The sequence below is a fragment of the Vibrio sp. genome (assembly GCF_047973365.1).
In the GTDB taxonomy this organism is placed as follows: Bacteria; Pseudomonadota; Gammaproteobacteria; order Enterobacterales; family Vibrionaceae; genus Vibrio.
Window position 1 is genome coordinate 1 of sequence record NZ_JBKEBW010000054.1, and the last position, 55,692, is coordinate 55,692.

The 55,692-nt window shown below is 43.5% G+C and carries 51 protein-coding genes, 4 tRNA genes and 1 pseudogene; 19 read left to right on the plus strand and 37 right to left on the minus strand.

What is annotated here, in order from left to right; all coding sequences use genetic code 11:
• A pseudogene (locus ACK5MF_RS07510) lies at positions 1-205 on the plus strand (hypothetical protein); the annotation flags it as partial.
• A 170-nt stretch (positions 206-375) separates the two neighbouring features.
• Here ACK5MF_RS07510 and ACK5MF_RS07515 read toward each other — a convergent pair.
• The 11 genes from ACK5MF_RS07515 to ACK5MF_RS07565 all read right to left on the minus strand — a co-directional run bounded on the left by ACK5MF_RS07515 (position 376) and on the right by ACK5MF_RS07565 (position 10,820).
• Entirely contained in the window at positions 376-771 is a 396-nt protein-coding gene (locus ACK5MF_RS07515) for a GspS/AspS pilotin family protein (RefSeq protein WP_416920868.1), read from the minus strand.
• Position 772: 1 nt separating this feature from the next.
• Positions 773-1,069: a YciI family protein gene (locus ACK5MF_RS07520; protein WP_416920870.1), complete on the minus strand. Its 297-nt coding sequence runs from the start codon at positions 1,067-1,069 to the stop codon at positions 773-775.
• 128 nt (positions 1,070-1,197) lie between these two features.
• Positions 1,198-1,599 carry an acyl-CoA thioester hydrolase YciA gene (gene yciA, locus ACK5MF_RS07525; protein WP_416920872.1) on the minus strand — a complete coding sequence of 134 codons (402 nt, stop codon included), beginning with the start codon at positions 1,597-1,599 and terminating at the stop codon, positions 1,198-1,200.
• A 115-nt stretch (positions 1,600-1,714) separates the two neighbouring features.
• On the minus strand, positions 1,715-2,260 hold the full coding sequence (locus ACK5MF_RS07530; RefSeq protein ID WP_416920874.1) for a septation protein A: 546 nt from the start codon (positions 2,258-2,260) through the stop codon (positions 1,715-1,717).
• Between the two features lie 153 nt (positions 2,261-2,413).
• Entirely contained in the window at positions 2,414-3,709 is a 1,296-nt protein-coding gene (locus tag ACK5MF_RS07535) for a dicarboxylate/amino acid:cation symporter (protein WP_416920876.1), read from the minus strand.
• Positions 3,710-4,075: 366 nt separating this feature from the next.
• Complete coding sequence (gene trpA, locus ACK5MF_RS07540; RefSeq protein ID WP_416920878.1) at positions 4,076-4,882, minus strand: tryptophan synthase subunit alpha; 807 nt, start codon at positions 4,880-4,882, stop codon at positions 4,076-4,078.
• Complete coding sequence (gene trpB, locus ACK5MF_RS07545; RefSeq protein ID WP_416920880.1) at positions 4,882-6,072, minus strand: tryptophan synthase subunit beta; 1,191 nt, start codon at positions 6,070-6,072, stop codon at positions 4,882-4,884. Before trpB ends, trpA begins: the two co-directional genes overlap by 1 nt.
• 13 nt (positions 6,073-6,085) lie before the next feature.
• A complete protein-coding gene (gene trpCF, locus ACK5MF_RS07550) occupies positions 6,086-7,456 on the minus strand; it encodes a bifunctional indole-3-glycerol-phosphate synthase TrpC/phosphoribosylanthranilate isomerase TrpF (protein ID WP_416920958.1) in 1,371 nt (456 codons plus the stop codon).
• 112 nt (positions 7,457-7,568) lie between these two features.
• Entirely contained in the window at positions 7,569-8,567 is a 999-nt protein-coding gene (gene trpD, locus ACK5MF_RS07555) for an anthranilate phosphoribosyltransferase (RefSeq protein WP_416920882.1), read from the minus strand.
• Between the two features lie 71 nt (positions 8,568-8,638).
• Positions 8,639-9,217, minus strand: a complete 579-nt coding sequence (locus ACK5MF_RS07560; RefSeq protein WP_416920884.1) for an aminodeoxychorismate/anthranilate synthase component II — start codon at positions 9,215-9,217, stop codon at positions 8,639-8,641.
• Positions 9,218-9,233: 16 nt separating this feature from the next.
• On the minus strand, positions 9,234-10,820 hold the full coding sequence (locus ACK5MF_RS07565; protein WP_416920886.1) for an anthranilate synthase component 1: 1,587 nt from the start codon (positions 10,818-10,820) through the stop codon (positions 9,234-9,236).
• 331 nt (positions 10,821-11,151) lie between these two features.
• Here ACK5MF_RS07565 and rnm point away from each other — a divergent pair, with 331 nt between their 5' ends.
• From rnm to ACK5MF_RS07585, 4 genes are all read left to right on the plus strand, one after another.
• On the plus strand, positions 11,152-12,027 hold the full coding sequence (gene rnm, locus ACK5MF_RS07570) for an RNase RNM (RefSeq protein ID WP_416920889.1): 876 nt from the start codon (positions 11,152-11,154) through the stop codon (positions 12,025-12,027).
• Positions 12,027-12,647 (plus strand): L-threonylcarbamoyladenylate synthase, encoded by a 621-nt coding sequence (locus ACK5MF_RS07575; RefSeq protein ID WP_416920891.1) that lies wholly within the window; start codon positions 12,027-12,029, stop codon positions 12,645-12,647. Before rnm ends, ACK5MF_RS07575 begins: the two co-directional genes overlap by 1 nt.
• Positions 12,648-12,757: 110 nt before the next feature.
• Complete coding sequence (rluB, locus tag ACK5MF_RS07580; protein WP_416920893.1) at positions 12,758-13,810, plus strand: 23S rRNA pseudouridine(2605) synthase RluB; 1,053 nt, start codon at positions 12,758-12,760, stop codon at positions 13,808-13,810.
• 116 nt (positions 13,811-13,926) lie between these two features.
• Positions 13,927-14,703 (plus strand): heparin lyase I family protein, encoded by a 777-nt coding sequence (locus ACK5MF_RS07585; RefSeq protein WP_416920895.1) that lies wholly within the window; start codon positions 13,927-13,929, stop codon positions 14,701-14,703.
• A 90-nt stretch (positions 14,704-14,793) separates the two neighbouring features.
• On the opposite strand, the gene cydC is transcribed toward ACK5MF_RS07585, so the two are convergent.
• From cydC to trxB, 3 genes are all read right to left on the minus strand, one after another.
• Positions 14,794-16,515, minus strand: a complete 1,722-nt coding sequence (gene cydC, locus ACK5MF_RS07590) for a heme ABC transporter ATP-binding protein/permease CydC (RefSeq protein ID WP_416920897.1) — start codon at positions 16,513-16,515, stop codon at positions 14,794-14,796.
• Positions 16,508-18,310, minus strand: a complete 1,803-nt coding sequence (gene cydD / locus ACK5MF_RS07595) for a heme ABC transporter permease/ATP-binding protein CydD (RefSeq protein WP_416920899.1) — start codon at positions 18,308-18,310, stop codon at positions 16,508-16,510. The genes cydC and cydD overlap by 8 nt, the downstream gene beginning before the upstream one ends.
• A 123-nt stretch (positions 18,311-18,433) precedes the next feature.
• On the minus strand, positions 18,434-19,390 hold the full coding sequence (trxB, locus tag ACK5MF_RS07600; protein ID WP_416920901.1) for a thioredoxin-disulfide reductase: 957 nt from the start codon (positions 19,388-19,390) through the stop codon (positions 18,434-18,436).
• A 268-nt stretch (positions 19,391-19,658) separates the two neighbouring features.
• Here trxB and ACK5MF_RS07605 point away from each other — a divergent pair, with 268 nt between their 5' ends.
• A complete protein-coding gene (locus ACK5MF_RS07605) occupies positions 19,659-19,976 on the plus strand; it encodes a DUF4144 family protein (protein WP_416920960.1) in 318 nt (105 codons plus the stop codon).
• A 52-nt stretch (positions 19,977-20,028) separates the two neighbouring features.
• On the opposite strand, the gene ACK5MF_RS07610 is transcribed toward ACK5MF_RS07605, so the two are convergent.
• The 12 genes from ACK5MF_RS07610 to ACK5MF_RS07665 form a co-directional block, all read right to left on the minus strand.
• On the minus strand, positions 20,029-21,405 hold the full coding sequence (locus tag ACK5MF_RS07610; protein WP_416920903.1) for a short-chain fatty acid transporter: 1,377 nt from the start codon (positions 21,403-21,405) through the stop codon (positions 20,029-20,031).
• A gap of 23 nt (positions 21,406-21,428) precedes the next feature.
• Positions 21,429-22,370, minus strand: coding sequence for a 3-hydroxyacyl-CoA dehydrogenase family protein (locus ACK5MF_RS07615; protein ID WP_416920905.1), 942 nt, complete (start codon positions 22,368-22,370; stop codon positions 21,429-21,431).
• 197 nt (positions 22,371-22,567) lie between these two features.
• Positions 22,568-23,542: a LysR family transcriptional regulator gene (locus tag ACK5MF_RS07620; protein ID WP_416920907.1), complete on the minus strand. Its 975-nt coding sequence runs from the start codon at positions 23,540-23,542 to the stop codon at positions 22,568-22,570.
• A gap of 232 nt (positions 23,543-23,774) precedes the next feature.
• Complete coding sequence (locus ACK5MF_RS07625) at positions 23,775-24,698, minus strand: 3-keto-5-aminohexanoate cleavage protein (protein WP_416920909.1); 924 nt, start codon at positions 24,696-24,698, stop codon at positions 23,775-23,777.
• Positions 24,699-24,800: 102 nt separating this feature from the next.
• Positions 24,801-25,985 (minus strand): acetyl-CoA C-acetyltransferase, encoded by a 1,185-nt coding sequence (locus tag ACK5MF_RS07630; RefSeq protein WP_416920911.1) that lies wholly within the window; start codon positions 25,983-25,985, stop codon positions 24,801-24,803.
• Positions 25,982-26,641, minus strand: a complete 660-nt coding sequence (locus ACK5MF_RS07635) for a 3-oxoacid CoA-transferase subunit B (protein WP_416920913.1) — start codon at positions 26,639-26,641, stop codon at positions 25,982-25,984. Before ACK5MF_RS07635 ends, ACK5MF_RS07630 begins: the two co-directional genes overlap by 4 nt.
• A gap of 5 nt (positions 26,642-26,646) precedes the next feature.
• A complete protein-coding gene (locus ACK5MF_RS07640; protein WP_416920915.1) occupies positions 26,647-27,297 on the minus strand; it encodes a CoA transferase subunit A in 651 nt (216 codons plus the stop codon).
• A 548-nt stretch (positions 27,298-27,845) separates the two neighbouring features.
• Entirely contained in the window at positions 27,846-28,016 is a 171-nt protein-coding gene (locus tag ACK5MF_RS07645; protein ID WP_416920916.1) for a DUF2797 domain-containing protein, read from the minus strand.
• A gap of 150 nt (positions 28,017-28,166) precedes the next feature.
• Positions 28,167-28,439 (minus strand): DUF2797 domain-containing protein, encoded by a 273-nt coding sequence (locus ACK5MF_RS07650; protein WP_416920918.1) that lies wholly within the window; start codon positions 28,437-28,439, stop codon positions 28,167-28,169.
• A gap of 80 nt (positions 28,440-28,519) precedes the next feature.
• Positions 28,520-29,323, minus strand: a complete 804-nt coding sequence (locus tag ACK5MF_RS07655; RefSeq protein WP_416920920.1) for a SanA/YdcF family protein — start codon at positions 29,321-29,323, stop codon at positions 28,520-28,522.
• Positions 29,296-29,619, minus strand: a complete 324-nt coding sequence (locus ACK5MF_RS07660) for a DUF3392 domain-containing protein (protein ID WP_416920922.1) — start codon at positions 29,617-29,619, stop codon at positions 29,296-29,298. Before ACK5MF_RS07660 ends, ACK5MF_RS07655 begins: the two co-directional genes overlap by 28 nt.
• A 131-nt stretch (positions 29,620-29,750) precedes the next feature.
• Positions 29,751-31,439, minus strand: a complete 1,689-nt coding sequence (locus tag ACK5MF_RS07665) for an NAD-dependent malic enzyme (protein ID WP_416920923.1) — start codon at positions 31,437-31,439, stop codon at positions 29,751-29,753.
• 420 nt (positions 31,440-31,859) lie between these two features.
• Between ACK5MF_RS07665 and ACK5MF_RS07670 the strand changes: the two genes are divergently transcribed.
• Positions 31,860-32,234, plus strand: coding sequence for a transporter (locus ACK5MF_RS07670; RefSeq protein ID WP_416920925.1), 375 nt, complete (start codon positions 31,860-31,862; stop codon positions 32,232-32,234).
• 107 nt (positions 32,235-32,341) lie between these two features.
• Here the strand turns inward: ACK5MF_RS07670 and ACK5MF_RS07675 are convergent, their stop codons facing one another.
• The 7 genes from ACK5MF_RS07675 to ACK5MF_RS07705 form a co-directional block, all read right to left on the minus strand.
• A complete protein-coding gene (locus ACK5MF_RS07675) occupies positions 32,342-33,445 on the minus strand; it encodes a phosphoribosylaminoimidazolesuccinocarboxamide synthase (protein ID WP_416920926.1) in 1,104 nt (367 codons plus the stop codon).
• A gap of 337 nt (positions 33,446-33,782) precedes the next feature.
• Positions 33,783-34,217, minus strand: coding sequence for a hypothetical protein (locus ACK5MF_RS07680; RefSeq protein WP_416920928.1), 435 nt, complete (start codon positions 34,215-34,217; stop codon positions 33,783-33,785).
• Between the two features lie 216 nt (positions 34,218-34,433).
• Positions 34,434-34,622, minus strand: a complete 189-nt coding sequence (locus ACK5MF_RS07685) for a hypothetical protein (RefSeq protein ID WP_416920929.1) — start codon at positions 34,620-34,622, stop codon at positions 34,434-34,436.
• A 160-nt stretch (positions 34,623-34,782) separates the two neighbouring features.
• Positions 34,783-35,799, minus strand: a complete 1,017-nt coding sequence (locus tag ACK5MF_RS07690; RefSeq protein ID WP_416920931.1) for a hypothetical protein — start codon at positions 35,797-35,799, stop codon at positions 34,783-34,785.
• 158 nt (positions 35,800-35,957) lie between these two features.
• Positions 35,958-36,626 (minus strand): OmpA family protein, encoded by a 669-nt coding sequence (locus tag ACK5MF_RS07695; RefSeq protein ID WP_416920933.1) that lies wholly within the window; start codon positions 36,624-36,626, stop codon positions 35,958-35,960.
• A 121-nt stretch (positions 36,627-36,747) separates the two neighbouring features.
• Positions 36,748-37,431 carry a DUF2786 domain-containing protein gene (locus ACK5MF_RS07700; protein WP_416920962.1) on the minus strand — a complete coding sequence of 228 codons (684 nt, stop codon included), beginning with the start codon at positions 37,429-37,431 and terminating at the stop codon, positions 36,748-36,750.
• A gap of 141 nt (positions 37,432-37,572) precedes the next feature.
• Positions 37,573-38,250, minus strand: coding sequence for a DUF3334 family protein (locus tag ACK5MF_RS07705; RefSeq protein ID WP_416920935.1), 678 nt, complete (start codon positions 38,248-38,250; stop codon positions 37,573-37,575).
• A gap of 289 nt (positions 38,251-38,539) precedes the next feature.
• Between ACK5MF_RS07705 and ACK5MF_RS07710 the strand changes: the two genes are divergently transcribed.
• Both ACK5MF_RS07710 and ACK5MF_RS07715 read left to right on the plus strand, forming a co-directional pair.
• On the plus strand, positions 38,540-41,578 hold the full coding sequence (locus tag ACK5MF_RS07710) for an FAD-binding and (Fe-S)-binding domain-containing protein (RefSeq protein WP_416920937.1): 3,039 nt from the start codon (positions 38,540-38,542) through the stop codon (positions 41,576-41,578).
• Between the two features lie 100 nt (positions 41,579-41,678).
• Complete coding sequence (locus ACK5MF_RS07715) at positions 41,679-42,140, plus strand: methyltransferase family protein (RefSeq protein WP_416920939.1); 462 nt, start codon at positions 41,679-41,681, stop codon at positions 42,138-42,140.
• A 71-nt stretch (positions 42,141-42,211) separates the two neighbouring features.
• Here the strand turns inward: ACK5MF_RS07715 and ACK5MF_RS07720 are convergent, their stop codons facing one another.
• From ACK5MF_RS07720 to yeiP, 3 genes are all read right to left on the minus strand, one after another.
• A complete protein-coding gene (locus ACK5MF_RS07720; RefSeq protein WP_416920941.1) occupies positions 42,212-42,931 on the minus strand; it encodes a DUF3581 domain-containing protein in 720 nt (239 codons plus the stop codon).
• A gap of 128 nt (positions 42,932-43,059) precedes the next feature.
• Positions 43,060-43,380, minus strand: coding sequence for an HI1450 family dsDNA-mimic protein (locus tag ACK5MF_RS07725; RefSeq protein ID WP_416920943.1), 321 nt, complete (start codon positions 43,378-43,380; stop codon positions 43,060-43,062).
• 1 nt (position 43,381) lies between these two features.
• Complete coding sequence (yeiP, locus tag ACK5MF_RS07730) at positions 43,382-43,948, minus strand: elongation factor P-like protein YeiP (RefSeq protein WP_042488415.1); 567 nt, start codon at positions 43,946-43,948, stop codon at positions 43,382-43,384.
• A 200-nt stretch (positions 43,949-44,148) separates the two neighbouring features.
• Between yeiP and ACK5MF_RS07735 the strand changes: the two genes are divergently transcribed.
• Positions 44,149-44,916, plus strand: coding sequence for a nucleotidyltransferase domain-containing protein (locus ACK5MF_RS07735; RefSeq protein WP_416920946.1), 768 nt, complete (start codon positions 44,149-44,151; stop codon positions 44,914-44,916).
• Positions 44,917-44,919: 3 nt separating this feature from the next.
• Here the strand turns inward: ACK5MF_RS07735 and ACK5MF_RS07740 are convergent, their stop codons facing one another.
• The gene (locus tag ACK5MF_RS07740) at positions 44,920-47,283 is read right to left on the minus strand and encodes a DNA polymerase II (RefSeq protein ID WP_416920947.1); all 2,364 of its coding nucleotides are present in this window, start codon (positions 47,281-47,283) and stop codon (positions 44,920-44,922) included.
• A 396-nt stretch (positions 47,284-47,679) separates the two neighbouring features.
• Between ACK5MF_RS07740 and uvrY the strand changes: the two genes are divergently transcribed.
• The 9 genes from uvrY to pheT all read left to right on the plus strand — a co-directional run bounded on the left by uvrY (position 47,680) and on the right by pheT (position 55,390).
• On the plus strand, positions 47,680-48,324 hold the full coding sequence (uvrY, locus tag ACK5MF_RS07745; RefSeq protein WP_416920948.1) for a UvrY/SirA/GacA family response regulator transcription factor: 645 nt from the start codon (positions 47,680-47,682) through the stop codon (positions 48,322-48,324).
• Positions 48,324-50,156, plus strand: coding sequence for an excinuclease ABC subunit UvrC (gene uvrC / locus ACK5MF_RS07750; RefSeq protein WP_416920950.1), 1,833 nt, complete (start codon positions 48,324-48,326; stop codon positions 50,154-50,156). The genes uvrY and uvrC overlap by 1 nt, the downstream gene beginning before the upstream one ends.
• Positions 50,157-50,202: 46 nt before the next feature.
• On the plus strand, positions 50,203-50,760 hold the full coding sequence (gene pgsA / locus ACK5MF_RS07755; protein WP_416920952.1) for a CDP-diacylglycerol--glycerol-3-phosphate 3-phosphatidyltransferase: 558 nt from the start codon (positions 50,203-50,205) through the stop codon (positions 50,758-50,760).
• Positions 50,761-51,040: 280 nt separating this feature from the next.
• A tRNA-Cys gene (locus ACK5MF_RS07760) sits at positions 51,041-51,114 on the plus strand.
• 2 nt (positions 51,115-51,116) lie between these two features.
• Positions 51,117-51,192, plus strand: a tRNA-Gly gene (locus tag ACK5MF_RS07765).
• 155 nt (positions 51,193-51,347) lie between these two features.
• Positions 51,348-51,434: transfer RNA gene (locus ACK5MF_RS07770), tRNA-Leu, on the plus strand.
• Positions 51,435-51,442: 8 nt separating this feature from the next.
• Positions 51,443-51,518, plus strand: a tRNA-Gly gene (locus tag ACK5MF_RS07775).
• Positions 51,519-52,000: 482 nt separating this feature from the next.
• On the plus strand, positions 52,001-52,984 hold the full coding sequence (gene pheS / locus ACK5MF_RS07780) for a phenylalanine--tRNA ligase subunit alpha (protein ID WP_416920954.1): 984 nt from the start codon (positions 52,001-52,003) through the stop codon (positions 52,982-52,984).
• Positions 52,985-53,002: 18 nt separating this feature from the next.
• Positions 53,003-55,390, plus strand: a complete 2,388-nt coding sequence (gene pheT / locus ACK5MF_RS07785; RefSeq protein ID WP_416920956.1) for a phenylalanine--tRNA ligase subunit beta — start codon at positions 53,003-53,005, stop codon at positions 55,388-55,390.
• Positions 55,391-55,692 lie beyond the last annotated feature (302 nt).

Here is a 55,692-nt window from a genome sequence, read left to right on the forward strand (position 1 = left end):
AGTTGGTTTTGAAGCAGAAAGACAGAATCAGCACTATAGATATCAGGCTAACTCACTAAAAACAAAGAGGGTTTTATCATTCCTTAGCTTGGCGAAGAATATTTTAAAAGACACGCCTTTGAGGCGTGTACTTCAATGGTTTCGAAATGGAGTGGCCGCTTTATCGATAGGTTACCCTTCAATAATAAGTCGACCACTCCAATAAATGGGGATCCCTCAGTGCGAAGGCAGGAATCTAGTTCTAGCGTGCGTTGAGACTAGATTCCAGATATTTCGTTCCGAAATTCTGGAATGACGATATTGGGTTTGTCATCAGTCTGAAGGGGCTCATATGAGCTCCTTGTTTGTAGAACAAAGTATTTATAGAGAACAACACTATTGTGAAGCGCAAGTCTGTTGCGTGATAAGTTCATCCACCATCAGTTGTCCGCGAGTGTTACGCATTTTAATGCGATAGCTTAAACCCACTTCCAAATTGGCTTTGATGTTTTTATCTGAACAAAAGGCTTTGATGCTAGTTTGCAAAATCTGAGTAACGGGTTTGGCATTTTTGTCATCAGCGTTATACACCATCATCATTTCAATGGTGCTACCTTTGGCGTTTGCACGCATGATGTTGAGTGGACCATATTCCAAAGGCAACTCAGCACTAAGCAGGCTAGCTCTATTATCTGCAAGCAGCTCAAGGTTTCTTTGGTTGTCAGAATTAGCACTACAACCAGATAGCAGAACTAAGCCGAAAGCAATAAAACCAGCAATACTTTTCTTCATATTAAAATACTTTCTTGAACGGTTTAATGATGACATTAGCATAAACGCCTGCCGCAACGTAAGGGTCAGCGTCTGCCCAAGCTTTTGCTTCTTCTAGCGAATTAAAATCGGCAATAACCGTTGAGCCAGTGAAACCCGCTTCACCCGGGTTTTCTGAATCAATGGCAGGCATTGGTCCCGCCGTCAGTAAACGACCTTCATCTTGCAGTGCTTGTAAGCGTTGCAAATGCGCGGCACGAACGCCCATACGTTTTTCTAATGAGTTTTCAACGTCTTGCGAAAAAATGACATACCACATAATCCATATCCTTATTGATGACTGAAAAGCCAGTTAGCCGTTGCTTAAATTCACCTTGGTGAATGTTAACAGAAGTTAATGTACTGAAACTTGGCGACGATTAAACCTTGGGGTTGATATTTCTGTGATCAGTTCCCTGCGTTAATCGGGCGAGGGCGGCCATCGGAATCAACCGCAACGTAGTTAAAGGTCGCTTCACAAACTTGGAACCGGTCGCCGATACCGTCGACTCTGATTGGCTTTACCCATACTTCCAAATTGATCGACATAGACGTACGACCAATTTTTGTGCATTCACCGTAACAGCAAACAACATCACCGACTTTTACTGGTTTTTTAAACGCGATACTCGAAACCGATACGGTCACAATACGACCAGAAGAAATCTCTTTCGCTAAAATGCCACCAGCTAAATCAAGTTGCGACATAATCCAGCCACCGAAAATATCACCATTTGCATTGGTGTCGGCTGGCATAGCGAGGGTTCTAAGTAATAGTTGACCTTTAGGGGAACTGACTTCCTGACTCATTTCAATTTCCGTAGTAAACAAAACAGCGACTTGATCATCACAGTCGCTGTTAAAAGATAGCCATTATAGCAGTAAATACTGATCTGATTTAACCCTAAATGGGGTAGAGGATTGCCTACTGGTTAGAATTTTTCTGCTCTTTAGGTAGATGTTTGTAGATATAGATACCTGTCAACAGGGTATAGACAAAGGTCGCGACAAGAAGGCCGAACACTTTGAAATTAACCCATACATCTAATGGTAGTTGGTATGCGATATAGATATTGACGACAGCACACACTGAAAAGAACGTAACCCATGCCCAGTTCACTTTCGACCATACACTATCTGGTAGGGTAATTTCTTTGCCTAGCATGCCTTTGATGGCTGACTTACCAAGTAAATGGCTGATGGTTAGACCCAAAGCGAACACGGTGTAAACAATGGTCACTTTCCATTTAATGAAATTGTCATCGTGTAAGAAGATGGTCATGCCACCAAACACAGCAACGACCACGAAGGTGATCAACTGCATTTTTTCGACTTTCTTATAAACAAAGTAGGAGATAGCGACTTGAATCGCGGTCGCTGCAATCAAAGCCGCAGTAGCAACATAGATGTCGTAAAGCTTAAAAAGAGCAAAGAAGATAATTAGAGGAATAAACTCAATCAGTTGTTTCATTATATAGGTACGTCCAAACTTTTTGTTGCCGACAGTCTACTCAATTTGTACCGTCATCTGAATAGCTATTAGCAATTTAGTTACAAATTGGCGATTTTGTTATAGAAAGCAAAAAGCCGCCCATGGGGACGGCTTTACGTTCAAAATCAGCAATTAAGCTTGTTGATCTTGATAAACTTTTTCTTCCTCAGGCTCTTCAATCAAAGAGTCAACAATTACAGCACACGCAGCATCGCCCGTGATGTTCAGTGCAGTACGGATCATATCGAAGATACGGTCTAGAGCGAACAATAGTGGTAGGCCTTCAATTGGAATCCCCGCCGCTAGAAGAACCGCTACAACTAGGAATGAAGGGCCAGGAACACCTGCTTGACCAACAGCACCCAGAGTTGCAGTTACGATGATTGCAATATAAGCACCGATAGACAGATCAATGTGGAACAATTGAGCAAAGAAAACAGCGACTAAAGCGTAGTAAATCGCGTTACCAGACATGTTGATCGTTGCACCCAGAGGTAGAACGAATGAGGCTGTCGAGTTACGAACACCAAGTTCTTTCTCTACGGTATCCATAGTTACTGGCAGTGTTGCCATTGATGAAGCTGTTGAAAGAGCAACCGCTTGTGGTTTCTTCATTGCGCTGATGAATTTCTTCGCTGAAGTTTTGCTGAAGAAATGAATCATCACCGGATAAACAATGAAGCCGAAAATCAGGATAGCGGCGGTGTAAACAACAAACAGTTTGAATACCACCATTAGAGCGCCAAAACCGAATGTACCAACGGCTTCTGCCATCAGGCCGAATACGCCGATTGGAGCGATAATCATAACTTTGTTGATCATCCACACCATTGAATCAACGATAGTGTTTACACCATTGATAACTGGATTGCGTTTCTCTGGGCTCTGTTTAGAGATAGCAATACCTAGGAACAAGCAGAAAACAAGGATTTGTAAAATATTTGCTTCGTTCAAAGATTGGAACACGTTAGTCGGGATCATACCGATAACTGTTGCCCAGAACGTAGGTAGTTCGCCTTTTGATGCGTATTCTGCTGAGAACATGCCTTCAACACCAGAGACATCAATACCCATACCCGGTTGGAATACTTCACCCATGACGAGTGCAAGAACAACTGCTAGTGCAGAAGTCACTGCGAAGTAACCTAAAGTAACAAAACCAACTTTACCTGCAGAATGACTATTACCCAGACCCGCTGCACCTGAAATTAGAGCAACGGCAACTAGAGGAATAACTAACATCTTAATTAAGTTAATAAAGATGGCACCCAATGGAGAGAACACTGTAGCATCGTGGCCCATGACAGCACCGATAAGGGTACCGAGTATCATGGCGATCACAACTTGTACACCAATGTTCTGTAGTAAATTCTTTTGTTTTAACACTTCCTTAACCCCTGTGCTAATAATGTGTAAATATTCAGACATAACCACTAACCAGTCCTCGATTAGTGGGAAATTATGTTGCCGGAGTTTTTACACTTATATTTCACAATTGGCAATATGCATTTAAGTCGGATTTGACGTATAAGCTCATTTTTGTTGATGAAATGGTGATTTTGAGATGTTGGAAAACGTTTGCTAAAGGTTTTGATGGCGAGAAAAATGATTTCTTAAGCTAGGGGATTTATGATGATGGCAAAATGGAATGTAATAACAATCAGTGAGCGCTTTTCTGGTTGTTGGTGATTTAATTTAACAAAATGAACTAAAAATTGGTCACTTGAAATGAATTTTAGGGTCAAAAGACCCTAAAATATTGTGATTGGATGTTTGGTAGCTTAATCGTTAAAGCTACTTAATCGTGGCTTGTTTCATCGGCGTAATGAAATCTGCCAGTGCTTTCAATAATGCTTGTGGATTGTCTCGATGGGTTTCGATGATTTTCACCACTGCTGAACCAGAAATCGCACCTGCCGCGCCTGCTGAGATTGCCTGTTTTACTTGTTCAGGTTGCGAAATACCAAAGCCGAGCAGTGCTGGTGGTGCATCAAATCTATTCAAACGTTCTAACAGTTCATGAACTGGCATATTAGCCTTAGTTTCAGCACCTGTAACCCCTGCTCGCGAAAGTAGGTAAGTATAACCTTGGCTCAATGACGCTACGGATTTCAACGTTTCGTCACTCGCCGTTGGTGGTGCGATAAAGATAGGTTTGATGGCAAATTTTTCCGCCGCCGCAACGAAATCCGCGCTTTCAGTGGTTGGTACATCCGCTACAAGCACAGAATCAATACCTGCTTGCTGACAACGTTGATAGAAGTTTTCAATGCCGCGAGCGAAGACTAGGTTTGCATACATCAACAAACCAATTGGAATGTCCGGGTTCTTTGCCCGAATCTGTTTGATAAGGTCAAAACAGATATCAGGCGTTGTACCTGCGATCAGCGCTCGGTTGTTAGCACCCTGAATCGTTGGTCCATCGGCCAATGGGTCGGAAAATGGGAATCCAAGCTCAAGGGCGTCAGCACCCGCGTCAATCAACGTCTGCATAATTTGTAGAGAAAGCTCTGAAGAAGGATCGCCAATCGTCACAAACGGAACAAACGCACCTTGGTTTTTATCAGCTAAGCGCTGAAAAAGAGATTGATAACGATCCATTACAGCACTCCTTTCTCTTGTAAGATTTTATCAACAGTGAAGATATCTTTATCTCCACGACCAGACAGGTTAACTATCAGTAATTGTTCTTTATCTGGCTCAGCAAACGCCATTTTCACTGCATGTGCTAGAGCGTGCGAAGATTCAAGAGCCGGAATGATGCCTTCTTTACGAGCGAGCAACTGGAATGCATCCAGTGCTTCGTCATCGGTAATGCTGTCGTATTCCGCGCGACCAATCGAGTTCAGGTAAGCGTGTTGTGGACCCACTGATGGGAAATCCAAACCTGCTGATACAGAATAAGACTCTTCCACTTGTCCATACTCGTCTTGCATCAATGGCGCTTTCATACCTAAGTAGATACCTGTTTTGCCATGTTTCAGTGGTGCGCCGTGCTGATCGGTATCGATACCTTTGCCTGCTGGCTCAACACCAATCAGACGTACCGATTCTTCTGCGATAAAGTCAGCAAACATACCAATGGCGTTAGAACCACCACCTACACACGCAATTACCGCGTCAGGTAGGCGACCTTCGCGCGCTAGGATCTGATTCTTGGTTTCTTCACCAATGATGTGCTGGAATTCACGTACTATGGTTGGGAATGGATGAGGGCCTGCCGCAGTGCCTAGCAAGTAGTGGGTGGTTTCATAGCTTGCAGACCAGTCACGCATCGCTTCATTGCAAGCATCTTTTAATGTAGATGAACCTGAGTGGACAGGAATCACTTCAGCGCCCATTAATCGCATGCGAAATACGTTCGGGCTTTGACGTTCTACATCTTTTGCGCCCATATACACACGACATTTTAAACCTAACAACGCACAAGCCAGAGCTGTAGCCACACCATGTTGGCCTGCGCCCGTTTCAGCGATGATTTCAGTTTTACCCATGCGTTTGGCTAAAAGCGCCTGACCTAGAACCTGGTTGGTTTTATGTGCACCACCGTGCAGCAGGTCTTCACGCTTAAGGTACAACTTGGTTTTTGTCCCTTTGGTGATGTTGCGAGTTAGTGTCAGTGCTGTCGGGCGTCCAGCGTATTCCTGAAGCAGAGTCATAAATTCCGAGCGGAAGCTTGGATCTTCTTGAGCATCAATAAAAGCTTGTTCAAGTTGGTCGAGAGCTGGTACCAGAATCTGTGGTACGAATTGACCACCGTACTCTCCAAAATAGGCGTTAAGTTTTGCCATGTTATTATTCCTTTTAGTAATCTCTGATAGCGCTGAACGCTTGTTGTAATTTGGCTGCGTCTTTTTTACCGGGTTCATTTTCAACACCAGAGTTGAGGTCTAATCCCATACATCCCAGTGTTGCTGCATGTTGTGCATTCTCTGGAGAAAGTCCGCCTGCCAACATGACATTGAAAACCGATGCTTTTGCCAATAATGACCAATCAAAGGAAGTTCCGGTGCCACCGCTTTGTGTGCCAACTTTGGCATCCAGTAAATGGCGGTCTACATGGTTTTCAATAAATGCAGGCAATTTGTTGGTAACCCCGTAGGCTTTCCAGATTTCTACCTGTTCGGGCAGAGCACTTTTCAACTCATCAATAAATGCTTGCGATTCATCACCGTGCAATTGTACTGCGAACAACCCGAGCTGAGCGGCGGTGTCTGCCACTTCTTTCACGGAGTGATTCTGAAATACCCCCACATAATGCAAAGGTGCCCCAGTCATGGTTATACGTGCTGCTTCGATATCAACATAACGTATTGATTTAGAGATAAAAATCAGACCGCCGAAAGCCGCCCCTGCTTGGTATGCTTTGACGGCATCATCAGGATGAGTTAATCCACACACTTTGTTTTCGCCCAGAACCACTTTACGTACCGCCAGCTCAAGGTTTTCCTGTGCCATTAGCGCGCTGCCGATGAGAAAACCATTGGCGTAGGGTGTTAAGTCGCGAACTTGCTGATGGGTATAAATACCTGATTCAGAAATCACGATCGTACCTTTCGGTAGCAGCGGTGCGAGTTCTTTAGTACGGTTTAAATCAGTGGATAGGTCGCGTAAGTTTCGGTTGTTGATGCCGATTACTTTTGCTTCTAGCGCAACAGCTCTGTGAATTTCTTCTTCGTTGCTGGTCTCAGTCAGAATGCCCATACCGAGTTCATGAGCCACAGCAGCCAGTTCTTTATATTGCTCATCATTGAGAACAGATAGCATCAGCAGAATTGCGTCTGCCCCGTAATGGCGAGCCAAATAGACCTGATAGGTGCTGATCATAAAATCTTTGCACAATACAGGTTGTGTTACCTGGGTACGAATGCGTGGCAGAAACTCAAAGTTACCCTGAAAGTACTTTTCGTCAGTCAGAACAGAAATTGCGTTCGCGTATTGGTTGTATACCGATGCGATGTAGTCCAAATCAAAATGCTGACGAATCAAACCTTTTGAAGGAGATGCCTTTTTGCATTCGAGAATGAACGCTGTTTTGCCATTATCCAGAGCACTGTAGAAATCTCGGTCTGAAGCGGTCAATAAGTGTTTAAAGCTTTCAATAGGTTGCTCTTTCTGGCGCTCTTCAACCCATACCGCTTTGTCTTTGACTATCTTGGCTAACACTTGCGCCATTTTCGTATTTTCAACGGAAATATGCTCAGAGAGTTGTTGTGGTTGTCTGCTCTGCGCTTTCTTGTTAGCAAGAAGTTCGTTATTGACGTTGGTTTTGTTAGACATGTCGACGTTAACCTCGATTCGCTAATTGTTGAACTAATTCGTAAGCTTTACCTGAGTTCATAACGTCAATGGCTTGCGCCGCGTTCGCTTTGAGGTCTTCTTTTCCAAATAGTCGTAAAAGAAGAGCAACGTTGACAGCAACAGCAGCGAGCTGTGCAGGCGTTCCTTTGCCATTGAGGATATTAGTGATGATAGCGCGGTTCTCTTCAGGCTCACCGCCTCTGATCGCATCAAGTGGGTAAGTTTCTAAGCCGAAGTCTTGCGGCGTGAGCGTGTATTCCACGATTTTGCCTTCTTTGATTTCTGCTACGTGAGTTTCACCATGTACTGCCACTTCATCTAATCCTGAGCCATGAACTACAGCGGCTCTTTTGAGACCCATTTGTAACATGGTTTCAGCAATAGGACGAACCAAATCTAAGCTATATACGCCCATTAATTCGATGTTAGGTCGAGCCGGGTTAATAAGAGGACCTAAAATGTTGAAAATTGTGCGAGTTTTCATGGTTTGGCGGACTGGCATAGCGTGTCGAACACCTCCGTGATATTGAGGTGCAAACAGGAAGGCTACGCCTAAATCATCCAGTGCTTGAAGAGTATCATCAGCACTCATTGCCAGATCGATACCGAAAGAATCTAAAAGGTCTGAAGAGCCTGATTTACTTGAGACACCACGGTTACCGTGTTTGGCCACTTTTACTCCACAAGCCGCAGCAACAAATGCTGACGTGGTGGAAATGTTAATTGTGTTTGAACCATCACCTCCAGTACCAACAATGTCTGCGAAATCATAATCTGGGCGAGGGAAAGGATTGGCGTTTGCCAGTAAAGCTTTCGCAGCGCCTGCAATTTCATCGGGTGTTTCGCCTTTAATTTTCAAAGCTGTCAGTACAGCAGACATCAGAATAGGGTCCATTTCACCACGAATGATATGGTCGAATAGCTCTTGGCTTTCGCTTTGGGTTAATGACTGCTGTTCGTAAAGTTTGTTGATGATGTTTTGCATGATTCTGTTCCTTTCCTTTATCGCCACTCTCTTTGAGGCTCTAGTTATTTCGTTGAATGTGCTTGAGATGATTAACTAAGAGCCCAATCAATAGCGTTTTCTAACAATGTTGCTCCTTGCGTGGTCATGATGGATTCAGGATGAAACTGGAATCCACACACCTTGTCTTGTTCATGTACAACCGACATGACTAATCCATCAACTTCAGCGGTTACAGTTAACTCTTCGCTCACATGCGTCGCGACCAGTGAGTGATAACGAGCAATTGCCAGTGGCGACGGTAGTCCTTGATAAAGCGCGTGGTTTTGATGTTCCATCATGGATACTTTGCCGTGAACGATTTCACCAGCGCCAGCAACCGTACCGCCATAAGCTTCAACAATCGCCTGATGACCAAGGCAGATACCAATCATTGGCACTTTACCTTTCATGCGCTTTAGTATTTCTGGCATGACACCCGCTGCAGAGGGTGTGCCCGGCCCCGGAGACAGAACAATCACTGGCTGCTCTAGAGCTTCCACTGCGTTTTGGATAGTGTCTGCTGCAATATGGTTGCGATAGATAGTGACCTTGTGACCGAGTGAACGGAACTGATCAACCAGGTTGTAGGTGAATGAATCAAAGTTGTCGATGAATACGATATTCGCCATGAGTTATTCCTCCTACTTACGCTTTATTTAAAGAAGCTTGCGCTTGGTGAGCGTGTTGAATGGCTGAAATAACGGCTTGAGCTTTACCGCGAGTTTCATCTGCTTCTGCTTGTGGATCAGAATCGAAAACAACACCCGCACCTGCCTGCACCTGAGCAATACCATTCTCAACATAAGCAGAGCGAATCACGATACAAGTATCCAAATCGCCTTCACCTGTCAGGTAACCCACTGCGCCACCGTAGCTGCCACGACGCTCTTTCTCCACCGTACGAATCAACTGCATCGCGCGGATTTTTGGTGCGCCAGTCAGCGTGCCCATGTTCATACATGCTTGGTAAGCGTGCAGAGCATCTAAGTCTTGACGAAGCTGTCCAACAACGCGCGAAACCAAATGCATGACATGGCTATAACGGTCTACTTTAAGTAGGTCTGCGACATGGCGAGTACCCGCCTGAGCAATACGAGCAACGTCGTTACGCGCTAAATCCACCAACATCATGTGTTCCGCGTTTTCTTTTTTATCCAGACGCAGTTCAAGTTCGATACGGCTGTCTAGGTCAAAATCGATGCTGCCATTTGCTCGTTTTCCACGGCGACGAGTTCCAGCAATCGGGTAAATTTCAATTTGGTTGGTTTCTTTTTCGTACTTCAGTGCACTTTCCGGAGACGCGCCAAACAGCGTGAATCGTTCATCCTGCATGTAGAACATGTATGGACTAGGGTTGCTCTTCTTAAGTTGCTCATAAGCCGCAAGCGGTGAAGGGCAAGGCAGAGTAAAACGACGTGACGGTACAACCTGGAAAATGTCGCCTTTAACTACGTAGTCTTTTAAGTCTCTAACGATATCGCAGAAATCTTCATCACTGATGTTCGTGTTCACAGCTACGTTGGCAATTTTGGTTGCTTCTGGCTGTAACTGAGGAATAGCTGCTTGTTCAGTGATCACAGCAAGGCGATTGATTAGGGCTGTGTGAGTTTGCGTAGTACGAGAAAATGCCGTGGCTTGAAGTTGGCAAGTCTCAGTCTGGTGGTCGACAACCATTAATGTCTCGGCCACATAAAAAACGTAATCAGGGCATTGGTTACTTTGAATCGCATCACCGAGCGGTTCAAAGTTGGCAACTAGGTCGTAAGCAAACAAACCACCAATGAAAATGGCGTGTTTGTCTTGTTTGCTGAGATCAAAACTGTGCTGAACAAGGCGTAATGCATCAAATGAAGACGCTTCTTTTAAACGCGAATCTTCATCTAGCGTATCGCACGGTGCTTCAAAGTTTAGAGTGAGGAGCGAGCCTTCCAGTGTTGATGGAATGGCATCAACAACATTCTGCTTCAAAATTTTAATCAGTTGCATGCCGTTATCAGTTAAAGCTTGGAAAGTCACTTTATGACCTAAACAAGTGATTCGCACGGCAGCGTCAATCAGCAGCAAGCTTTTGAGATTCTGCTTTGAATCAATTTCAGCAGACTCAAGCAATAAACAGTCGGTTTTGCCTTCGCACAGTGCGTGAAATAGTGCTGTAGGATCTTGCGTATAAGGGATAGAGGTCTTGATGACTTCTAACTGTGCAAGGTTTTTAATTTCAATGGCCTTGTTCACAAGACCTCCTTATTAAATCGTCTGAATTTGTTCTCTAACCAGTTGAAAGTGAGGATGCGATATGTCAACTGATAAAATAAAAGCCCGCTAATTGCGGGCTTTATGAATGCGTTTCTCTGAATTAGAAGTGCACGTTTGCCCGCCATGAATCTGACCACATACGCCACCAATTAATATTAAGCTCAGCAGAAGCTGTGCTTAAATTAGAATATGGGTTTGTGTTGATTTCTTGTAACATAGCAAGCCTTAATTTGTGCTCTCGTATTTGTGTACTAGTAAACTAGTGCGAGGGGTGAAAGTCAAGCCTTAAAAACAGGCAAAATTAAAAAATATGAAAATAGACTTACATAGTCACACGACAGCGTCTGATGGACGTATGTCTCACCAAGAGCTTATTGAACGTGCTATCGGCTTTAATCTGGATGTTTTGGCGATCACTGACCATGACACGATTGAAGCCCTTGCACCTGCGCGAGCTTATATAGAAGAGAAGCAGCATCCTATCACGCTTATCAATGGCATCGAAATTTCGACAGTTTGGCAAAATAAAGACATCCACATAGTCGGTTTGAACATTGATCCTGTGAACCCACAGCTTCAAGCACTCATTGAACAACAGAAGCAGTACCGTGTTGAGCGAGCGGAGTTGATTGCGCATCGTTTGCAAAAGTCGACCCGGGAAGGAGTTTTGGAAGAAGTGAAAGCCATCGCTGGTGATGCACCAATCACTCGTGCGCATTTTGCAAAATGGCTTGTGGACGCGGGTTACGCGAAAAATCTTCAGCAGGTCTTTAAGAAATTTTTAACGCGCGACAACCCGGGGTATGTGCCACCTAACTGGTGTTCAATGGCGGATGCGATTAGTGCGATTCATGCTGCAGGAGGGCAGGCGGTGCTTGCGCATCCGGCACGATATGACTTGACGGCAAAGTGGCTTAAGCGCTTAATGACAGCGTTTGTCGAAGCTGGTGGTGATGCAATGGAAGTTGCTCAACCACAACAAGCGCCACAAGAAAGGCGCACTTTGGCTGATTATGCTATACAATACAATCTATTAGCTTCTCAAGGCAGTGATTTTCATTACCCGTCTCCGTGGATGGAGTTAGGTCGTAATTTGTGGCTGCCTTCTGGCGTGGAACCAGTCTGGAAAGACTGGGGAATCTCTTCCCAAGATAGAGTCGAGAGACTCAATAACGAGGACCTATAATGAGCCAGTTTTTTTATGTTCATCCAGAAAACCCGCAAACGCGCTTAATCAATCAAGCAGTGGCAATTATTCGCAACGGTGGCGTAGTGGTTTATCCAACCGATTCCGGTTATGCGTTAGGCTGCCAGTTAGAAAACAAACAGGCGCTAGAGCGTATTTGTCAGATCCGTCGCTTAGATGATAAGCACAATTTCACACTGTTGTGTCGCGATCTGTCTGAAATTTCTCTTTATGCTCGTGTTGATAATACGGCATTTCGTTTGTTGAAAAATAACACTCCCGGACCATACACTTTTATTTTCAAAGGAACGAAAGAAGTACCTCGACGCCTAATGAATCCTAAGCGTAAAACCATAGGTATTCGTGTGCCGAACAATAAAATTGCATTGGATCTTCTAGAAGCTCTGGGCGAACCTTTGATGTCAACATCGCTTATTCTTCCGGGTAAAGAAACGACAGAATCAGACCCAGATGAAATTCGTGACTGTCTAGAACACGCTGTGGATGTGATCCTAAATGGTGGATATTTAGGTGAACAGCCGACCACTGTGATTGATTTTAGTGAAGACGAACCGCAAGTCGTTCGTGTTGGTGCAGGGGATCCTGTACCGTTTGAATAGCAGATAAATTGGATGATTTTGCCAGCGTAATCTGCGATACTACTCGACCGCGATTTTTAGGTCGCATATTTATATTTCGACGTCTGAGAAGACGACACAAAGGTAGATAAATGAGCGAAAAGTTACAAAAGGTTTTAGCACGCGCCGGTCATGGTTCTCGTCGTGAGTTAGAAGCTCTGATCAGAGCTGGACGTGTTAGTGTTAATGGCAAGGTAGCTGCGTTGGGTGAGCGCTTAGAAGATGAAAGCGCAGTTGTACGTATTGACGGGCATACCGTATCTGCAAAAGCACAAGAAGAAGTTGTGTGTCGCGTACTAGCGTATTACAAACCAGAAGGTGAGTTATGTACTCGCCATGACCCTGATGGTCGCCGTACGGTTTTTGACCGTTTACCGAAAATTCGTGGTTCACGCTGGATTTCAGTCGGTCGTTTGGATGCAAACACCTCTGGTCTGCTTTTGTTTACCACTGATGGTGAACTGGCGAACCGCTTGATGCACCCAAGCCGTCAAGTTGAGCGTGAATATTTGGTGCGTGTTTTCGGTGAAGTAACTGAAGATAAAGTTCGCAACCTTGTCCGCGGTGTACAGTTGGATGATGGTTTAGCACGTTTTGAAGACGTGGTTTACGCAGGTGGTGAAGGTATTAATCATACTTTTTATGTGGTGATTAACGAAGGTCGTAACCGCGAAGTTCGTCGTCTGTGGGAATCTCAAGATACCACAGTAAGCCGTCTTAAACGTGTACGTTATGGTGATATCTTCCTTGATAAAAAATTGCCTCGTGGCGGTTGGATGGAGCTCGATCTTAAGCAAGTAAACTACTTGCGTGAATTGGTTGAACTACGGCCTGAAGATGAAACTCTGCTTGACGAATCGAAAGATAATACTTCGCGCAAACGTGAGCGTTCTCGTAGCCAGAAAATCCGTCGTGCAGTACGCCGCCATGAAGAGCGCGTAACAGCACCGGCACCGAAAGGCCGTCGTAAGCCAACCGCGGCTACGAATAAACCTTCTTCTGGCGAGCATGGCTCTCGAGCAAAAGCAGGCACTGCTGGTAAAGGGCAAGCAACTGGCAAAGGTCAAACAACTGGTAAAGCGGGCGGTAAAGGTAGAACGGGTGGAAAGCCAGCAGCAAAGGGTACACCTCGCACCCGCATATAGTTCTTATCTCTTTATGAGATAGCCCTATTCTCAAATTTAAAAAATCCCGAGCTTAGCTTGGGATTTTTCGATTCTAATGTGCGTAAAATTCTTTATCTCATTTTTAGGGTATCTCTATGAAACTTAAGCTGGTAGGGGTGTGGTTAGCTTGTGCTCTTTGGGCAAATTCTTTGGCAGCGTCAGATAACTTTGGAGTATTTAAACGTTCGCTTAACGATAAGCAATATGGCTATCAGAAAGTCAGTGATCCTATTGATACCAACAATTTAAAGTGGGTGGAGCGCTTTGAAATTCGCAACGGTGATTGCGGTTTCCAGACGGGATGGAATGATTGTGAAACAGACAGAGAGCGAAGCGAGCTTTCACAGCAAACCAATCGTCAGAAGGTTGGTGAAACATATTGGTATGCATGGGAAATCTATTTTCCAATCGATTATCCCAGTGTCTATCCGGCAAAAACGGCGTTGGGGCAGTTTCATCAAGCGAATGGGAAGCCGATGTTTATGTTTCAAAACCAGACTCACAGCGTTAAAGGAAACAAAGATGTCTATTCAGGCGGCTATCATTTAGATTGGCATTCAAATCAAAAGAGTAAAGGCTTTTGGCAATTGATTAGTGAAGAGGAACTTCGAGGTAAATGGCATCGTATTGAAGTGCATGCAAAGTGGTCAAAACAAAGCGATGGCTTTTTTGATGTTTGGATAGATGGCGTGCAGAAAGCTGCATTTAATGGTCAAACGATAGAAAAAGATCAGGTGTATTTTAAGTACGGTGTTTATCGCTCATACATATCGAGATACAAGCAGGCGCATAACACTGAAGTTATGCCAACTCAGGTCGTTTATTATCGTAACGTTGTTCGTGGCGAAAGTCGAGAAGACATACAACCTTGATTTATTGGTAGGTATTGCCATTCATCTGTTGGCTGAAATGGCAGGGAGAAAGCAGATAATAAAAAGCCCTTAGAGAAAGGGCTTTGAACTTTATAGCGTCTGATTGAGTTGATAATAACGCCCTTGTTTCGCGATGAGTTCTTCATGGCTGCCATGTTCGACCACTTTACCTTGTTCAAGCAAGCAAATACCATCCATCTCGTCCAAATTGATAAGACGGTGAGTAATAAACAGTACTGTTTTGCCAGAGAAGTGAGATTTAAATAGAGTCATAATTTGCTGCTCAGTTTGTTTATCCAAACCTTCTGTAGGTTCATCCAACAGCAAAATAGGTGCGTTATGCAAAATAGCACGAGAAATGCCGATACGGCGCTTTTCTCCACCGGACAACTGGCGCCCGCCGTCACCCAGCCAAGCATCTAACCCCGGAGCTTCAAGTAGTTTTCCTAAGCCCACGCGTTCGAGTATTTCGCAAAGCTCTTCGTCACTGGCATCTGGTTTTGCCATCAATAAGTTATCGCGCAAACTGCCATTTAGAATATCAACCCGTTGGCTCACCACGCTGATGGAAGAGCGTAAGTCGTTTTCGCTCCAATTTTTTAACGGTGTACCAGCGATTCGAATCTCACCTAGGTTTGTATCCCAGTAGCGGCATAACAGTTGAATCAGTGTTGATTTGCCTGACCCAGTTTGACCAACAATCGCCAGCTTATGTCCTGCTGGAATTGAAACACTCACGTTGTCTAGAACTTGCTGATCACTATCTGGATATTGGAAAGCAACGTTATCAAATTCAACAGAAAACTCACCTGAATGTGGTGCGTTTTGTTTAGGGAATACAACATCTGGCTCGCTTAGAATGACTTCATTTAAGCGGCGTGCGGAGGTCAGTGTTTGCCCCAAATGCTGGAAAGCACCGGCTATTGGCATCAATAATTCAAAACTCGCCATGGTTGCAAAGATCATCAGGGCAATCATCGGATCTGGCGCTTGGCCATTCACACCATCAGCAGCTAGCCAAAGCATCAATACCAGTGTCCAACCGTTTGCTAATAGCAGCAAAGCCTGAGCAAGGCCAGTAAAACTTGCATTGACCTTTTGATTGGTAAGCAGTTTTTCTTGAGCGGTATAAATAGCCTCACGATAGCGTGACTCAGCACCAAAAATGGTGAGTTCACTATAGCCTTGTAGCCAATCCATGGTGGCAATACGCATGTCTGCTTTGTTTTGGGTAAGTTCTGCACCGTTACGTTTGCCTAACTTATAGAACAAAACAGGCCACAGTAGCAGGAGTACAAAGAGTACCGATCCCAATACTAAACCAAGACTTGAATCGAACCAGCAAAGTAGGGCGGTAATGGCGGCAATGCCTAAAACGCCAACGGTTACCGGACTGACAAGACGTAAGTAAACATGGTCCATCGCGTCAATGTCAGCCACAAGACGATTCAGAAGATCGGCATCGCGAAGATTTGAAATGCGACCTGGGATCATAGGTGCGAGCTTTTCAAAGAAGAAAATACGCAAGTCAGTGAGCAGCTTAAATGTTGCATTGTGACTGACGACACGTTCACCCCAACGACCAGCGGTACGGCCCATAGCAAAGCCGCGAACAAACGCCCCCGGTAACATGTAGTTGAATGTTTCGCGAGCAACTGTTAAGCCAGCGACCGCTGCAGCCGATAAGAACCAACCTGAAAGCGTCAGCAGACCTATTGATGCTAATAAGGTTAGAAATGCTAGTAGCATGCCCAACGATAGACCAAACCAATGTTTCTTATACAGTTTTAGATATGGCACTAAATCACGCATCTAAATTCCCCTTATCAGTTGCTTCTACGGCTTGATTAGACGCTAACATTGAGGCAAACAGACCTTCTTGTTGGCTTAGGCTGTTGAAGTCTCCGGATTGTTCAAGCTTACCATCGCGCATGACGAGAATTTGATGTACCGATTTTAACGGTAGCAATTGGTGCGTAACCAGCAGTGCGGTTTTATCTGCGATTTGCGTCGTTAGACCTTGCATGACTAGCTGTTCGCTGCGAGCATCCAGACTCGCGGTGGGTTCATCGAGCAACCAGAACCGGCCTTTCTGCAGCATAGCGCGAGCCAATGCTAAACGCTGCGCCTGACCGACAGATAAACCGCCGGAACGGTCACTGATCATGTAATCCAAGCCATGTTTGTTCACAAACTCAGCGGCATAGGCATTATCCAATACTTCTTGAACTGTGCTATCGGCAATATTATTCTTACCTAAGGTTACATTGTCACGAATAGTGCCGTGTACGAGTAAAGGGTTTTGTCCGACCCAACTGATCGCTTTACGCCAGCTTGCATGATCCAGTTGGCTAAGTTCTACGCCGTTAATGGTCAAGCTGCCTTGGTATGGCATAAATCCTAGAATGGCGTTAATTAGGCTTGTTTTACCTGCGCCACTTGGGCCAACAAGAGCCGTCGTCTCACGGTTATTTAATGTGAAAGAGATGGGCCCAACTAAGCGCTTACCTTCAGGGCTAAGCACTTCCAAATGACGAGCAACAATTTCAATTGAATTGTGATTCGAATCTTCATCAACAGCAAGCGCAGTAGTACCTGAGGCTACTTTGCTAACGTCGGTCTGGAGAAATTCTACAATGCTTTCAGCGGCACCAACGGCTTGTTGTTTTGCATGGTAATAGGTACCAAGCTCACGCAAAGGTTGGTAGAACTCTGGCGCCAGAATAAGAATGAATAGACCGGAAAAGAGAGTTACCTCTGTACCATAGTAGCCAAACTCTAATTCACCAATAAAGCTGAAGCCAAAGTAAACTGCGGTGATCGCAATCGAAATAGAGGTGAAAAACTCAAGCACAGCAGAAGATAAGAATGCGATACGTAAAACATCCATGGTGCGCTTGCGGAACACCTCAGACGCTCCGCGCATATGCTCCGTTTCTGCCGCAGTGCGGTCAAACAGACGAATCGTGGTCATAGACTGAAGGCGGTCGTAAAAGTGACCAGAGAGACGTTGCAGTGCTTTGAAGTTCTTTCTACCTGCGTCTGCTGCTTTGATGCCAACAAGTGCCATAAACAGCGGTACAAGAGGGGCGGTAATAAGAAAAATTAGGCCTGCAGCCCAGTTTACAGGGAAAACAACAATCAGAATGACAAACGGGATTAATACAGAAAGCGACATTTGCGGCAGATAACGGGCAAAGAAGTCGTGCATGTTTTCAACCTGTTCCAAAGTCAGGGTGGCCCATGCCCCCGCAGGTTTACCTTTGATATAAGCAGGACCTAATTCACGCAGTTTGTCGAAGATTAACTGGCGGATATAAATACGGATCTCTTTACCGGCTTTAAAGCCAGCAATCTCTCGTCCCCAAGTACAGGCAGCGCGAGCGGCTACCGTTGCGATTAACCCCAAGAAGCAGGGGATTAGAGAGTACTTATCTGCATGTTCAATAATTAACTGATGTAGAATGGTGGCGAGAAGCGCCGCTTGACCAAGCAGAAATACACTTGACAGTACTCCAAGTCCAACAGCAATCATAAGCCAACGCTTGGCTAATTTACTTTGCTGCTTGAGCCATACATTCAAGCTACGTTGTTTTTTCTTATCCATTATTAAAGGCTTAATGATATTTCTTTTTATATGTTGAGGTCAGGTAGTATACAAAAGAAAACCCAGCGGATATACCGCTGGGTTTTATGTGTGGGATATTAATATTGCAAATTCGTATACTTATCAGTCATTCAGACTGTCTAGATAGCGTTCTGCATCTAATGCAGCCATGCAACCTGTACCCGCAGAGGTAATTGCTTGACGATAGTTATGGTCCATTACGTCTCCCGCAGCGAAGATACCTTCAATACTGGTTTGAGTGGCATTTCCTTCAAGTCCTGATTTAACGACAATGTAGCCGTTTTTCATTTCAAGCTTGTCCTGGAAGATCGCGGTATTGGGTTGGTGACCAATCGCAATGAATGTGCCCATCACTTGTAAATCTTCAGTTTTGTCTGAATGAGTCTCTTTAAGACGAACACCTGTTACGCCCATATCATCACCGAGAACTTCATCCAGAATGCGGTCGATGTGCAACACGATATTTCCGTTTTCAACTTTGTCCATCAGGCGGTTGATAAGGATTTTCTCGGCACGGAAGCTATCGCGACGATGAATTAGATGCACTTCAGATGCGATGTTCGAAAGATACAACGCTTCTTCAACGGCAGTATTGCCACCACCGACAACGGCAACTTTTTGGTTGCGGTAGAAAAACCCGTCACATGTCGCGCAGGCAGATACGCCACGACCTTTGAACGCTTCTTCAGAGTCCAAGCCCAGATATTTTGCCGACGCACCTGTTGAAATGATCAACGCATCACAAGTGTATTCGCTTGAATCACCTTTTAAACGGAATGGACGTTGGTTGAAATCTACTTCGTTGATGTGATCAAATACGATCTCTGTTTCAAATCGCTCTGCGTGCTCTTTCATGCGCTCCATCAGCGCTGGGCCGGTAAGACCTTCTGCGTCACCTGGCCAGTTTTCTACTTCCGTTGTAGTTGTTAACTGACCGCCTTGTTGCATGCCAGTCACTAATACCGGGTTCAAATTTGCGCGTGCTGCGTATACCGCTGCGGTATAACCAGCCGGCCCCGAACCTAAAATAAGAAGTTTGCAATGTTTAACGTCGCTCATTATTGCTCCAATCTGTCAGTGATCGAAAAGTTAACTTGATTGTAGGGAATAGTGGTGATGAATTAAAGGTAAAACAAGGGGAATCAGTGTAATAAATAGTTATAGAATAGAATTATGTCGTGCTTTGAATTCCTTGTTTTTAAAAGGGATTTGCAGTTTGCTGTTTTTTTATCCTGCTGATTTCGATTTCACCATGCAGGATCTTAATCATGCTTGTAAACCCATCGCATGTTATGTGTTTGAAGTATAAAGAAATGGAGTGTTTAACATGGTTGAATGGCCTGCTTTATTGAAATTGGAAGGCGATGATGAATTGTTTTATTTCGGTTCAGAACAAGAGTGTGTGCACGAAGTAAAAGAGTTCATATTAAGCAATGGCGACCATCTCATCGATAGTCAGGGTCATGCGTTTGTTATTGAGGAAGATGAACAAAACCGGATTCGATTTGTAGCAAGCAGGAAAATTTACACTCTTGATGAAATCACTCAACTGATTCAAAAACATGAATTTAACGCTGCTCAAGTTTGTATTACTAAAATTGTATTTCTAAGTATTGAAGACGCGGTTTGGGCTATGAAAGCTTAACCCCTATAAACCATATACGGTTTATAGGGGTGCAGTACATAGAGCGATTAATTTAAATTATCTGAGGTAACACCAGTAATCCGATCGATGTGATCACTGTCCAGATAAACCAGATAAATGCCATGAAACCCCAAACATCTTTCAATTTCATGCCAATTAGCGCGAGGGCTGGGATCACATACAGTGGCTGAATTAAGTTAGTTGCTTCATCACCGAAGATGAAAGCATTTACCACTGTTGGAACATGAGCGCCAACGCTTTGCGCAGCTTCTATTAGGATTGGTCCCTGAATAATCCACTGTCCACCTTGAGAAGGAATAAATAAGTTTACAATGGATGCTGACAGATAAGAGAACAATGGCATTGTTGCAGGGGTAGCTGACTGGATAAGGTAGTTTGCCATATCAGTTGCCAAGCCAGAAGCCATCATTAGTCCCATAATTCCACTGTAGAAAGGGAATTGAAGCATTACTGGTGCTGCAGATTTTATTGAGTCGCCAAATGCTTTCGTGAATTTAACCGGAGTGCTATATAAAAACACGTTTAAGATTAAAAACATGAAAATAACGAAGTTGAAATTCAACGAGTTTAAGAAACCTTTAGTAAAGATAGACTGACCAACAACAAACAGACCAATAGCACCAAGAAAGTACATAATGAAACGGTTATTATTCATCTTATCCGCTGGTGTTTCATCTGGTTCTGCTTCTTCTTTGCCTACTTTTATATCTCCGTTATAGCTAATAATTTCTGAGTCAGGCGCTCGGGTCATCAGAGTAATGGCGATAGTTACTGCCGCGAGAATGAAAAATAGTATGGTATTTACGGGATTATAAGTCGTTTCACTTTGAGGTATAACACCTACCTTATCGACCAAGAAATGGTCTGAACCCGCAAGCAGTGCATAAGCAGAAGCACTAGGACACCATGATTGACCTAGTAGCATGGTTGAGTAACCCGCAGCGATAAGTAAAGGGAAATGCAGTCCTTTTACGCTTCTGGATAGATACATAGCCAAGATAGGAGTTAAAATAAGAGAAAATGACCAGTTAATTACACTTGAAGCCAGACCAAAGACCAGCAGAACAACGATAGCTGCCGTCCTGCTTTTGATCTTGAGGGCAACTTTTTCCAGCGCTGAAGATATTAGTGGAGATTTTGCTGCCGCACCGCATACCATGACCATCAATGACATTTGGAAAGCAAAGCCATTCATGGCCCAGACTTGGCTATACCAACCGTCAATGAGTTCGACAGGTGTACTACCGGACAACATGCCAAAGCCAAATATTACGATACTAAGGATAAGACAGAACACAAATGAATCCGGGATGTATCTATCAGCGGCAAACTGGAACTTTTTAGAAAAATTCCACAGGAAGCTACCTTTAGACTCTTTTGTTTCTTTTGTTATTGTTTCTTGGTACATAGGGTTTCCTCCATCAGATTATTTTAAATATAGTTTTCTGATGTTTTTAATTGAATGATTAGTTTTTTCATGTACTGAGTTTTAACTTCATCAATAGTTTCAGCGTTATATTTGTAAAATCCTTCTAGGCTTTTAACTCCGAGTTTTCCATCATTTACTTTTTCTGTAAGTAATGGATTTGCAGCAGTGCTGTTATCCATTTCTGGTAATAAGTTGTCGCCAACAATTTTCCAGATATCTATCCCTCCGAAATCTGCTATTTCAAGTTGACCGGTGCTGCAATATCTAAAAGCAGGACCAAACTTAAGTGCATTATCAATGTCTTTAGGAGTACCGACACCAAGCTCTATTAGTGAGAATACTTCACGAGCAACAGCTTGTTGGATTCGGTTTGCAATTAATCCAGGTACTTCTTTAAGTACTTTTACAACTTGTTTTTTTATACTCTTATACATTGCTTCCACAGCAAGATACGTGTCCTCTGAAGTATCGCCAAAATAAGTTACCTCAACAATTGGCATTATATTGGATGGGTTGTAGAAATGAGTGATAATACAATTTTTCTTTCTGGATTCATTTACGCCTTCTATCATGTCTGATAGGCATAAACTTGATGTGTTACTGGAAAGAATAGCGTCGGGTTTACAAAATTTATCTAGATCAAAAAATAGTTTTTGTTTTATTTTTAAATTTTCAACAATTGATTCAATTACATAATCTGCATCTTTTACTGCGAGTTCCAGATCATCAAATGTCGTTATTCTTGATTCAATCAGTTTAATATATTTTTTTTCGATAACACCTTCATTAGCTAGAAATTGTAGTTCTTTATTTATTGAAAGTATTGCACTTTTTAACATGTCTGATGATATGTCAAACAGTTTCACCTGGTATCCGTGAATAGCAAAGGCTTCTGCTATTCCGTGTCCCATAGTGCCAGCACCAATGACAGATATATTTTTCATATAAAACCTCTGCGTATAAATTTACGTCGTTGAGGTCTTAATATTATATTTTGAATGAAATGAAAAATTGGATACTCTTCAACATTGATGAAGAAATAAATTTCATTTATAGGAACCCGATTTTCATCAGTGAAACGCTAATGAGTTTTTGTGAAAAATAAGACAAAAAAGGTTCGGGCACTCTATTTAAGATCTTGTTATTTAATCTGGTTTACTTTTATTTGATGATTCAATAAGAAAAAATCTTTAAATGAACGAATACAATGTGTCATAAACTTTTGTGGTAGGTAATATATATTTAAATGCCAGTCATCAGTTTCATATTCATCTAGCAAGGTTATTAGTGTGCCATCTTGAATATAGCTCTTTACAAAAAATTCTGGTAAATAAGTAATGCCAATTGAATCCAACGCACCTTTAAGCATCATTTTAGCATCGGAGACTTCTATGGTTTTTGAAATTCTAATTGGAATGCTTTCACCATCTTTTTTATAAACCCATTGATTTTGAGTTTGTAGTGCTTTGGAATATAAGCATCGGTGGTGGCTTAGGTCCTGGGGAACCAAAGGTTCTCCATTTTTATTTATATATTTAGGGCATGCAACAGTAACAAATTTTTGAGTCAGTAGGTTTCGACGTACGAGAAGCAACTCTGAATCTTTATTAGCTGCGTAACCAGCAACTGCGGAAATAACAAAATCGTGATCTTTATAATGTTCTAACCCTGTAGGGCTTAACATTAATTGAATATTAACCATTGGATTGGCTTCCAGAAACTCCCCAATAATAGGAAGCATCACATCTTCTGCATACATTGGTGTGCAACAGATCTTAATATTGCCACGAGTTTCAGTTGAAAAGCCGGTAAGTTCATTGATCATCAGGTGAATATCGCCTGCAATTTCTGAAAATTTACTGTATAGAAATGCCCCTGCTTCTGTGAGACGTTCATTTGGGTTGTTTCTCTGATAGAGAGCGATACCTAAATCTTCTTCAAGATCACTTAGCCATCTCGAGCCAGTGCTGGTCGAAATGCCCATAGACTCAGACGCTTTGGTTATTGAACCTGAAGTGATCAGTTCTATAAAAAACAACATTCTGACCAACTGATGTGGGTCAATTCCGTTTGCACCGTTAGCTTTGATTGTGTTTCTGATTTCCAAGTTAGTCATCAACTTATCCCGAGATATTTAATTTGTATTCAGTTTTGAAAGAGTAGTGTAACTGTTCTGGGTTTTTCAGTATGAGATGTTGATTGTAGGAATTTGCATAAAAATCAAAACTGCTATTTATAGAGTGCCTTACGTACAAATTTATTTAAGTTTATCCAATAACTATCGAAAAAAAGCCAGTAGCGTGTGGCTACTGGCTTTGGCAAGGATGGGACTAACGAGTTCAGCTCATTTAATCGTAAGTTTTCCAGCTAGGAAAGTTTGCTTTATTTAAGCTTAGTATTTGTCTTGCTTCGTCAGGGGTAGCGATTTCTAGATCGTTACATTCCAGCATGCGTTTAGTTCTTTCCACAAACTCAACGTTGCTCGTTGCAATCTGTCCACGACGGTAATATACATTGTCTTCCATACCAACTCGTATATGGCCACCAAGTGCAATACAGGCGTTAATGATGGGTAGGTGACCACGGCCAATACCGAGACCACCCCATGTAAAGTTATTTCCCCAGTAACGACGCACTTCATCTAGCATTTGCATTAGAATATGTACTTCAGCAGGAGAGCCTCCTGGTGCACCTAGTACAAACTGGAAGTGGGGACGTGTGAACGGGTTATGAACTTCAGGTTCCCCAGCTTCACGTGCTTTGGCATTCGTCTTTTCAATTGAGTTGCGGTAGAAAAGAACGTTGTGAATCATACCAATATCGAATATTTCGATTTCAGGTGTCACATTTACTAAGGGCATTTCTTTTGCCAGTTTACCAAGGAAAACTGGTGTATTTTCGAATACAGTTGAATGGGCCCAGTTCATGGTGCCAGCATCAAATGTTGCGATTTCTGGGCGTAATTCCTGAAAAGGAAGCATGCGAACTTCATCGGCTAAACCTAAACCGCCGGATGTTGTCAGGTTAATAACAATGTCGCATTCAGCTTCACGGATGTAGTTTACCGTTTCACGGAATTTGTGGATGTCCATTGTCGCGTTTTGTTCATCATCACGAACATGAATGTGGGCAATGGATGCACCAGCTGCATGACATGCAATGATTTCGTCTGCTTGTTCGCGTGGTGTCACCGGAACATCTGGAAACATTTCTTTCTTCGGCCAAGCACCAGTACATGCAACAGTTAGAATTCGTTTATTTGCTAGAGACATGATAAGTCACCTCTTGTGTATATTTCTCTTTAGGTTATTCACCTTGATCTGCCATATCTCTCTATCGTATGAGATTGACTTAAATGTTGATGGTTCTTGTATTTAGTTGCGCTGAATGACAACAGCGACACCTTGGCCACCACCAATGCACAGTGTTGCCAGGCCGTACCGACCTTCACGTTTTGTTAACTCGTGCACCAGAGTTACCAGAATTCGGGCACCAGATGCACCTATCGGATGGCCCAGTGCAATGGCCCCACCATTGACATTGGTGATTGCTGGATCGAGATCAAGTCCACTACAAACTGCGAGTGCTTGAGAAGCAAATGCTTCATTCGCCTCAATTAAATCGATATCCGAAATAGTCAGGTCAGCGCGTGCCAGTGCTTGTATTGAAGCTGGGACCGGAGCGTATCCCATGATTTCAGGATCAACACCAGCAGCACCCTGGGAAAGGATGGTGGCCATCGGGTTTAAACCAAGCTCTTTGGCTTTTTCTTCACTCATAAGTACTAATGCAGCGGCACCATCGTTGAGTCCGGAAGCATTTGCTGCTGTTACGGTTCCGCTACCATCTTGAATAAATGCTGGTTTTGGTTTTGATACGCTTTCCATTGTAGCGCCAAATTTGGGGAACTCATCGGTGTCCACAACAACATCGCCGCGTCGACTTGAAATCGTGTGTGGTGCTATTTCTGCGATAAAGCGGCCGCCTTCAATGGCTGCTTGTGCACGGTTCTGTGATTGAACCGCAAATAGATCTTGTGCTTCACGGGTTAATGCGTATTGCTTCGCTAGGTTTTCGGCAGTAATCCCCATATGGAAACCACCAAATGCATCGGTTAATCCATCATTTAGCATGGTGTCAGTCAGTTGTGAGTGACCCATTTTTACGCCAGTACGATGTGATTGAAGAACGTAAGCTGCGTTAGACATCGATTCCATTCCTCCCGCTACCACGATTTCTGCTTCACCCAGACGGATTTGGTTAGCTGCATCCATTACAGCTTTTAGCCCTGACCCACAAACCATAGAGACAACATTTGCTGTTTTCTCATCTGGAATCCCTGCAAATTTTGCAACCTGACGTGCTGGATTTTGCCCTAAACCACCAGATAACACGTTGCCCAGGATGACATTGTCTACTTGCTCTGGTTGAATTCCCGCTTCTTTAATTGCAGCTTTAACCGCTGTTACACCTAAATCGATTGCTGATACATTTGCAAACGAACCGAGAAAAGTACCTATTGCTGTTCTTTTGGCACTAACAATAACAACATTTTTCATTTTTCTTCTCCAAATACTTTTAATGAGTCGGATACAATTAACTCAGTGCCTGTTTTTTCAAGAACATCTTCAACAGTTGTGTTGTAAGCAATTTCTTTAAGTAACAAACCACTTTCGGTTGGTTGGATAACGGCTAGTTCAGTAACAATCAGGTCAACACATTGAGTTGCTGTCAGGGGTAGAGTACATTCGTCCAAAATCTTGGGAGCACCGTTTTTGTTGCAATGACTCATCATGATGATGACTTTTTTAGCTCCGTTTACGAGATCCATCGCGCCACCCATACCGGCGACCATTTTTTCAGGAATCATGTAGTTTGCTAAGTTACCTAGTCGGTCTACTTCCATTGCGCCCAGAACCGTTGCGTCAACGTGACCACCACGAATCAAAGAGAAAGAAAGTGTAGAGTCGAAGTATGCTGCCCCTTCTACAGCCGTGACAGGTGTACCTCCGGCGTTGGTGAGATCCCAGTCTTCTTCCCCTTGCTTTGGAGTTGAATCCAGGCCTACCATTCCGTTTTCAGACTGGAAAACGATGTGTTTTTCGATGGGAACATAATCAGCAACAGAAGTTGGCATCCCTATTCCTAGGTTCACTAGATCTCCGGTATTAAGTTCTTCTGCGACACGTTTAGCGATAAGATCTTTCATCGACATTTTTCTTACCTCACTATGTAGTCAATAAGAACAGAAGGGAGCGTAAATATCTGAGGGTCAACCTCATTTGCTTCAACTAAAACATCAGGTTCCACAAAGACTAACTCGCTTGCTGTGGCCATTACGGGGTTAAAATTGGCAGTGGTTTTTTTGAATGCGGTGTTACCAAAGACATCTGTGATTGATGATTTAAGCAATGAAATATCAGCCTTTAGTGGCTCTTCTAAAAGATAATCTTCACCATTTACTGAGACTTTCTGCTTACCTTGTTCCACCAGGGTATTTAGGCCCGTTTTGGTTAGAATGCCTCCGAGCCCAGCACCTGCAGCGCGAATTCTTTCGGCTAAAGTGCCTTGTGGTATAAGATCTACCACCATTTCACCCGTGTTCATTTTCTCGCCAGCAACGCGGTTAAGGCCGATATGTGAAGCGATCAGTTTTGAAACCTGGCCGTTTTCGATCAGTTTTCCAACGCCTTTTCCCGGTAATCCAGCGTCGTTGCAAATGATGGTTAAGTTTTTTACTCCAGTCTTTGCAACAGCATTAACTAAACTTTCCGGAGTACCGACAGTCATAAATCCTCCGACCATAACGGTCATCCCATCTTTTAGATGAGATACCGCCTGGTCCGGCGATAAAATCTCTTTTTTAAGCATTGTTTAACGCCTCTTTATTTCTTAGTTCTGCTCAACTTTACTCCTCTCTTAATTTTCCAGAACAGCATCAGTGAAAGGGCGTATTTCATGAGTGAAAATGATAGCTAGAGATTGCTCACAGATTTCTACTATTCATGTCTGGCTTCACAAAACTCATTTGTTTTTTCCTATAAAGGGAAGGGAACGTTCTATCAGTGGGAAATTTGGTGAGAAATTTTACGAAAATACAATATCATTCATTGACCAACGATAACCTAGAAAAAAGTGAAATATGTGTTATCAGAGCAAGTGAATACTCTTGAATTATCCATATTAATGGCAACCAGTTCTGTCTTGTTGTTTGCTTTCAATTTATTTGTTGTAAATGTTTGGAATTGGAAAATTAGTACGCATTATTAAATGTAAGATAATTATTAAATAACAATAAAACAGCGTATTAATAAAAAATCTATGACGTTGTACTCACATTTAAATGAACTGAATTTCAACAAGTAAACATTAATTATTGATGACAGTTCATTATTACGATTCTTTCTATTTTTTTGAGTCTATTCAGCACTCACTTCAACTTCATAAGAGGTGAATTTACGAATGTTAATAACACCAGCTTCGAGGATAAGGTATTGGCCTGTAATACGTTGCAAGATACCGCTAACCACTGATTCTTTATCTAAATTATGTGAAGTGATTTTGCTTGGAACTTGGAAATTGTACGACAAGGCGATTGAATCGCCGTAATTTTTTCGCTTACTTCTTCAATCGCATCATAACCAAACCATTGCTTTATCTCTGCGATTTCTACTCCAATCAGACCAGTAACATAGCGAGTTTCTACCTTGTAGATAGGTAATCCTTGGGTTGACCCCTAGTCAAACCAGCAAGTAGGTTTCTGGTTTCATGATGCACATGTCACAGCTCGCTAACTTTGTCATGCAAACGAAGCAGTGCCCCTGAAAGTAACTTTTCTCAGTCTTTTGACCGTATGAACAGCAGAAAATATTACCTGTATGTTTAAGCGTGAGTGATTTATTGATAAAAGGATTCAGGTCGATAAAACCTTCTCCGACAGGCAGTTGATAGTGGACAGTTTCGCCCAGTTTGGCGCGCATTTTGTTTAATACGCCAGATGCGATGACAGACATGACATTACTCATTTTCTATTAGTTTATGTCAACTTTAACAAAAATATTGGCGATAAAAAGGAATAATTGAAAGGAAAAACCTATTTAGAGTCGTTGTTATCTGACGGCTCAGTTTGTTCTTCCACTATTTCGCCAATAGGTGTCGGATCGGTTGGTTTGATGACAATCGGCTCTTTCGGACCTAAGAATTTCGGTTGAGTGTTAAAAACATACAGATCGAAAAACGCCTTTGTGCGCGCGAACACTTCACGAGTACGAGTCTTGATACCGGAATGATTAATAGGATCTGAAACGGCTAAGCATGTGGCATTGATATCATGATATTGAGCGATAAACAGTGCTCGCTCACAGTGAAAACGTTGTGTGATGATCAAGAAGTTATCGGTATCAAAAATTCTTTTGGCACGAACAATCGAATCTAAAGTTCGAAACCCTGCGTAATCAAGAAAAATACTGTCATCGGGAATGCCTGCTTTTAGCAAGTCACGTTTCATTGTCCAGGGTTCGTTGTATGAGCGGTGGGCGTTGTCACCACTTAACAAAAATCGACTCACTTTACCCATGTTGTACAGTGAAATAGCAGCATTGATGCGATAAGAGTAATACTCGTTGAGCGTCTTTCCTAAATACTTACTGGTGCCCAAAACTACAGCTACCTGAAACTCAGGGACCTGTGTGATATCGCTGATGATGTGATCTTCGCTTTTCAAGCTTACCCAGCGATCAATACCATAAATAGACAACGCACAGAGAATTGTCAAAATAGGAATAAGTCGAAGCCCACGCTTAAGCCAAGACCTGTTTTTAGGTCTACAGTTCATCAACTTACGCATGCTCATAGTTAAGGTATTCAATTTTAGATATGACGATGTTTTTGAGCCCATAATCCAATTACAACGAAGCTTCCTGTGACTAAGCAAAACATCATGCCCTGTTCTAAGTTAGCGAGTGTCCGAGCTAAGTAAGGGCTAGCTTTGATGATGATTAATCCGTAACCAAACGCATTGACTAAGATAAAGGCGATGGTTCTAAAAATAAAGTGCTGATTGCCCATAATACGGCGCAATAAAGCATTAATTTCACCGCCAAGCATTACCAGTAGACAGGCGATTAACGCAACTGAAATGTCACTAAGATACGGTGCAATGTAATGCCCTGCGGGAGCAAAAAAACTCAACATATTGATTTACCAAGCAGAAAGTTATTAACTAAATAAAAAGTTATTTATTGGACAAAAGTTATTTATTGGGTAAATAGTTTTATGGTACAAAAAGCCCCCGTATATCGTTATGGGGGCTTAAGCTTATCTCATTAGAACGCTGTGCGTTTGTATCGGCGATAGGTTGGTTGCCAAAAGTGGTTTTCGATCGCCAGTTCTAATGCTTCATCGGTAATTTCTAGCGCTACACCTTGTTCAATCGCTTTTTTCGCCACAGCAAAAGCAATTTTCTTGGAAACTGAATGAATCGCTTCTAATGGTGGTAGCAATGGACCGTGACCATTAATGGCTAATGGTGAACAAGTGGCTAGTGCACGGCTTGATTCCATCAACATTGCATCAGTAACCCGTTTTGCACCTACCGCCAGAACACCTAAACCAATACCAGGGAAGATATAGCTGTTGTTGCATTGTACGATTGGGTAAGTTTTACCTTCATGTACCACGGGTTCAAATGGGCTACCCGTAGCAACTAATGCTTCCCCATTTGTCCATCGGATAATATCACTTGGTGTTGCTTCTACGCGGCTAGTTGGGTTCGATAGTGGGAACACAATCGGGCGAGGGCAGTGTAGGTGCATCTCTTTGATCACTTCTTCACTGAATAAGCCTGGAGCACCAGAAACACCGACAAGCACCGTTGGTTTTGCATTACGAACAACTTCCAACAATGAATAACCATTATTTTCAGAAATCCAGTCTTTGGTGTTGGACTTTTTCTGCACAAGTTTTTGTTGGAAATCAAGCAGGTTAGGCATGCCTTCTTCCAATAAGCCCCAACGGTCAACCATGTAAACTTGCGAACGGGCTTGTTGATCAGAGATACCCTCCGACACCATTTGAGCAATGATCGCTTCGGCAATACCACAACCTGCAGAACCTGCACCGAGGAAGGTTATTCGTTGTTCACACAACTGCGTGCCTGCGGCTTTACATGCTGCCAATAGTGAGCCGACAGTAATCGCGGCAGTACCTTGAATATCATCATTGAAGCAGCAAATACGGTTTTTGTAACGCTCGAGTAATGGCATCGCATTTTTCTGGGCGAAATCTTCAAACTGGATAAGCGCGTCTGGCCAGCGGTGTTGAACGGCTTGGATGAACTCATCGACGAAATTATCGTAATCAGGTCCGGTAATTCGTGGATGGCGCCAGCCCATATACATTGGGTCTGCCAGGCGTTGTGGGTTGTTTGTACCCACATCAAGCACGATTGGCAAAGTATAAGCAGGGCTGATACCACCACATGCGGTATACAGAGAAAGCTTGCCGATTGGAATGCCCATCCCCCCGATACCTTGGTCGCCCAAACCTAGGATTCGTTCGCCATCGGTAACAACAATAACTTTAACGTTGTGGTTTGCGGCGTTGTTTAGTAGGTCGTCAATACGGTCTCGGTTAGAGTAGGAGATAAAAAGGCCACGACCACGACGATAGATATTTGAAAAGTTTTCACATGCAGCGCCAACGGTCGGCGTATAGATGATTGGCATCATCTCAGAAATGTGGTTTTGCACTAATCGGTAAAATAAGGTTTCGTTTGTGTCCTGGATATTACGCAGGTAGATGTGCTTATCCATATCGTTGACGAAGCTACAATATTGTTGGTAGGCGCGAACCACTTGTTCTTGTATGGTTTCGGTTGTTTCAGGCAACAGTCCTTCCAAATTGAATTGTGCGCGTTCTTCCGCTGAGAAACCGCTACCTTTATTCAGCAGAGGTGTGCTCAATAGAGCTGGCCCAGCATAGGAAATATACAGAGGGCGTTTGTCGTTATTCATTGTTAGCCTATGGATTTTATGTGAGAAGATTGACATAAAAATGATAACGGCTTGGTGACTGTCTTGTAAATAGACAACCCGTTGAGTTCAGAACATTATGCTACATTATTGTGGATTGTTTGACGTGAATTACCTGAGGTGATTTGTCTGAAGCGAATGACCTGAAGTCGATCGCAGGCTACCGTCGCAAAGCGAGCAAAGGTGTTGATTCCTTATAAATATGTTTGAATCGTAAAATATTAATCATTAAGACGCGGGTTGTTGCTCATTATCACTACTTTTTGTTATTGGTTTGGTTTTTATATATCAGTGCAACTCAAAATAAGAGTATAAAAGAACGTTTTTTTATATCGTATTGCTATAAAGTTAGCTATGTCTAATATTATCTATACTGTATTACCAATTATGTCGGGGAACAGAATGGATAAACAGCGAATTTGCGCAGTGTTTGATTATACCTCTTTTTTAGGGACCTCAAGTTCCAAGAAATGGAGTTTCTCTGAAGCGTTTAAATCGTTTGCTCCGGTTTTTGGTATTGTTTGGAACGAATCTGTAAAAGAGAGCAGAAGTCCTGAAGAGAGACTTTGGGAAACGGCTCTCAAGCGTTTATCAAGTAATCACAGTGATGAATCAAATCTGATCGAGCTGGTGAAACTGGCTAAACATGAAGGTATCGAAGAAATTAAACTTGTTATGCCTTATGCGTTAGATCAACAACAGATTGAGTCTATTCAATCTCACTGTGAAGCTCATATTAAAGAGGGTAAGCAAGACGAGTTTATTATCACTCTGTGATGATTTATTCAGAAATGAAAAGGGCGCTTAACTAATAAGTTTCTTTTGGAAACCATCTTCTTAGAAACAAAACAAATAGTTAAGCGCCCTTTTGGCTGATCAGATGATTAATCAATCAAACCATATTGCTCGTCAAGGATCTTGATGATCTCTTGCTTAGGGTTGTCACTCAGTTCGATTTTGTGGCCAACAATCTTTTCTGCGATACCTAAGTAAGTGCGAGAAATATCCATCAGTGCTTCTAGTGGCAGAGCGTTGTCACGGGCGAGCGCTTCGCGCTCAGGCATGCGATCTTTGTTCAATAAGATATCTGGATCAGGGAAGTAGTTTAATAGGAACTGACGGAAACCTTCTTTCGAGTTTTCTACGATGTTACCTTGTAAGTATTCAGTTTCATCCCAGATACGAGACGAATCTGGCGTGCCTACTTCATCCATGTAAATCAGCTTTTCTGTACCATTAGCATCAGTCACATAACCAAATTCAAATTTAGTATCGACAAAAATCTGACCAATTTCTTTTAGAGCTTGGCTGATAACACCAAAGCCGTCTTTCAGCAGTTTTTCGTATAGAGCAATGTCTTCTACCTTGCTGAAGTTGAATGCCGCAAAGCTATCTTCGATATTTTTACGAGTAATGTTTACATCGTCGGCTTCCGGAACTCCTGGGATGCCTTGCAAAATACCTTTGGTTGAAGGAGTCATCAGCAATTCAGGTAGCGCTTTGTCTTTTTTTAGACCTTCTGGAAGCTTGATACCGCAGAACTCACGCTCTCCTTTTGCGTATGCACGCCACATTGAACCTGTGATGTACTGACGACAGATGGCTTCAATCTTAATGGGTTTCGCTTTTTGTACAATCCAAACAAATGGATGAGGAATATCCAGAATGTGGCTATCAGCAAGACCGCTGTCTTTAAATAGTTTGAACCAATGGTTAGAGATAGCATTAAGAGCCGCACCTTTGCCCGGAACACCTGCAATACCGCCTTCCGCGTGCCAAATACAATCGAATGCAGATATGCGATCACTGATTACCATGATGGCAAGTGGGGCATCTTGAGCAACGTCATAGCCTTTTTGTTGAATAAGGCGACGGCTGTCTTCTTCAGTCAGCCAGTATACAGAGCGAACTTTTCCGCTATGAACAGGCTGGTGGGTACGAATTGGGAGATCGTCATTGACGGCAAGAACTTGGTCAGCAAGGCTCATGAAGGCATTCCTATCTTATTTCAAACGTCATATACCCTTGTTACTTAAACACAGTTGTGCAAATTGTTTGGGTATAGAAAGAAGATATCTAAGCACGGTGAGATATCAATTACTGCGCGCATCATACCAGAACTATTTTATGTCGCCAGATAAAAAGCAAACGTTTGCCTAATTATCTTTTTATGGGTTGAGATGGCGCAATAAACCGAGTGCTGGAAACATCAACAAAACAAAAATCACCAAAACAAAAGTTGGATAGGGAATAAGCGAACAAGATGTGGCGGTAACGACAATAACGAAGCCCTCTAAGGCAGAGGGCAAAAGACAGTGATAGCGATTAGTGAAATTGTGGCGCTGTTGGTTCTAAGAAAAACACTTCGCAGTTATGTTCAGAAGCCATTTGTGTTAATAATTTTTGGCTAACAATGTCGATATTACCTGAAGCGACGATGGCGCTCGCGTTACCCGACTGAATGGCTTTCATCACGATAGTGATTTCCGACTGTGACTGAGATGGTTTCATATGAATGATTCTATTGCAATGTATTTGATGGACTGCCAATTCATTACACTGAGGACGAGGGCATTCGCCAGTAAACAGTATCCATTGTTTATACTGAGAAAGACTTGAAAGGCGGGTTAACATATCTTTACCTTTCACTTCTGTACCTTTCACTGCGGAATGTAAATGATTAAATACTGGTTTTCCAAAACGGGTTGCGTTGGTTTCCACAGCGAATGATTTGTTCACTAGCAATTCATTATTTAGCATAACACTGTCCTTTTATACATGCTGTATGCGCATACAGTAGTGTCAAACTAAATACTGATCAAGAAATAATTTAAAATTTTGTGGGTAATTTTTCAAAATGGTAGTAAACCAATGCACAACCAAGGCGCGACTGAAGCACCTTGGTTTATATAAAGAATGGTTTATATAAAGAATGGTTTATATAAGAAATGGAATTTATTCGGTTTAGCAGAACGACTATAGCGAGTGAGGCTGTTGTCGTTCTCGCATTGCTTGTTCAGCAATATTGAATTGTCGTACATCCATGCGAGCAAAGGCATTACAGTGCTCACATGAACGATGTGTCTTGCCGTCTATGTATTCGTGTTTTGTCAGTAGTAAACTGGGTCTTTTGCACCAGTCACACACGCCTTCAATAGTAAACATATCTTCTCCTTACTGCTGTATCGGTTAGGCGCTAATTTCGCGCGGATTATGCCACACAAAAACAAAGAAAGTTAATGAAATGTTGTAATATCGGTGAGGGTGTAGATAACGTGGTCTAACTGTTTAAAAGGATTAGATTTATCTGCATGACTGAGTGTAACTAATTGTTAACGACATCTAAGATAGTTTTGAGAGCGCCATTGAGCCGTTTCATTTCCTCATCGTTGCCTTTCATATCGGGATGATAAATTTTGGACAACTGCTTATAACGAATCTTTATTGTTTTCTCATCAGGCAGTTGGCTCGGATGATAGCCGAATATCGCGCAGGCGAGTTGAAACTTCTGCTCTTGGTTTGAATTCGCCTGGTTTTTTTGTGACCGTTTTAACTCCTGATAAAGAACTTCAAGTTGTCTTTTTTGTTTCTTAATAACAACGATATTGTCAGCTAGCTTTTGCTCTAGCTGTTGTTGCTCTGTTAACTGATCTAACGCATTTGTCTCTTTCTTATGTCTTTTTTGGCGCTGATAGAGTGAAGCAACAAGCATGAGCAGAGCAATCGATGCCAGTATCACGACATAGACCCAATTCAGCTTGTTTAAGTCTAAACTGGAAGATGCAGGACTTGTCTCTTGCTGAACGGTGGCTTCGTTGTCGAGCTGATCGATCGCCGATACCTGCTTTGCTCTCTGCCGGTTGAACTTATCTTCCAGGATTTGACTGTATGCTTGTTCGGCTTCAGGAAGTGATTGGGCAACTGTACGGAACCAAATTTCTGCCATCTGTTGCGAAGTCGGGGAGTTTTTCAATGTCTGATACTGCTTGCCTAGCTCAAACTGCGCCTCAGGGTTCCCTTGTGTAGCCAGTTTGGTTAGCCAGTAAATGCCTTCAGCAGTATTTATTTCGATGCCTTGGCCCTGTAAATACATCTTTGCCAGTTGATGCATTGCCTGAGGTTGATTTCTTTCAGAGGATTGTTTAAACCAGTAGAAAGCTTCGCTTAGATCTTGAGGAATGCCATTGCCAGATTGGTAGCGAAGGGCTAATTGATACTGTGCCTCAGCATCGTTGTTATTGGCTTTACGCAGTAATTCAGCTATTTGAGGATCTGCGGCTGTATCTGCGTATAAAAAGAAAGCCCAGCAGAGAGAAATAAGCCCAATTAGCAGTCGAATCAAGGTGACCTTCCATATTCTACTTCGGAGAATATTCCCAGCCTTAGGGCTGGGAATTCAAGTCAGTCTATCTTAACGCTCACTTGTTGCGAAATAAACGGAGTTATCTTTTGAAGTTAATCAAACTCCGCTTATGTTGATAAGCAATGAGCTGCTTAAGATTATTTTAGCGGTAGGATCTGGATTTCTACACGTCGGTTGCACGAGCGACCTTGCGTCGTGTCGTTTGAGCAAAGTGGGTAACGTTCTCCGTTACCACGAGCGATTGCGCGACCCGTTGCAACACCCTGAGAGATTAAGAATGAGCGAACAGATTCAGCACGACGCTCTGATAGGATTTGGTTGGTGTTGTCGCTGCCCGTGCTGTCAGTGTGACCATCTATTACCAGGCTTGTATCTGGATATTCAACAAGAATACGTGCTACACCACGTAGTGTGTTGTGAATACTTGAATCAAGTTGATATGAGCTACTTGAGAAACCGATACCGTTTTCTAGACGAAGAAGGAGTTGGTTTTCACCCACACGTTCTACCTGAACACCTGAGTTTAAAAGTTCTTGGCGCAGAGCTGCTTCTTGTTGGTCAAAGTAGTAACCAACGCCACCACCTACTGCCGCACCGCCTGCCGCGCCAATCAGTGCATATTTGCGACGTTCTTTGGCATCATCGCCAGTTGCTAAGCCTGCTGCGGCACCAGCTAGCGCACCGAGTAGCGCGCCTTTCGTTGCAGAGTTGGTTTCGGTTTCGCCTGTCGTCGCATTTTGGCGTTGAGTCGCCTGACAGCCAGATAATGTAATTGCCACTGCTAGGGCTAATGTGATTTTTTTCAAAGTAGCTACTCCATGTCTTATTTTTTTGTTGTCGCATGCATAAGACGAGATTAGAAGAAGAAGATCAACTAGGACAAGTCGGATTTGACCTAGGGCTGACCAAAAACTTCATTCGAAAGTATTACTTTAGTAGTTTAGGAGCTTGAGCGCCATTTATTGGACGATTGACAGAGACTCTGCGACCTTTCTTCAAACCGATTTCGTAGTCCGCAGTCAGGTTTTTCATCGCTTCACGAAGTTGTTGTTTAAAGGTTTCCCGATCGATGTTCTTGAACTCTTTGTCGATGTAATCGTTAATTTTATTGGCAGAATCTTCGTCGGGAGAGATAACCGGAAGCTTTTCTAACGCACCTTCAATCCATCCAGATACAAACGAACTGACCCGACGGTTAACTTCTGCAGTGGATGTGCCACTTCCCGCAAAACTGTTGCGGAACTGACCGGTATGTTCGTTCATCTCTCGGTACACAATATCAAAAGCAAAAGCTGCGAAGATGGCACGGTCCGCTTCTCCGATGAACTCTACACGTTTTAAACCTTTGTGATTGACGAGTACCGCTTCAACGCCAAACTTGGTATTGATACCACGAATGATGCGCAAAATGCCTGAACTGATAGAGGTCGGTAGTAAATGGCTCGATTGTGTTTTGCCCAGTTTAATGAATTCGATATCGTCTTTATCGAGACCATATTTCAGCATCAAACGATGAGCCATTTTAATCGCGTTCGCCGCTTCGTTTACGTTTGCTGAGTTACCAAGTTCTAAACACTTAGCGATTTTTTTCAGGGCTTTCTTTTTATCAATCGACATTCAAAAATTTTAGGCCAAAAACCTGTTACCGAGATTAGAAAAGTCAGACATTTTAACGTTTTTGCAGCATCAGGGGAAGGAAAGATGTGAGAGTTGCAGCTAGCTAGCTGCAACTTTGAACAATCATATGAAGGCTTATATACCGAGTTCGTCTAATAGGTCGGACGCTAGGTCTTCATCTTGCTTAGTCTCTTTGTGTGCGGACATTCCTTTTTGCGCATTTTCTAAAATGGCATCAGGGCTTTCATCTTCACTCACCTCGAAATCTTCAAGTTGGATAAATTCGGTTTTATCCATTGCAAGCTCTAAGTAGAAGATGTTGTTTTTCTCGGTGGAGAAGGTCACTCGTCGTACTTGAGGACGGTCGAGATTGGTATCAACCGACAAAATAACCTGTTTGTTGAGAGACAACATTTTAGGTTGGTTTTGCGTAATGTTAGTTTGTAATTCTTTACGGATCTTATTGGTGAAATCGCCGACCAATTGGTTCATGAGTTCACCCAGAACGTCACCTACTTCATCAGAGGTATGTAAAATCGCCAGTTCTTCTGCTGGCATCCCCATGTTGCGCATGTAGTTGGTATAAACCTCTAGCGCTGCCTTTGCGGTAAAGTTGATAACAACTAACCCTGAAAATCCGCCGTCAAAAAGTACAAAACAACCAAAATCAGGCTTAAGAGAGGTTTTGTTTATTTTCTGAACCATCGCTGAATAGTTGATACTGGAATTGGTTGCTGCAGTGAGTACTGAAGATACAGACTGGCACAACTTTAGCAGGATATCTTCTGTGGTTACGATTTTGTTTTTTCTCATGGTGTTACCGTAAGTTAGTTATTTCCGTGAAGGTCAATTGACCTTGATAATGCATAACGACTTTAAGAATCGCCCATTAAGCAGACGTTTATCAAGCAAACGTTTGCATGACTGTGGCTCTATGCTTTCAAGCGAAACGAAATAGAACCGATAGAAAAATGGATTTGATTCGCTCTGTCAACGAGATTCTGATTTGATCACCTTTTCAAATGTTGTAAAGTGACCGAATTCATATAATTAACCTATAACCCATAGCTGATTGGATCAGCGACTTACGGGCAGGAAGCAAATGTTACCAAGACTTCACCTTCAATCTGATGTCGATCCGGTTGTTTTAACCTTTTTACATGAACTAGAAGCTGCCGGTTTTACTGGCGATATCGAAACTCAATATTCAAGCCGTTTAGCGGTAGCCACTGATAACAGTGTATACCAACAACTTCCACAAGCTGTGATTTTGCCTAAATCTACTGAAGATGTGGCACTCATCGGTAAAATGAGTTCCAAACCAGAATTTGAGCGAGTGACTTTTTCTCCTCGCGGTGGTGGTACGGGCACAAACGGTCAGGCGTTGACGAAAGGTGTTGTGGTCGATCTTTCGCGTTACATGAACCAAGTTATTGAAATTAATGCTGAAGAGGGCTGGATTCGGGTACAAAGCGGCGTGATCAAAGATCAGCTAAACGATGCAGTTCGCCCATACGGCTATTTTTTCTCTCCCGATCTTTCAACCAGTAACCGTGCGACTATCGGCGGTATGGTAAACACTGACGCTTCTGGTCAGGGCTCATTGAAATACGGCAAAACCTCGGATCATGTTTTGTCTCTGCAAGCCGTTTTCGCCGATGGCTCCATTCTTGAAACCGACATGTCACACGGTACGCCAGATGAAGGCAATTATGCTTTCAAAGCCATGCAGGTGACGGAGGCGGTATGCCGCGACAAACGTCAGCAGATTGTTGATAAATTTCCACCACTGAACCGTTTTCTTACCGGTTATGATCTAAAAAATGCTATCAGCGAGGAAACGGGTGCGTTCAACATTACTCGAGTTCTGTGTGGCGCTGAAGGTTCATTAGCATTTATCACTGAAGCAAAGCTTAATCTGACTCGAATTCCTAAGGCGCGTACCCTAGTAAATGTAAAATACGACAGTTTTGACTCAGCATTGCGTAATGCGCCATTGATGGTTGAAGCCAATGCTTTGTCTGTAGAAACCGTTGACTCAAAAGTTCTGAACCTAGCTAAAGAAGATATTGTTTGGCATAGCGTCAGTGACTTGATCACCGACGTTCCGGGCAAAGAGATGCAAGGGATCAACATCGTTGAGTTTGCCGATCAGGATGAAAAAGCAGTTGAAGAGTTGGTCGCAAAGCTGACAGCCAGTTTAGATGAAGCTTTGGCGAATCAGCAAAGCGGCATTATCGGTTATCAAGTGTGTACTGATTTAGCCAGCATTAACCGTATTTACAACATGCGTAAGAAAGCCGTAGGCCTACTGGGTGCTGCTAAAGGGCGCGCTAAGCCTGTTCCGTTTACCGAAGATACTTGTGTTCCGCCAGAAAATTTAGCTGACTTTATTGCTGAATTCCGTGAACTACTTGATTCGAAACAACTTGCCTATGGCATGTTTGGTCATGTGGATGCGGGTGTGTTGCATGTTCGTCCGGCTTTAGATATGTGCGATCCTAAGCAAGAGCTGATGATGCACGAAATCTCGGATGAAGTAGTCAAGCTGGTGGCGAAATATGGCGGTTTGATGTGGGGTGAGCACGGAAAAGGTTTCCGCTCAGAGTATGGTCCGGCATTCTTTGGTGAAGAGCTGTTTGCCGAATTACGCCGCGTGAAAGAAGCTTTTGACCCACACAACAAGATGAACCCAGGGAAGATCTGTACGCCGCTTAATACCAATTTTGAACTGGTTAAAGTGTCAGATAAAAAACGTGGTTATTACGATCGCCAAATTGATGTGCAAGTCCGTGACAGCTTTAAACAAGCGATGGAATGTAACGGCAATGGCTTGTGTTTTAACTACGAAACCAGCTCGCCAATGTGCCCGTCGATGAAAGTGACCGCTGACCGTCGCCACTCGCCAAAAGGTCGAGCTGGATTGGTGCGTGAATGGCTACGCCAACTAACTGAGCAGGGCATTGATATTCTCGATTTAGAACAGCAAACCCTGACTAAAACACCGACGATCAAAACCATGATTGACCGCATTCGCAATCGTATTAATCAACGTCATGAGTATGATTTCTCACATGAAGTCTACGAAGCGATGAACGGTTGCTTAGCGTGTAAAGCGTGTGCCAGTCAGTGTCCAATCAAAGTTGACGTTCCAAGTTTCCGTTCTCGTTTCTTAAATATCTATCACTCTCGCTACCAGCGTCCGGTGAAAGACTATTTAGTCGCAAATATCGAAACCATGTTACCGTTGATGGGTAAAGCGCCGAGATTGGTAAACGGCATGTTGGAGCAGAAATGGGTTCAGAGTTTAACCGAAAAAACCGTTGGCTATGTTGATACTCCGTTACTGACCGTTCCTACGCTCGCTCAGCGTATTCGTCGTCATCCGGTCGCTACTTTTGATATGCAGTATTTGGCTGGCATTTCAAAAGATGAGCGTGAACAACATGTCATCATTGTTCAGGATCCGTTCACTAGCTACTACGATGCTGATGTGGTGGAAGATTTCATCGCGTTAGTCATCAAATTAGGTAAAAAGCCGGTGTTGCTACCGTTTAAGCCAAACGGTAAAGCGCAGCATATCAAAGGTTTCTTGAGACAGTTTAAAGCCACGGCTGAAAGCACCGCCGCTTTTCTTGAGAAAGTTGCTGATCTCAAGATAGCTATGGTTGGCGTTGATCCAGCCTTGGTACTTTGCTATCGCGATGAATACGCAGAAGTGCTTGGCGACAAGCGTGGCGATTTCACTGTGTTAACGGTTCATGAGTGGCTGAAACCGCGTTTGTCCGAGTTTGTTACCTCGGAAACCACAAGCGGTGAAGCTTGGTATTTACTTGCGCACTGTACTGAGAAAACCAAACTGCCAAATGCTGAAAAAGAGTGGGGCGAAATTTTTGCACACTTTGGGGGATTGCTAAAAACAGTGCCTGTGGGCTGTTGTGGTATGGCGGGTACTTTTGGTCACGAGCTTGATAAGCTGCAAATGTCGAAAGATATTTACGGACTTAGCTGGAAGCCAAGCTTAGAAAAATTGCCCAAAGAACGCTGTTTGATCACCGGTTACTCATGTCGCAGCCAGGTAAAACGTTTTGAGCACATAAAGCCTAAACATCCATTGCAAGCGTTATTGCAGCTAATTTGAATTGTTGAAGAATAAAGCCCGACGTTGTCGGGCTTAACTTTATCGTTCATTATTAGACCATTAGAATTATCAATTGAGTGTGTGGCAACGGAGAAAATCAATGCATCGACTGGAACTCAAAATTCCACCAGTAGCGGTGTTTGTTATTGCTATGGTGCTGATCAATCGCTTGGCGCATATTTTCACCTTTGCCCATGTCTCTTTACCTTATGTCGGCATGATCTGGAGCATCTGTTTTGTGCTTTCTGGTTTTATTGGTATCGCAGGCCTATTTGAGTTCCGTAAAGCGAAAACAACGGTAAATCCGACCAAACCCCATCGGGCAACGACTATTGTAGAAAGTGGTATCTTTCACTATTCACGAAATCCAATGTATTTAGGGCTGTTGTTGCTACTGATTGGTTTTGCGTACTGGCAACAGAATATATTGAGTTTGTTTACCTGTATTGGCTTCGTTTGGTACATGAACCGCTTTCAGATAGTTCCTGAGGAACGTACCTTAATTCAGATTTTTGGTCAGCCTTATGTTGACTATAAAACCCGTGTTCGGCGCTGGATTTAAAGCAAATCTGCTTGTGAGGTAAATAAAAAGCCCCACTCAATGGAGTAAGGCTCAGTTATTCTTTACAACGATTAAGCTGCGAGTTTCGCTAAAAAGGTCTCTTTGCGTTCGTTAAAGCGATTGACCAGATCGTCAATCTCACTTTGTTCGTAAGGTTTCAGGCCACTTGCAACCATACGTTTCAAGCCATGACCCACAACGACGCCTTCCTCTTTGAATGCAAACGTCATAGTGACTACACCACGCTTGCCGTCCACATCGAACGTTGCGCCTGTGTATTCAACTTCTGGGTGCGTCATGTCTAGACGATCAAACTCGACTTCCATGCTCTCATAGATAACCAACGGACGTTGAGGATTAATCATCATCTGTTGTTCTTCCATGAGCGGGACCATTATGTGAGGGAAGTTCATACCAGAGAACTGCACATAATTGGTCACGACATGCTCAATAAACGCTGAATCGTGGCTAACTTCACCTTCGCGGATCATATGCAAATATTCTTTACCTGCTTCATCAACCACAGCACTCTCTTTGTCGCATTTGTTTTCAATGTGTAGAGAGATCCCGTCGTTCACCATGCCTGAAAACTTGAAGCGCATTTTTTTGCTGATGCCTTCTTGTTGTAGCAACACTGCAAATAGAAGATCACCCGGCACACAGAAGCGTTTGCTGTCTTCGTCGTGAATTGGGTTGTAGTCACCCGCCACTTTCTTCGCAAAATGGCTAGCCTGTTCGCGAGTGAATTGGAATTTTTTATCTTGGCTTGAGAAGTATGGAGTTAGATACATAATTTACGCTATTCATAAAAACTGCGAGGATTATAACTGCTAAAGTTTTTTTAATGGTCCAATCAGTTTCAAAAAATAACGCCAACCCGAAGGTTGGCGTTTGACACTTGATGATACGGAGATTGCGATTAATCGCGTTTCCACATCATATGACAAGCTTTATGGTCTGGATCGAGACTGATGAGCATTCGTGCGAATACGTCATCCAGTTGATCATTGTCTTCATTGACGAGGCCAATACGGACTTCCGCGTAAGTTTCTTTATCAAATTCAAAACCTACTTGTTCTACCCAGTCGTCGCCAATTTCTACGACTTCTGCTGCACCGCGATCATCAAATTGAGCGGTGAACAGAATCACATCAACGGGTTCCAGATTGTCTGGAGCCATTTCTAAGAAAATGTCGTAGGCAGCTTCGATGGCGTCGTCTAATGAGATCAATTCAGACATATTACGCTCGGCTCATGAACTTACGTTCAGTCGTGTTGATAACAACGCGCTCGCCACTAGCGATGTATTCTGGAACTTGAACAGTTAAACCAGTAGCAAAACGTGCTGGTTTAGAACGAGCTGAAGCTGAAGCACCTTTGATTGAAGGGTCAGTTTCTTCGATAACCATTTCAACAGAAGACGGCAGTTCGATAGCAACAGGTTTGCCATCAACAAGCACAACTTGCATACCCTGAATTTCTTCAGTGATGAACAAGCACTCTTCTTCGATGTCTGCTTTCTTGAAGTTGAATTGAGAGTAATCTTCATTGTCCATGAAGATGTACTCGTCGCCATCAACGTAAGAGAAAGATATGTTACGTTTGTTCATGTCAACGGTATCTAGGAAGTCGTCTGACTTGTAACGCTCATCAACACGAGCACCAGTGTTTAGATCTGTACAACGTAGTTTGTAGATCTTAGAACCACCACGGCCACCCGGTGTTGTCACTTCGATATCTTTGATTAGTAATGTTTTGCCGTTTGATACGATCGCAAAACCTTTTTTAAGTTCACTTGCCTTTGGCATGGAGTCTTATCCTTCGTTTTTCGTTTCGGCGCATTATACAGTTAGCCAAGCTAGAAAAGGAATATCTGACTGCAACTTGAGATAAGAATAATGCATTAAATGTGTATTTCACGCTTCATAAACTGTCTAAGCTATTGATTCACGCCCGTGCTTAAGGGAACATAAACAGCCTCTTCACTCTATGGAGCTAACACCCGTTCATGACGCTTATGGTTATTGACCCTAAACAGCCTTTTCAACCTGAGTTCCAACCCGCTGTTGACGACTTAGTTCGTTTCTTACGTGCCGGAGTGGGGGACGCATTGCACAGTATCTACCTGTACGGCAGTGTTGCGAGGAAAACAGCCGTGGCGGGTCAGTCAAATATGGACGTGGTGATTGTTACCAAACGACCTTTTGAAGATCGCAAAGTGACTCTGCTTAATACGATTCGCTGGCGATTCCAAAAGAGCTTCCCGTTTATAACCGATGTCAATATCAAGACGGCTCTGGTCGACGAGATTGCCATCTTAGACAGCATTTTTACTTGGGGTTTTATGCTCAGACACTGCTGTGTCTGTGTTTACGGCGACAACTTGGCGGAATGTTTTGGCGATTTTGAACCGAGTTGGGAAATCGCCAAACACTGGAATATGGATATCTCTGATGTGGTTCCCGTTCTGCGTGACCGTATTGTCAAAGCCAATACGTCACAGGAGCAATTAAAAGCACAAAAGCAGATGGCGAAAAAACTGCTCAGAGCAAGTTATTCTCTGGTGATGTACAAAGATAAACAGTGGTTTGATGACCCCGTTGAGTGCGGGCGTCACTTCCTGCGCTACCATCCTGAAATGCAGCTTGAAGTTGATCGTTTAGGGTTGCTGCTGAAAGATAAAATCATTCCTAAACGTTCGGTAATTGGTTTAGTCGATAGTTTCGGACCTTGGCTTATTCAGCAATACCAAAAAACGGAGTTCCGCATCGGTTGATGGTTAAAACAGTCCCAATTGTGGCAAACTGATCGACTCAAACTGCAAACCAACGAAAGGTAAAATGGCGTCGGCAACAGGCTTTAGTTGCTTATCAATGTAGTGCTGATAATCAATGCGACTTTTCAGGTACTCTTTTGGTTCCGGGCCATTTAGTGTCATCAGATATTCGATACGTCCACGGGTTTGATACTGCAACGGTCTGCCTAACTGCGCATTGATTTCATCAGCCATACGGGCCGCGCGTACTTGGGGCGGGACGTTTTTCTGATACTCATGCAGCTTTCTGCGCAACCGCTTCTGATAGACCAGTTCATCATCAAATTTCCCCGCAAGGGTATCTTCAACGACTTGGCGAACATAGCTGTCAGGGCTTTCACCGTGAAAAATCATTGAATACAAGGTGTGTTGAAAGCGCTGTGCCAGTGGCGTCCAATCGGTTCTGGCACTTTCAAGTCCTTTGAATACCATTCGTTCTTGCTCGCCCTCTCCAATCAGTCCTGCATAACGCTTTTTAGATCCCGTTTCAGAACCACGAATGGTTGGCATTAAGAACTTGCGATAATGAGTTTCGTATTCGATTTCTAAATTTGAGCTAAGCGCATAGGTCTGTTTTAGATGAGTTGTCCACCATTGGTTGATATGAGTGGCTAACTTTCTACCTATCGTATCCGCATCAGCTTGGCTGTGTTCATGTCCAAGTGAGACAAAGGTTGAGTCGGTATCGCCATAAATCACTTGGTATCCATGTTCTTCAACCAGAAGCTTGGTCTGTTTCATGATTTCATGACCACGCATAGTAATGCTAGAAGCAAGTCGAGTATCGAAGAAACGGCAACCGGACGAACCCAATACCCCATAAAAAGAGTTCATGATGATCTTAATCGCTTGAGAAAAAGCTTTGTCGTTGTTCTTCTTAGCGATATCTCTGGCCGCCCAGAGGTTTTCAATCATCTGGGGAAGAAAATGTTTGCTGCGGTGGAACTGACCGCCACGAAAACCCGGTACAGCCTGGTTATCGCCGTTACCTATTTCTAATTTTAAACCTTCGATTAAACCTAAAGGATCGATGAGGAATGAACGAATAATTGATGGGTAGAGGCTTTTAAAGTCCAGTACCAATACTGAGTCATACAATCCTGGAATAGAGTCCATAACGTACCCACCGGGGCTAGCTAGCCAGTTTTCCGAATGTAGATTCGGCGCAACGTAGCCCGCACGATGTAGCTGAGGTAAATATAGGTTGGTAAAAGCCGCCACCGAACCGCCAACTCGGTCAAGTTCTACACCGGTCAGTTTAGAACGTTCAATGGCGAAATCGAGCAAGTGCGTATGCCGGAAAATTTTATTCACCAACACACAGTCCTGTAAGTTGTATTTCGCTAGTGAGGGTTTATCGTGACGATACATACGGTTAATTTCATCCATACGACCGTGAACATTGTGAATGTCTTTACCTTCACCAAGCAATTGTTGCGATACGGATTCTAGCGACCACGAACGGAACTGATAAGTGGCTGTTTTCAGCGTATCGATGCCATCCAAAACCACGCGTCCCGGAATAGTGATGAAGCCTTGCTGAGTTTGATTTGCGCTACGGAAAAAGCTAGGTTGATTGCCTCTACCGAGCATTAATTTAATTTTGTGCCACTCTGAGCGTTTGTGTAGTAATCGGAAATCAAAGTCGATAACACTCCAGCCCACAATGACGTCTGGGTCGAACTTTTCAAACCATGCACATAACGCTTGTAACAAATCATACTCATTGGAAACCCACTGAATGTTCGTTTCCGCTTCTTCCGGTTCACCAATCATAATAACGCGGCTATCCATCAGGCTATCGAGACCAATCGAATATAAAATGCCTTTCTCTGAGCACTCCAAATCTAACGAAACCACTTTCAATTTAGGCGTGTAATCACCAGTTTTACACTTCGCATTCAGCACCTTTTGATAGCTCGAATAACGGGTAAAATCTCCGGTAAATGCCATGCTGCCTTGGATAAATCGCTCCATCAGAAATCGGTCAGCTAGTTTTATGTCTGACTCCAGAATCAGAATGTCGGCTTGTTCAAACAAGGTTTTTAGAGCATTAGATTGTTGTATGGTGTCACAATAGCAAGCCGCTAAGGGTTGCTGATCAAAAGACATCATTTCGAGATTGCGAATAGTTGCGGTGAGTGAACTTGAAGCTAATAGTTCGTTGGCTTGGGCTACAGACGCTTGCTGAAGAAAAAACACCGGCTTTTCATCTTTGATGATTAATTGAGTCGGTCCCGAGTCCGTAGCAAGCCAAAGCTCGATGTGCGTTTGACCTTGTATGTCTCGTGATTGCCTTGTAAGCAGAAAGCCTTGTTGAATCGTCAAATGGTTGTTCCGAGCGAGAGAGTGAGCCTCCGGTTTATCTTGGTGGGCATAATAGCAAAAAGTTAACTAAATAGCAGAATCGATGCGTCTTGCTTAAAACGTATGCGATAAGGTAACGATCTTTTGAGCAGAACAAGAGCTCGCTCAAACTTCCTATAAAAGTCACTTTTAATGTAAGAATAGCCTGATATGTTTGTCAGGTTGTTCAAAGAACTGATATTTTTATAAATTCTCAATTTGTGGCAACGCCTAGAAATAAGTGCTTGCTAAAGTTCGGGTTTGAGCACATATTCAGTGCGAGAAAAAATTCCAATTTTGAGTTAGAGTAGGCAGCCAAGCTGTTATCCACTACTGCGGTGGGTGCAGAGCCAAATAGATAAGTGTGGAGATACAAGAGTGATTAGTGTTTTCCTTGTAGATGATCACGAGCTGGTTCGCACAGGGATACGACGTATTATTGAAGACGTCCGTGGAATGAACATAGCAGGGGAAGCTGATAGCGGTGAAGATGCGGTAAAATGGTGTCGTAACAACCATGCTGATGTCGTGTTGATGGATATGAACATGCCGGGCATTGGTGGGTTAGAGGCTACCAAGAAAATTTTACGCGTGAATCCAGACGTAAAAATCATCGTATTAACAGTACATACTGAAAACCCGTTCCCAACAAAAGTCATGCAGGCTGGGGCAGCGGGCTATTTAACAAAAGGTGCCGCTCCAGACGAAATGGTTAACGCTATTCGTGTTGTGAACAGTGGCCAACGTTATATCTCTCCAGAAATAGCGCAGCAAATGGCTTTAAGTCAATTTTCACCTGCTTCTGAAAACCCATTTGCCGATTTGTCTGAACGTGAACTTCAGATCATGATGATGATCACCAAAGGACAAAAAGTGACCGATATTTCTGAGCAGTTGAATCTGAGTCCTAAAACCGTTAACAGTTACCGCTACCGCTTGTTTGCCAAGCTGGATATTGGCGGTGATGTTGAGTTAACCCACTTAGCTATTCGACATGGAATGCTAGACACAGAGAAACTCTAGTGTCAGATGTGTTCGACTCAGTCTCTTTTCTAAAGACAGTAACGGATCAGCCCGGCGTTTATCGTATGTATAACGCCGATGCTGATGTTATTTATGTTGGTAAAGCAAAGGATCTTAAAAAACGCCTTTCCAGCTATTTCCGTAAAAAAATCGACAGTGAGAAAACGCGCGCTCTGGTCAGTAACATTGCCAAGATTGACGTGACGGTTACTCATACCGAAACGGAAGCGTTGATCCTCGAGCACAACTACATCAAGCAGTATTTACCTAAATACAACGTGTTGCTGCGAGATGATAAGTCATATCCTTTTATCTTCATCAGTGGGCACAAACATCCGCGACTATCATTACATCGTGGTGCTAAAAAACGTAAAGGTGAGTACTTCGGGCCTTATCCGGATGCGGGTGCGGTGCGTGAAACGTTGCACCTGATGCAGAAGATATTCCCTGTACGTCAGTGTGAAGACACGGTTTATAGCAACCGAACTCGTCCATGTTTGATGTATCAGATTGGTCGCTGTGCTGCCCCATGCGTTAAAAATATCATTTCCGATCAAGAGTACGCTGAGCTGGTGGAGTATGTGCGCTTCTTCCTGCAAGGGAAAGATAAGCAAGTGCTCGAAATTCTCATTGAAAAAATGGAAAACGCCAGCCAGCAGTTAAGGTTTGAACAGGCAGCGAAATATCGCGATCAAATTCAGGCTATCCGTCGTGTGCAAGAGCAGCAGTTTGTTTCTGAAGACAGCATGGATGATATGGATGTGCTTGGCTTTGCGCAGGAAAATGGCATTGCCTGTATCCATATTTTAATGATTCGTCAGGGAAAAATTCTCGGTAGTCGCAGTCATTTTCCTCGCATTCCCAATAACACTTCTCAAGAAGAAGTGTTTGAGAGCTTCTTGAGCCAATATTATTTGAATCACAACGAAGCGCGTACCATTCCGACTCGAATCATCCTTAATGAAGGTTTGCTTGAAGATTCAGAGCCTTTGCGTGATGCTCTGCAGCAAGTGGCGGGTAGGAAGATCACTTTCCATGTCAATCCTACTGGAACCCGGGCTCGTTATTTGAAGCTATCAAATACCAACGCTTTAACGGCGATTACGACTAAGATTAACCATAAAATGACCATCAATCAGCGTTTCAAAGCGCTGCAAGATGAGTTAGATATGGATAATATCAGCCGCATGGAGTGTTTCGATATTTCTCACACTATGGGTGAAAGCACCATTGCGTCGTGTGTTGTGTTTAATCAGGAAGGTCCGGTTAAGCAAGAGTATCGTCGTTATAACATTACTGGGATTACTGGTGGTGATGATTATGCCGCGATGGGGCAGGTGTTAGAGCGTCGGTATTCAAAACAGTTAGATGTTGAAAAAATTCCGGACATTATCTTTATTGATGGTGGTAAAGGTCAGCTTAATCGTGCTCACGAAGTGATTGGCAAATGTTGGGCAGATTGGCCAAAACGACCAAGACTGATTGGTATTGCCAAAGGGGTTACTCGCAAACCGGGTTTAGAGACTCTTATTACTGTCGAAGGTTATGAATTTAACTTGCCAAGCGATGCGCCTGCGCTACATTTGATTCAGCACATTCGCGACGAAAGCCATAACCATGCTATTGCCGGACACAGAGCAAAACGAGGTAAAACTCGCCGCACCAGTGCGTTGGAAGGTATTGAAGGTGTAGGTCCAAAACGTCGTCAAGCTTTGCTCAAATATATGGGTGGGCTTCAGGAGTTGAAACGAGCGACTGTCGAAGAAATTGCCAAAGTGCCAGGAATCAGTAATTCTTTGGCAGAAAATATTTATCAGGCATTGAAACAATAACAAAAATGCAGCACCATTAAGCTGCAGTCGACAAGAGCCTTATAATATGCGTTTTAATATTCCCAACATTCTGTCTTTACTACGACTTTTTCTGATCCCAGTATTTGTTGTCGTGTTCTATCTTCCCTATCAATGGGCTCCTTTTGCTGCCGCAATGGTGTTCTGGGTCGCGGGTTTTACCGACTGGTTAGATGGGATGTTGGCACGTAAACTCGGTCAAACTTCGCGTTTCGGCGCATTTATTGATCCAGTGGCTGATAAAGTACTTGTAGCAACAGCTTTAATCTTAATTACTGAGTACTACCACAATATCTGGATTACCATTCCTGCTGTGACCATGATTGCTCGTGAAATCATTATTTCAGCACTGCGTGAGTGGATGGCGGAGATTGGTAAACGCGCAAGTGTTGCGGTTTCTTGGATCGGTAAAGTAAAAACATTAACGCAAATGTTCGCACTGTGGGTGCTTATCTGGCGTTATGATGATTGGATGATTTGGCTCGGTTATGGCGCATTGTATATTGCAACGTTGCTAACTTACTGGTCGATGGCGCAGTATTTGATGGCGGCCAAAGATGATCTTCTCAACGAAGAAAACCACTAATTTGATAGAAATGGGCGTAAGCCCATTTTTTAATGCTTAGTATTTCACCTTTCGTGATATCAGGCGATGTAAACGATAGTTTAGTGGTTGTTAAATGCAGTTATGTTGTGGAAAACATAAGCTTTTTTGCTAATAAATTGACCAAATTGGTGCTTTTTGAACGCAAAATAGACAAACGATTTAAAATCAAAAAAATTGTGTTGACTCGTTGCATCGAATCCGTAGAATGCATCCCGTACTCAAGAGGAACGCGAAATAATGTGGGTTTCTTGAAGTTGAAGGCGCGTTAGCAGAGTGGTTATGCACCGGATTGCAAATCCGTGTACATCGGTTCGATTCCGGTACGCGCCTCCATTGCGACACTAGCTCAGTTGGTAGAGCGCAACCTTGCCAAGGTTGAGGTCACGAGTTCGAACCTCGTGTGTCGCTCCAGTTTTTAGAGAGTTGCACCCTTTAGAGCGCAAGCTTGTCAAGGTTGAGGTCACGCCTTTTGTTAAGAGATGGGAACCTCGTGTGTCACTCCAAATTAAATTGATATGGCATAATGCGGTATCAAGATGACAAAAAGTCATCAAAAAGAATTGTGTGCCCTGGTGGTGAAATTGGTAGACACAAGGGATTTAAAATCCCTCGACTTTCGAGTCGTGCCGGTTCAAGTCCGGCCCGGGGCACCATAAAAATTGCGACACTAGCTCAGTTGTTAGAGCGCAACCTTGCCAAGGTTGAGGTCACGAGTTCGAACCTCGTGTGTCGCTCCAAATAAGAAAGCCTCGATTATATCGAGGTTTTTTTATGCCTGAAATTCAGAGGACACAATCTCAGTTGATAGAGCGCAACCTTGCCAAGGTTGAGGTCACGCCTTTTTGTTTAAAAGAATGGGAACCTCGTGTGTCGCTCCAAATAATACCAGTCTGGAAAACTTTCTGATCAGTGAATGGGCATCGATAAGCAAACCCGCCGAGCCATGGATGGCTCGGCGGAGCTTCAGGGACGAATTCATGGTGTTTGTGTTCGACGCTCATTCGCCGTTCCACCGACGCTCAATCTGAGTATATTTTTACCTAGAATGATATGAAAGCGTATTTCAATTTGGCTTTGACGCCAGCTTTCGATACTATGTACAGCTATTTGATATATCCCAAGAAACCCATACGGTCACTCTTTATGACTCCCTTTTTGAGAGTCGAAGGAACCCTTTTGGGCTCGTTATGGAAACTGCTAATCAGCAGACGAGGAAACGATGCAACATCTACAAGATATTATTGCTAATGCGACAACAGCGATTGAAGCTGCGTCGTCGTTAGTTGCACTTGATGAAGTGCGTGTTCAGTATCTGGGTAAGAAAGGTGAATTAACGGTTCAACTTCAAAGCCTAGGTAAGCTACCACCAGAAGAACGTCGTACAGCTGGCCAAGAAATCAACGTGGCTAAGGCAGAAGTTCAAAAAGCGATCGCATTGCGTAAAGACGCTCTGCAAAGCGCAGAACTAGAAGCTAAGCTAGCGGCAGAAACTATTGATGTGACGCTACCTGGTCGTCGTATCGAAAATGGTGGTCTTCACCCAGTGACTCGCACTGTTGAGCGTATTGAGAAGTTCTTCGGCGAACTAGGCTTTAGCACTGAGTCTGGCCCTGAAATCGAAGATGCATTCCATAACTTTGATGCGCTTAACATTGCAGAAGATCACCCAGCTCGTACTGACCACGATACATTCTTCTTCAACCCAGATTTGATGTTGCGTACTCACACTTCAGGTGTACAAATCCGTACCATGGAAAATGGTAAGCCACCATTCCGTTTCATCGCTCCGGGCCGCGTATACCGTAATGACTACGACCAAACACATACGCCAATGTTCCACCAAGTGGAAGGTATGTTGGTTGATGAGAACGTAAACTTCGCTCAGCTAAAAGGCATCTTGAACGATTTCCTATGCAATTTCTTCGAAGAAGAAGTCGAAGTCCGTTTCCGTCCTTCTTACTTCCCATTCACTGAACCTTCAGCAGAAGTTGACGTGAAAGGCAAAAATGGCAAATGGCTAGAAGTACTAGGTTGTGGCATGGTTCATCCTAACGTACTGCGCAGTGTTGGTATCGACCCTGAAAAATACTCTGGTTTCGCATTCGGTATGGGCGTAGAGCGTTTAACTATGCTTCGTTACGGCGTTAACGACCTACGAGCGTTCTTCGAAAACGATCTTCGTTTCCTTAAACAGTTCAAGTAATTCAAGGGTAAATACACAATGAAATTCAGCGAATCATGGCTTCGTGAGTGGGTAAACCCAGCGGTTACTACTGACGAACTAACGCACCAAATAACTATGGCTGGTCTAGAAGTCGATGACGTACTTCCAGTAGCTGGCGAATTCACTGGCGTAAAAGTCGGTTACGTTGTTGAGTGTGGTCAGCATCCAGATGCAGACAAACTGCGCGTGACTAAAGTTGACGTGGGTGAAGAAGAACTATTAGACATCGTTTGTGGCGCACCAAACTGCCGTCAAGGCCTTAAAGTTGCTGTAGCAACTGTAGGTGCTGTACTTCCGGGCGATTTCAAAATCAAAAAAGCAAAACTACGTGGTCAACCTTCGCACGGCATGCTTTGTTCATTCTCTGAGCTAGGTATCGACGTTGAGTCAGAAGGCATCATGGAGTTGGCGGAAGATGCGGTTATCGGCACTGATTTCCGTCAGTTCCTAAGCCTAGATGACGTAACGGTTGATGTTGACCTGACTGCAAACCGTGCTGACTGTTTCAGCATTCGTGGTATGGCTCGTGAAGTCGGTGTTCTAAACCGCGCAGACGTCACTGAACCTTCAGTAGCGCCAGTTGCACCTTCAATCGACGATGTTGTATCAATCGAAGTGAAAGCACCAGAGGCATGTCCACGTTACCTTGGTCGTGTAATCAAGAACGTAAACGTTCAAGCTGAAACACCACTTTGGATGCAAGAAAAGCTACGTCGTTGTGGTATTCGTTCAATCGATCCAGTTGTAGACATCACAAACTACATTCTTCTTGAGCAAGGTCAGCCAATGCACGCATTCGACCTAGCGAAAATTGAAGGTGGTATTGTTGTTCGTCTTGCTGAGCAAGGTGAAAAGCTAACTCTGCTAGATGGCACAGAAGCAGAACTTAATGCGAATACACTGGTTGTTGCTGACCACAAACAAGCGCTAGCTATTGCTGGTATCTTCGGTGGTGAAGGTTCTGGTGTAAACGCTGAGACTAAAGACGTTCTACTAGAATGTGCATTCTTTGCTCCAGACCATATCCGTGGTCGCGCTCGTAGCTACGGTCTGCACACTGATTCTTCAATGCGTTTTGAACGCGGTGTGGATTTCGCACTACAAGTAAACGCAATGGAACGTGCAACTCAGCTTCTTGTTGAGATCTGTGGTGGTGAAGTCGCACCTGTTGTTGCTGTTGAGTCTGAAGCGGACCTACCTAAACCAAATACAGTATCACTACGTCGTACTAAGCTTGATAGCCTGCTGGGCCACCACATTGCGGATGCAGAAGTGGTTGAGATCCTAGAGCGTCTTGGTATGTCTGTTGAAGCAACAGAGGCAGGTTGGACTGCAACTGCACCAACATGGCGTTTTGATATTGCGATTGAGCAAGATTTGATTGAAGAAGTTGGCCGTATCTACGGTTACAACAAGATTCCAAACCAAGCGCCGATTGCAGCACTAAACATGAACGCTCAAAATGAAGCGAACCTTCCGCTTAAGCGTGTTCGTGACCTTCTTGTTGACCGTGGTTACCACGAAGCAATCACATACAGCTTCGTTGAGCCTGAGCAACAAAAACTGATCGTTAACGATGTTGAACCTCTAATTCTGCCATTCCCAATTTCTGCGGATATGTCAGCAATGCGTTTAGGCCTTATCCAAGGTCTGCTAAACACTGTGGTTCACAACCAGAAACGTCAACAACCACGTGTTCGCCTATTCGAATATGGTCTGCGTTTCATTCCATGTGAGACAGCAGAAAACGGTATGCGCCAAGAGTCGATGCTTGCAGGTGTTATTGCGGGTACTCGCGGTGAAGAACACTGGGGTATGGAAACAACAACGGTTGATTTCTTCGATCTGAAAGGCGATCTAGAAGCTATTCTTGAGCTTTCTGTGAACGAAAAAGCGTACAGCTTTGTTGCGACTCGTCATCCAGCGCTTCACCCAGGTCAATCTGCAGCGATTATCGTAGATGGCAAACAAGTCGGTGTGATTGGTACTGTTCACCCAGAGCTTGAACGTAAATTTGGTCTGAACGGTCGCACCGTTGTGTTCGAAATCGAGTGGAATGCCATTAACTCACGTGTGATTCCTGAAGCAGCTTCAGTATCGAAGTTCCCTTCAAACCGTCGTGACATTGCCGTCGTTGTTGACGAAAACATTGCTTCTGGTGATATCGTAGCGGCATGTTATGCCTCTGGTGGTGAACTTCTTAAAGATGCAAAACTGTTCGACGTATACGTCGGTAAAGGTGTTGAAGAAGGTAAGAAAAGCCTTGCTATTGCACTGATCCTACAATCCGTTGAACGTACGCTAGAAGAAGCAGACATTGCAGCAGCAGTAGAAGCGATTGTTAAAGCAGTATCTGAACAGTTTGGCGCTAGCCTACGAGACTAATTTAGTCTGAAAGCGACGTAGATTAATGAGCAAAAGAGCAGGTTGAAAAACTTGCTCTTTTTTGTTTGCCCAGCAAAGCTGGCAAACCCGTCCACTTGAAAGAAAGTGGAGTCACCCTGACTAAGGGGAAGACAATCCGAATGGCAAGGGCGTCACGGGCTAACGGTGGGGTCTGAAGGAAGCCATAGGAAGTTAGATGTACACAACTAACCGTAATCTGTTTCGGCGGTACTGGTGGGTAAGCGTCCAAAATAGCGCAAAGCCCAATACTTAGTCAGACCAATACTGTGATTGAGGGTGGG

Excerpts from the sequence above, each read along its gene's own strand:
- ACK5MF_RS07680 (WP_416920928.1), bottom strand. The coding sequence starts at position 34,217 with ATGCTAAATAATGAATTGCTAGTGAACAAATCATTCGCTGTGGAAACC.
- yciA (WP_416920872.1), bottom strand. The coding sequence starts at position 1,599 with ATGAGTCAGGAAGTCAGTTCCCCTAAAGGTCAACTATTACTTAGAACC.
- ACK5MF_RS07535 (WP_416920876.1), bottom strand. The coding sequence starts at position 3,709 with ATGTCTGAATATTTACACATTATTAGCACAGGGGTTAAGGAAGTGTTA.
- ACK5MF_RS07685 (WP_416920929.1), bottom strand. The coding sequence starts at position 34,622 with ATGTTTACTATTGAAGGCGTGTGTGACTGGTGCAAAAGACCCAGTTTA.
- ACK5MF_RS07530 (WP_416920874.1), bottom strand. The coding sequence starts at position 2,260 with ATGAAACAACTGATTGAGTTTATTCCTCTAATTATCTTCTTTGCTCTT.
- pheS (WP_416920954.1), top strand. The coding sequence starts at position 52,001 with ATGCAACATCTACAAGATATTATTGCTAATGCGACAACAGCGATTGAA.
- ACK5MF_RS07640 (WP_416920915.1), bottom strand. The coding sequence starts at position 27,297 with ATGCTTAAAAAAGAGATTTTATCGCCGGACCAGGCGGTATCTCATCTA.
- trpA (WP_416920878.1), bottom strand. The coding sequence starts at position 4,882 with ATGGATCGTTATCAATCTCTTTTTCAGCGCTTAGCTGATAAAAACCAA.
- ACK5MF_RS07670 (WP_416920925.1), top strand. The coding sequence starts at position 31,860 with ATGGATAAACAGCGAATTTGCGCAGTGTTTGATTATACCTCTTTTTTA.
- ACK5MF_RS07615 (WP_416920905.1), bottom strand. The coding sequence starts at position 22,370 with ATGAAAAATATATCTGTCATTGGTGCTGGCACTATGGGACACGGAATA.
- ACK5MF_RS07520 (WP_416920870.1), bottom strand. The coding sequence starts at position 1,069 with ATGTGGTATGTCATTTTTTCGCAAGACGTTGAAAACTCATTAGAAAAA.
- trpCF (WP_416920958.1), bottom strand. The coding sequence starts at position 7,456 with ATGGCGCAAGTGTTAGCCAAGATAGTCAAAGACAAAGCGGTATGGGTT.
- ACK5MF_RS07705 (WP_416920935.1), bottom strand. The coding sequence starts at position 38,250 with ATGAGAAAAAACAAAATCGTAACCACAGAAGATATCCTGCTAAAGTTG.
- ACK5MF_RS07720 (WP_416920941.1), bottom strand. The coding sequence starts at position 42,931 with ATGTATCTAACTCCATACTTCTCAAGCCAAGATAAAAAATTCCAATTC.
- ACK5MF_RS07575 (WP_416920891.1), top strand. The coding sequence starts at position 12,027 with ATGAGCCAGTTTTTTTATGTTCATCCAGAAAACCCGCAAACGCGCTTA.
- ACK5MF_RS07620 (WP_416920907.1), bottom strand. The coding sequence starts at position 23,542 with ATGACTAACTTGGAAATCAGAAACACAATCAAAGCTAACGGTGCAAAC.
- trpB (WP_416920880.1), bottom strand. The coding sequence starts at position 6,072 with ATGGCAAAACTTAACGCCTATTTTGGAGAGTACGGTGGTCAATTCGTA.
- pheT (WP_416920956.1), top strand. The coding sequence starts at position 53,003 with ATGAAATTCAGCGAATCATGGCTTCGTGAGTGGGTAAACCCAGCGGTT.
- ACK5MF_RS07735 (WP_416920946.1), top strand. The coding sequence starts at position 44,149 with ATGACGCTTATGGTTATTGACCCTAAACAGCCTTTTCAACCTGAGTTC.
- ACK5MF_RS07610 (WP_416920903.1), bottom strand. The coding sequence starts at position 21,405 with ATGTACCAAGAAACAATAACAAAAGAAACAAAAGAGTCTAAAGGTAGC.
- ACK5MF_RS07710 (WP_416920937.1), top strand. The coding sequence starts at position 38,540 with ATGTTACCAAGACTTCACCTTCAATCTGATGTCGATCCGGTTGTTTTA.
- ACK5MF_RS07665 (WP_416920923.1), bottom strand. The coding sequence starts at position 31,439 with ATGAATAACGACAAACGCCCTCTGTATATTTCCTATGCTGGGCCAGCT.
- ACK5MF_RS07675 (WP_416920926.1), bottom strand. The coding sequence starts at position 33,445 with ATGAGCCTTGCTGACCAAGTTCTTGCCGTCAATGACGATCTCCCAATT.
- ACK5MF_RS07605 (WP_416920960.1), top strand. The coding sequence starts at position 19,659 with ATGGTTGAATGGCCTGCTTTATTGAAATTGGAAGGCGATGATGAATTG.
- ACK5MF_RS07630 (WP_416920911.1), bottom strand. The coding sequence starts at position 25,985 with ATGAAAAATGTTGTTATTGTTAGTGCCAAAAGAACAGCAATAGGTACT.
- ACK5MF_RS07635 (WP_416920913.1), bottom strand. The coding sequence starts at position 26,641 with ATGTCGATGAAAGATCTTATCGCTAAACGTGTCGCAGAAGAACTTAAT.
- ACK5MF_RS07655 (WP_416920920.1), bottom strand. The coding sequence starts at position 29,323 with ATGGGCTCAAAAACATCGTCATATCTAAAATTGAATACCTTAACTATG.
- cydC (WP_416920897.1), bottom strand. The coding sequence starts at position 16,515 with ATGCGTGATTTAGTGCCATATCTAAAACTGTATAAGAAACATTGGTTT.
- cydD (WP_416920899.1), bottom strand. The coding sequence starts at position 18,310 with ATGGATAAGAAAAAACAACGTAGCTTGAATGTATGGCTCAAGCAGCAA.
- ACK5MF_RS07650 (WP_416920918.1), bottom strand. The coding sequence starts at position 28,439 with ATGTCTGTCATCGCATCTGGCGTATTAAACAAAATGCGCGCCAAACTG.
- yeiP (WP_042488415.1), bottom strand. The coding sequence starts at position 43,948 with ATGCCAAAGGCAAGTGAACTTAAAAAAGGTTTTGCGATCGTATCAAAC.
- ACK5MF_RS07715 (WP_416920939.1), top strand. The coding sequence starts at position 41,679 with ATGCATCGACTGGAACTCAAAATTCCACCAGTAGCGGTGTTTGTTATT.
- ACK5MF_RS07625 (WP_416920909.1), bottom strand. The coding sequence starts at position 24,698 with ATGTCTCTAGCAAATAAACGAATTCTAACTGTTGCATGTACTGGTGCT.
- trpD (WP_416920882.1), bottom strand. The coding sequence starts at position 8,567 with ATGCAAAACATCATCAACAAACTTTACGAACAGCAGTCATTAACCCAA.
- trxB (WP_416920901.1), bottom strand. The coding sequence starts at position 19,390 with ATGAGCGACGTTAAACATTGCAAACTTCTTATTTTAGGTTCGGGGCCG.
- ACK5MF_RS07725 (WP_416920943.1), bottom strand. The coding sequence starts at position 43,380 with ATGTCTGAATTGATCTCATTAGACGACGCCATCGAAGCTGCCTACGAC.
- ACK5MF_RS07515 (WP_416920868.1), bottom strand. The coding sequence starts at position 771 with ATGAAGAAAAGTATTGCTGGTTTTATTGCTTTCGGCTTAGTTCTGCTA.
- ACK5MF_RS07585 (WP_416920895.1), top strand. The coding sequence starts at position 13,927 with ATGAAACTTAAGCTGGTAGGGGTGTGGTTAGCTTGTGCTCTTTGGGCA.
- pgsA (WP_416920952.1), top strand. The coding sequence starts at position 50,203 with ATGCGTTTTAATATTCCCAACATTCTGTCTTTACTACGACTTTTTCTG.
- rluB (WP_416920893.1), top strand. The coding sequence starts at position 12,758 with ATGAGCGAAAAGTTACAAAAGGTTTTAGCACGCGCCGGTCATGGTTCT.
- ACK5MF_RS07660 (WP_416920922.1), bottom strand. The coding sequence starts at position 29,619 with ATGTTGAGTTTTTTTGCTCCCGCAGGGCATTACATTGCACCGTATCTT.
- ACK5MF_RS07560 (WP_416920884.1), bottom strand. The coding sequence starts at position 9,217 with ATGGCGAATATCGTATTCATCGACAACTTTGATTCATTCACCTACAAC.
- rnm (WP_416920889.1), top strand. The coding sequence starts at position 11,152 with ATGAAAATAGACTTACATAGTCACACGACAGCGTCTGATGGACGTATG.